Origin of the sequence: Nonomuraea sp. NPDC005730, assembly GCF_040630865.1 — a bacterium.
In the GTDB taxonomy this organism is placed as follows: domain Bacteria; phylum Actinomycetota; class Actinomycetes; order Streptosporangiales; family Streptosporangiaceae; genus Nonomuraea.
Genome location: NZ_JBEXYK010000071.1, coordinates 1 through 50,297, shown reverse-complemented (window position 1 = coordinate 50,297; position 50,297 = coordinate 1). Strand labels below are relative to the sequence as shown.

Here is a 50,297-nt window from a genome sequence, read left to right as displayed (position 1 = left end):
CGGCATGGCAACCCGCTACGACAAACTCGCAGTCCGCTACGAAGCCGTCATCGTCATCGCCGCGATCAACCAGTGGCTCAACGCCTTATGAAACAGGACCTAGTGTGCCGGGCCGGACAGGAACTCCTGGACGAGCGCCGCGAACTGGCGCGGGTACTGGAACAGGAACCCGTGGCCGGCGTCGGAGAAGATCCGGAGGCGCGCGTTCGGCAGGTGGTCGGCGAGTAGCTGGGAGTTGACCGTCGTGATCATCGGGTCGTTGTCCCCGGCGGTCACCAAAGTGGGATGGGTGATCCCGGCGAGGCGGGCGAGCCGTCCCGGGTCCGGGATGCCCCACTCGACGATCGCGTCGTACTGGGCGCGGGCGACCTCGGGGCCGTTGGGCTTGTCGGGGTTCTCGGTGCGGCTGAAGATTCGCTGGGCGTACTCCATGCCGAGCGACCGGCTGGTCTCGGTGATGCCGAAGAAGATGTGCAGCAGCTCGTCCAGGCCGCCGTCCTCCTGGTTCGCGGCGCGCTCGATGTCGAGGGTCCAGCCGTGCATCTGCCGGCCGCCGCGGGGACCGGTTCCGGCCAGGACGATCCGCCGGACGGCGCGTGGCCGGAGCAGCGCGACCTCCTGGGCCACCATGCCGCCGAGCGAGAAGCCGAGCAGGTCGACCTGTTCGACGTCCAGAGCGTCGAGGAAGAAGATGGCGTCGCGGGCCATTTGCGTGACCGTGACGGGTACGCTGCCCGAGGACAGGCCGACTCCCGTGTTGTCGAGCAGGATCACCTCGCGTCCCACGGCCAGGGTGTCCACGAGGATCGGGTCCCAGTTGTCGAGGTTGCCGCGGAAGTGCTGGAGCAACAGCAGGGGTGGCGCACCGGTGTCCGCGGCGCCGAAGCGGCGGTAGGCGTAGGTCACCCCGTTGGCGGCGGTGACGTCGAGGATGGGGGCGGAGAGCTGCGTGAGCTCGTGGCCGCCGGCGAGGGTGGTCATGATCTGTCCGTCCTTGTCGGAGGAGTTCAGCGGGGGAGTTCGTCGCCGTGGTGCTCGGCGACCATGTAGGCCGCGTACCATTCCGGCCAGTTCTCGTCGTACGTGCCGCCGTCGCGGGCTTCGTGCTCGCCGTGCGCGATCGACGCCCTTCTGAGCGCGCCGGCCAGGTCGTTCACCGACGCGTACTCAGTGACCGTGGTGCCGACGCGCCCGGGAAGCCGGGTCGTGACCTCCTGGATCAGGTACGCGTTGCCGTCCGGGTCACGGAAGGTCGCGAAGGACCCGTAGCTGGCACGGTCGGTGGCGAGCCCGCCGGCCTGGCCGTCGGGGACGTGGCCGAACTGGGCGCCCGGAGATTCGGGGTGGAAGACGTCGCCGACGTCGGCGCCCAGAGCCGTGAGCTGGTCATGGGCGGCGGCGATGTCGGAGACGACCAGGTAGAAGCCTTCGGCGCTGCCGGGCCGCTGGTTGGTGATCCGGGTCCCGAACTGGATGGACGCGGGCGATCCCGGGGGTGTCACCTGGACGACGCGGAAACCGTTGTCGAAGGCGAAGTCGGCGTCGAGCCGCCAGCCGAGGTCCTGGTAGAACTTCTTGGAGCGGTCGACATCGGACACGGGGATCACGACGGCTTCGAGCTTCAGGTCCGTCTGCTGCGTGGCGGCGATCGTCTCGGTGCCGGTCGCGGGCGTGGTGCTGGTCATGGTTGTCACCTTTCGGTTTCGACGGAACGGGTGTCGACGGGCTGGTGGCGTTCCCACCAGTCCAGGACCAGGGACGCGTAGGCCTTCGGGGCCTCTTCCCAGGCGAAGTGCCCGGCGTCGAGCACGTCGAGCGTGCTGTCGGGCAGCCAGGTCGCGAGGTACTCGCCGTGCGCCCGGGGGACGACCAGGTCCCGCTCGGGCGCGATGATGCGGACCGGTGTGCGGATCGCCGGAAGCACCTGTGCCAGGGCCTTGAGTTCGGTCGGGTAGGTGCGGACGTATCGCATCGATTCGGCGAAGCGGCGACCGGCGTACGACGCGGTGTAGTCCTCGCGCACGTGCTCCCCGAGAGGTGTCGCCGGGAAGATGTTGTCCAGGGTCATCCGCATGACCTGATCGGCGTTCCGCTCGTACCAGCTGATGTCGGGTTCGGACACCCAGCCCGCGAGCGGCTCGCCGAGGCCGAGGTCGGCCGACGCGCCTCCGCCGCCGATGACGATGCTGTGGAAGCGGTCGGGCCTTCGCGCCGCCGCGAACAGGGAGGCGCTGGTGCCGACGTCCGGGCCAACGACGTGCACCTTGTCCAGTCCGAGCGCGTCCAGGAACGTCAGGATGAACGCGCCGGCGGCTCGCGGGGTGAGCACGTCCGGACGGCCTTCCGACTGTCCGAAACCGGGCAGGTCGACGGCGACCACGTGGACGTCGGCCGCCAGTTCGGCCCACATGGGTTCGTACGCGTACAAGCTCTCGGGCCATGGGCTGAGCAGCAGGGCGTGCGTGTCGCGCTGCTCGCTCTCGGCGTAGCGGACGGTGAGTCCGTCCAGTGTGATGGTCTTCGGGGTGATCGGTGAGGTGATCATGCCTTCCTCCACGTCCGGCCGCTGTTGCGGTTGTGCTGTCAGCCTCGTCCGGTGGCGATCTCGTCGCACCAGGGAAACCCCCTGGTCCCGTCCCGAAGCCCTGGCGCGCGTCAGGAGGCACGTGGTTGTCCCGGGTGCGATGCCCCACGATGTGCGGGATGGTCGGAAGGTCAGGAGACACGGTCGGAAGGGCGCGATGGAGATGAGCGAGATCAGCGAATGCGACGTCGTGGTGATCGGGTTGGGACCCGGTGGCGAGCACGTGGCCGGGAGCCTGGCCAGGGCCGGGCTGTCGGTCGTGGGCGTGGACGAACGCCTGGTCGGTGGTGAGTGCCCGTACTTCGGGTGCATCCCGACCAAGATGATGATCGCCGCGGCGGACGAGCTGCGCGCGGCTCGGCTCGTCGAGGGGCATGCCGGATCGGCGACCGTGACACCGGACTGGAAGCCGGTCGCGGACCGGATCCGCGAGGAGGCGACCGACGACTGGAACGACCAGGTCGCGGTCGACCGGCTGGTCGACGCCGGCGGCGTCTTCGTGCGCGGCCGCGGCCGGATCACCGCGCCCGGTACGGTCACCGTCACCGGCCCTGACGGGGCGCAGACGTCCTACGCCGCCTGGCGCGGCATCGTGCTCAACACCGGCACCTCACCGGCCGCGCCGCCGATACCCGGGCTCGCGGACACGCCGTACTGGACCAACCGGGACGTCGTTCGCCTGGCCGAGTTGCCGGCCTCGCTGGCGGTGCTCGGCGGCGGCGCGATCGGCTGCGAGATCGCGCAGGCCTTCGCCTCCTTCGGTGTCGTGGTGACCGTGATCGAGGCCGCCGACCGGTTGCTCGCGGTCGAGGAGCCGGAGGCCTCAGCGGCCGTGGCGAAGGCGTTCGCGGCCGAAGGCATCACCGTGCGCACGTCGGTGCGGTCCCAGCGGGTCGAGCACGACGGTGACGGGTTCCGGATCAGCCTGGCCGACGGCACGGTGGTGGCCGAGCGCCTGCTGGTCGCCGCCGGTCGGCGCAACAACCTGCGGGACCTTGGCCTGGAGCAGGTCGGCCTGGACCCGGACGCGCGCGTGCTGGACCCTGATGAGCGGATGCGCGTGGCCGAGGGCGTCTGGGCCGTCGGCGACATCACCGGCAAGGGCGCGTTCACGCACATGTCGATGTACCAGGCCGACTTGGTGATCCGGGACCTCACCGGCGGCGACGGCCCGTGGGCGGACTACCGGGCCGTCGGCCGGGTCACCTTCACCGCCCCCGAGGTCGGCTCGGTGGGACTGACCGAGGCCGCGGCCCGCGACCGTGGCATCGACGTCCAGACGGTGACCGGTGACCTGGGCACCCGCGGCTGGATCGCCGAGGAGGCGGGTCCGGTCAAGCTGGTCGCGGACGCGGGCCGGGGCGTGCTGGTCGGTGGCACCGTCGTCGGCAGCGCGGGTGGTGAGGTGCTGGCCGCGCTCGTGACGGCGATCCACGCGGAGGTCTCGATCAGGACGCTGGCTGAGATGCACTTCGCGTATCCGACCTTCCACCGCGCCCTCCAGCCCCTCCTCCGCGCCCTCCTCTGAAGTCGTTCGGTTCCGACAGCGTCAGCCGATGGCCTGCCGCCAGGCCGGGTCGAGTGCGATCCGCCGCAGTTGCCCAAGGGTGAGGGCCGGTGTGGCGCGGCCGGCGGGAAGACGGTAGGCGCCCGCGTTGAGCGCCGAGATCACGACCCGCAGGCCGTCCGCACCGAGGGGGCCGACGGTCCATTCGATCGTATCCGGGCCTCCTAGCGGCGCTTGCCGGCGGCCCCTGAACGGTCCAGCGAATCGCCCCGATGATCGCGCTGCGGCACCGCAACCGGGCGCTCGTTCTCAAGTACGTGATCCTCGCGCAGGAGACGACCCGGGCGGACTGGTCGGTGTGCTGAAGTCCGTTCCCGTCGCCGCGGCGCTGCGCGAGGTGGTCGAGGCGAGCGGTGCCGTACGGGCTCCCGAGTACATGGTGCCCGGCACCGATGGCCACAGGAGCTCTCCAGGGCCGTGGACGGACCGCCCGCCCACCACGACCGGCAGTGCAACTAGGTCAGGCCCAGTGACCTGACCAGGTCAAGCATCTCGGCGCGGTGCAGCGCGGCTGGATTGCCTGCGACGGGATGGATGTGGCCGTCGATCTCCAGGGCCACCAGGCCGTGCATCCGGCCCCAGACGCGCAGCGCGAGCGCTGCCGCGGCGGGTGGCAGGTCCGGGAACTCTGCCTGGATCTTGGCGGCGTAGCCGGGCTGAAGATCGGACCAGGAGGTGTCCTCGGGCTGGTGGTGTCGAGCGTGGGGCCACGCGGCGGCCACCAGGCGGGTGAGATCGTGGCACACCCTACGTGCCGTCCGGTCCACCGGCCCGTCCTCGGGGGGCTGGTAGCCGGGAATGGGCTGGCCGTAGAAGAGTCGGAAGCTCTCCGGGTGAGCCAGCGCCCACTCTCGCAGGGCTTGGCCCCAGGCGATCAGCCTGCCGCCGGGATCGGTTTCGGGCACGGCGTTGCCGGCGCTCTCCACTGCCTCGGCGATCGAGGTGGCGATCTCGCTGATCAGTGCCGTGATCAGGTCGTCCCGGGTGGGGAAGTAGCTGTAGATCGCGCGTGCGGTCATCCCCATGTCGCGGGCGATGCCGCGCAGGGAGATGGCCCCCGGCCCTCCATCGGCCATCTGCCGCAGCGCGATGGCCTTGATCTCATGGCTTGTCTCCGCCCGCAGGCGGTCCCTGCGGCTGGTCATGGCCACGACGCGTCCGCCGTCTTCCTTGCTCACGTTGACTTACGTTACAGCAGTACATTGGGTTCCGCCGTATAAAAAGTACACGCCGTGTCCTAGAAAGCAGGGAACCGTGCCCGCTTATGTGATCGTCGGAGTCGACGTCCTCGACCAAGAGGCCGGCCTGGCCTACGCCGCCGTGGCCCAGCCGTCCATCCTCAGCCACGGCGGGCGTTACCTCGTGGCCGGACCCACGTCCGAGCCGGTCGAGGGCGCCTGGGACTTCTCCCGGCTGGTGATCATCGAGTTCCCCGACATGGACCGGGTAAGGAAGTGGTACGACTCTCCCGAATACCGGCAGGCCCGGGAGATGCGCAAGGGCACGGCTCGGGTGCGCATGTTGTTCGCCGATGGGGTCGCCACCCGAGGGCTTCTCTCTCCCTGGGCGTCCGTCGATGCGCTGACCCGGCAGGGCGCGCCGGCGTCGTGATCTGGCTCTCCGGGCCAGCCGCGCAAGTGCATCTGGGATGGCGGGCCCACCGGTGACGGGTATCGGGAGGAGGACGACTGCCAGACCTCTGCCGACCGCAACAGCGAGCTGGACCCCGACCATGACTCGAGTGCGAGGGCGTCTTCGGGAACGACCGCTACTGGGTCGTCCGATCCTGAGTACCGTCCGGCGACGGCGAGGCTGCACGCAGCCGCCGCCTCGGTCCGATTCCGCGAGGTCGAGCCGGATCCGAAGGTCACCCTGGACCGCGTTCGCCTCGTGGATCAGGAGAGGTTGCGTACCGGGAGCGCGGTCAGGCCGTGCATGAGCATCCCGTCCCGCCAGGCGAGCCGGTCCGCCGGTACCGCGAGTTCGAGTGCGGGGAAGCGTTCCAGCAGTTGACGGAAGGCGATCTCGCCTTCGACGCGGGCCAGCGGCGCCCCCAGGCAGTAGTGGATGCCGTGGCCGAAGGCCAGGTGGTGACCGGGCTTCCTGACGAGGTCGAAGCGGTCGGCGTCGTCGTACTGCGCGGCGTCGCGGTTGGCAGACAGGAGGGAGACCACCACGAGCTGCCCCGCGGGGATGTCCACCCCGCCGATCGTCACGGGCTCGGTCGTGAAGCGGAAGGTGGAGGTGCTGATCGGGCCGTCGTACCGGAGGAACTCCTCGATGGCGTCGGGCAGCAGGCCGGGGTCGGAGCGGAGCCTGGCCAGCTGGCCGGGATGGGTGAGCAGCGCGCGCATCCCGTTGCCGATCAGGTGGACCGTCGTCTCGTGCCCGGCGACCAGGAGCAGCCAGGACGTGCTCACCAGTTCGGTGTCGCTCATCCGCCCGCCTTCGTCGTGCATCTGCACCATGGCGCTGATCAGGTCGTCGGCGGGGTCGGCCCGTTTGGCCGCGCACAGGTCCGTCAGGTACGCCAGCGTCTCTTCGGCCGCGGCCACCACCTCCTTGGGGTCTCGCGCCGAGCCTTCGATGGTGGTGCTGGACAGGTGGATCATCCGGGGCCAGTCGGATTCGGGCACGCCGAGCAGCTCTCCGATCACCATCGCGGGCAGCGGGGTCGCGTAGTCCTTGAGCAGGTCGAACTCGGGCCCGAGCCGGTCGAGGAGACCCGCGCTGATCTGCTCGATGCGCGGGCGCAGGGCGCGGATCCGGCCCGCGGTGAAGGCTTTGACGACGATGCGGCGCAGCCGGGCGTGGTCGGGCGGGTCGGAGAACAACATGTTGTCGGGCGCGACCGCCGCGGCGCCCCTGCTGTCGCCTCCCTCCAGCTCGTTGGCCAGGAACACCTGAGGGTTGTCGCGGAAGGCCTTACTGATCCGGGGATCGGTCATCGCGGCCTTGACGTCCTCGTGGCGGGTGATCAGCCAGACCTTGACGCCTTGGGAGGTGGCGGTCGGCGTCACCGGGCCCTGCTGCCGCAGCCGGGCGTAGACCTCGTGGGGGTCGCGAAGGTAGTCCTGGTCGAAGACGCTGTTGATCATGGCTGGGCCTGCTCCGTGGTGGTGGGTCTGAAGCCGGTCAACACCTGTTCGGCCTGTTCCATCATGTCCCGGACGATGTCCGCGGCGGGCTTGACGTCGTGGATGAGGCCCACGCCCTGCCCCATGAGCCAGGGCATCTCCTCCCAGTCGGCCCGCGTCCCCGCAACCGCCAGCAGGAGGCCGAACTTGCGGACCGCCGTCTCCTGCCCCTGGACGAAGGTGGTGCCGACCGGTTCGAATGAGTCGAGGTCGGCGGGGATCTCCGCGAGCCGGTCGTTCCACTCGGCCACCACGCGGTTGCGCTGCAGGCGCATCGGGTTGAACCGGGGGAACTCGGGCCCGAAGATCGACGAGAGCACGGTGTCGTCCCCGGCGGCGGCGACCAGTCGCCGATGATGTTCGGGATGGACGTTGGCCTCGTGCGAGGCGACCAGCCGGGTGCCGACCCACACGCCGTCCGCGCCCAGGCACAGGGCGGCGGCGACCTGCCGCCCGTCGGTGATCCCGCCCGCGGCCAGGACCATCGCCCGGCCGGCGACGGCGTCCACGATCGCGGGCACGCCGACCATGGTCGGTAGGCCACCGTAGTTGTGTCCACCGGCCTCCCAGCCCTGGCCGACGACGACCTCGGCGCCGTCGTCGGCGGCGAGCCTGGCCGCCTCGGGGGAGGCGACCTGCTCCCACACCGACACCCCGGCCTCGCGCAGCAGCTTCAACTGGTCGGCCGGCGGATGGCCCCAGTGGAAGGAGACGATCGGCACTCGCTCCTGCACACACACCTCGACCAGGTCGGCGGTGGGGAAGAAGGTGATGAGATTGATGTTGAACGGCGCGCCCCCCGTCCGGTCCCTGACCTCGCGGATGGCCTCGCGCAGCCGGTCGGGAGGCAGCAGCGCGGCCCCGATCGCGCCGATGCCGCCCGCGTTGGTGACCGCCGCCGCCAGATCGGGCGTCTCGCCCGCGAAGGCCATCCCGGCGCAGGCCAACGGGTACGGGACGGCGTATCTCGCGGTGAGCCTGGTGGAGAGCACGGACATGACGGCGTCCTTCCTGGAGACTCTCAGTTAATCGTGATGCCAACTGGACGGCTTGCCCATACACAGCGCCGGACTGTCCCGTACCGGCCGCGTCCTTGCCGGAACGGCAGAGGCGCGGCACGAGCGCCGACCATGCGCAGGCCGGAGCACGAGATCGTCGCACGGGCGCCTGCTCTCCAGGACCCGATACACGGCTTCGCGAATCACGCGATGCCCGTCTCAGTGGCCCGCGCTCACCCCGCCGTCGACGTGAAGGATCTCGCCGGTGACGAACGCGGCGTTCTCCAGGTAGATCACCGCCTCCACGACCTCGCCCGGCTCGCCCATCCGGCCGACCGGTTGCAGTCAGCGAGGCCGGCACGGAGGCACGGCTCTAGCGGAACTTCCCGACCCGGGAGATCCGCATCGAGGCCGCCTACCGCAACGAGCTCGCCAAGCTGTGCGACGCCGCGCCCGCCCTCGCCTCGGGCAGACCCCAGCAGCGCGAGCAGGCCGAGCGCCTGCTCGACCTCACCCTGGACGGACTCAGCCGCTGAGCGACCGGGAGCCGCCGGCTCATGGGCGTCTGACGATGAAGTCCGGTTGGCGACGTGTACGGATAGTCGTCCCTCTCGTTCGTGGGTGGTTCATGGTTGCCGGAGAGATGCCGAACTCTTGATGCTGACGTGAGTGCTCCCGTGTTCTTCTGATCTCTGTTCGGGAGAACAGACCGGTATGACTACGCAACGTGAACAGTCGCCGGCCAGGACGCCTGGGCGGCGTCATGGATAGGATCCGCACCGCGAAGGCCGGTCGATGTGCCACAGCCGGGCAGCGATCTGCGATTCGCTTCGCCAGGAAGAACGTCCTCGTGGACACGCTGCTCGAACGGCAGGGGCTGTTCCTGGCCTTCTATCGTTTCGTGACGGGTCTGCTGTTCGCCTGTCACGGCGTGGCCACTCTCTTCGGCGTCCTGGGCGGACCCCAGGGGCCCGCCCCTAGCTTCGGGGAGTGGCCCGGGTGGTGGGCCGCGGTCGTCCAACTGGTCGCCGGCATCCTGGTCGTCCTGGGAGTGGCCACTCGCGCCGCCGCCGTCATCTGCTCGGGCACCATGGCCTACGCCTATTTCGTCGTTCACCAGCCGCAAGCGCTGTTCCCGATCGAGAACGGCGGTGAGAAGGCCGCTCTCTTCTGCTGGGGGTTCCTGCTCATCGCCATCTTCGGTCCCGGCCGCTGGTCCTTGTCCGCACGGCTGGCATCCCCACGGGCGGTCGCTCACGAACAATCCTGACATGCGCCGAAGGCGCGGGCCATGTCGGCCCTCGACCGCCCAGCTTGACGGACGTGCGGTGGAACGTCCTGTGCGCGGACCTTGAGTCGTCCCGTGCCGTCTGCCAGGTGATTACCGGACGCATCCCCGATTGTCCGATTCCCTTTGCCGCTGCTCTGGACAGGAACAGGGGTGAGGTGACGGAGGGAATGGTGGGATGCGGATCGTCGTGGACCTCACCCGCTGCCAGGGCTACGCGCAGTGCGTGTTTCTCGCGCCAGGGGTGTTCCGACTGCACGGGGAGGAGGCGCTGCTGTACACGCCGGCCGTCCCCGACGACCAGGTGGAGCGCGTGCGCCAGGCCGCGGTGGCGTGCCCGGTCCAGGCCATCGTCCTCGGCGAGGCGGTGAGCGTCGATGGCCGATGACCTGCGGGAGGGCAGGATCGTCATCGTCGGCGCGTCGCTGGTGGGGCTGCGGGCCGCTGAGACACTGCGTGAGGAGGGCTTCACCGGCTCTCTGACCGTGGTGGGAGACGAGCTCCGCCCGCCCTACGACAGGCCGCCGCTGTCCAAGCAGGTGCTGCTCGGCCAAGCGGCGGCGGACGCCACCGAGCTGCCGATGCGCCGGGACCCGGACGCCCACTGGCGGCTCGGAGTGCCTGCCACGGGCCTGGATCCGCTCGGTAAGCGGGTGATGCTGGCCGACGGTGACGCGCTTCCCTTCGACCGGCTGCTGATCGCCACCGGGACCCGGGCGCGGCCCTGGCCCAACGCGGAGGAGGCCGCCCTGGACGGGGTGTTCACCCTGCGCACCTGCGATGACGCCGGGCTGCTGGCCGAGCGGCTGGCCGCCGGGCCGCAGCGGGTGCTGGTGATCGGCGGCGGCTTCACCGGCTCGGAGATCGCCTCGGCCTGCCGGGAACGGGGCCTGGAGGTCACGGTCACCGAACGCGGCCCCGCGCCTCTGGTGGGCGCGCTCGGCGGCACGTTGTCGAAGCTCGCCGCCGGCATGCAGCGGGCGCACGGGGTGGACCTGCGCTGCGGGGTGACGGTCACCGCCCTGCGCGGGGACGGAAACGGCCGTTTCACCGGCGCGGACCTGTCCGACGGCAGCCACGTCGCCGCGGACGTCTGTGTCGTGGCGCTGGGCGCGGTCCGCAACGTCGAATGGCTGAAGGACGCCGGGCTGGCGGCGGGCCCACGCGGGATCGCCTGCGACGGCGGGTGCCGGGCCTTCGACATGTACGGGATCGTCACCGACGACGTCTTCGTCGCCGGCGACGTCTCCCGCTTCCCTCATCCACTGTTCGAGTACCAGCTGCTCTCCTTGGAGCACTGGGGCAACGCGGTCGCGCAGGCCGAGGTGGCGGCGCACAACATGGTCAATCCGGGGCCGCTGCGGCGTCCCCATCTCGCGCTGCCGACGTTCTGGTCGAGCCAGTTCGGGCTCAACATCAAGGCGGTGGGCGTCCCCACCTTCTCCGACCAGATCGTCCTCGCGCAGGGCTCGCTGGAGGCGCGTCGGCTGGCGCTGGTGTACGGCTACCGGGGCCGGGTCACCGCCGCGGTCACCGTCAACATGGCCAAGTCGCTCGAGTACTACCAGCACCTGATCGAGACCGCTGCCCCGTTCCCGCCCGCGCCCGGCGCGGCGGACCGTACGCTCGCCGCCGAGCTGCCGCTTCCCTCCGACGTGCCGGACCCGAAGGGGCTCTCCCACGGTCCCCTTGTCGCGCTCACCGGTCACCTGCCGGACCGCCGGCTGACCATGGTGCGTCCTGGCTGACCCTTCCGCCCGTCCACGAGGAGCCCAAACCATGACCACCGACACCCTGCTGAGACGCATCACCGACTACGCCAGCCGCCCCGACCCCTACCCCCTGTACGCGGAACTCCGCGAGGCCGGTCCCGCGGTGCGTCAGGCCGACGGCAGCTACCTGGTCGGCACCTACCACGAGATCAACGCCCTGCTCCACGACCCGCGGATCAGTGTCGATCCCCGCAGCCGCCGGGCTCCGGACCCCGATCTGTCCACCGAGCAGCAGCTCCCGTTCCTGCGGCTCGACGACCCCGAGCACCACAGGCTGCGCACCCTGGCCATGCGACCGTTCGGCCCCCCGCACAGCCCGGACCGCATCGATGCCATGCGCGGACAGATCACCGAGGTCACCGAGGACCTGATCGAGGCGCTCGGTGACCGCACAAGGATCGACATCGTCGACGACTTCGCCTACCCGCTGCCCGTCGCGGTCATCTGCCGGCTGCTCGGCGTCCCGCGCGAGGACGAGCCGCGGTTTCGGGAGTGGTCCGACGCGATCGTCGCCTCCGCCGACGTCGGCACCGGGGACGACACCACCGAGCGGGATCGAGCCGGCCGGCAGGCCAGGGCCGACATGGGCCGGTACCTGGTGGACCTCGCCGAGCAGCGACGCGGCGATCCGGGTGACGACATGCTGTCCGCCTTCGTCAACGAGCCGGACCCGGCCATGCGGCTCACCCGCGAGGAACTGGCGGAGACAGCCGTCCTGCTGCTCATCGCCGGGCACGAGACCACGGTCAACCTGATCACCAACGGGGTGCTCACCCTGCTGCGTCACCCTGACCAGCTCGACCGGCTGCGCGACGACCCCGGACTGCTGCCAGGGGCGGTGGAGGAACTGCTGCGCTACGAGCCCCCGGTGCACATGCGTGAGCGCGTCCCGCTCGCCGACATCGACATCGCCGGGTTCACCGTGCCCGAAGGCACGCCGCTGGTGCTCGTGCTCGCCTCCGGCAATCGCGACCCGAAACGGTTCCACGAGCCCGACCGGTTCGATCCCACCCGCCCCGACAACCAGCACCTCGGCTTCGGCAGCGGCATCCACCTGTGTTACGGCGGTCCGCTGGCCCGGCTCGAAGCCCAGATCGCACTTGGCGCGCTGATCCCCAGCCTCGGCACCGCGACCCTGATCCAGGACCCGCCGCCCTACCGGCACAACGCCATGCTCCGCGGCCCCCGCCACCTCCCGATCGAGCTGCGAGAACCCACCTGACGTCCGCGGAGGGCCAAGCGGCTGAAGCGGGGCCCGGCCTGTGGTTTGCTGCATCCCGGCTTCTGCGCAACGGTCTCGCATCGCTCACGGCGCACAGGAACCACGAGCAACGGCATCGTCACCGCGTCCTGCTGAGCAGGTGGGGTGGCGCGTCTCGCAGCTCTTTGCGGGAGCCGATGCCGAGTTTGCCGAAGACCTTGCGCAGGTGCCATTCGACGGTGCGGTCGCTGATGTACAGCTCGGCGCCGATCTCCGCGTTGGTGCGGCCGTCTCGCGCCAGGCGGGCGATGTGCTGCTCCTGCGGGGTGAGGTCGTCGACGGTGTCGGCGGTACGTTTGCGCACCTTCTCACCGGTGGCCAGCAGTTCGTGCCGGGCGCGTTCGGCGAACCCGTCGGCTCCCATGGCGGCGAACTCCTCGAACGCCTGCTTCAGGTGGTGGCGCGCGTCGGCGCGGCGGCGTTCGCGGCGCAGCCATTCGCCGTACACCAGCCGGGTCCTGGCCAGTTCGAACGTCAGCCGGGTACGGCCGAGCCGTTCGACGGCCTCGGCGTAGTGCCGGTCGGCGGCGGCTCCGCCGCTGACGAGGGCACGCGCGCGGGCTTCCAGACCGGCCGCCCACTCCTGGTCCGAGCCTGCCGTGTACGTCACCAGACGGGCGAGCGCGGCTTCGGCGACCGAGGTCGCGCCGCTGCGCGCGGCTGCTTCGACCAGGTCGGGGAGAGCCTGCGCGGTGAACGGGCCGAGATCGCCCGTCGCGGCCCGTACGGCGGCGGCCGTCGATTCGGCGTAGTGCCCGAGCCCCAGGTGCAGCAGCGCGGTGGCGCGGTCGGTGAAGTAGAGGCCGAGCCCTTCGCCACGCGCGGTGGCCTCGGCCGAGGACTCCGCGATGAGCGGCAGCGCCTCGGCCGCGTGTCCCCGGTAGGCCAGCAGGAACAGGTCTCCGTAGGACACCCGGCGTGTGCCGGTGACCTGTTTGACCGTCGACTCCTCCAGGCCCAGCTCGCGAGCGAACTCCACGTCGCCGCGCCACAACGCGATGACCCGGCGGACGTTGAGCGCGTTGGCGAGCGGCGCGAGCGCGCCTCCGGCGCGTGCCAGCTCGACGTGGCGGGCGTTGGCCGCCTCCCAGCGGTCGTAGTCCCACAGCGACAGCGCCGCGTTGGCGACCAGTACGCCGCAGTGCAGCCACAGGGCGGTCGGCATCTCGTGGTCGAGGAATCCGGTGACCGCCTCGCGCAGCGGAGGACGGCCGGCCGACGTCCCGTCGTTGATGAGCGCGGCCAGGCCGTCCAGCAGCAGGTCGGCGGCTGTCGGCGCGCCGGGCGGCGGTGGGGCCGCGCCGGCCGCCGCGCAGACCGCGGCCAGGTCGCTGCCGGGATCGGCGAGCCCGCCCGCCACCAGCGCGGCGCTCCACGCGTCGAGGTAGGTGTGCCTGGCGAGCCGGCTGTCGAGAGGTTCGAGCCGCCGGGCGGCCCGCAGCAGCGCCGCCGGTGCTTCCCTCCCGGAGCGCGCGGCACGGTCGGTGCGGCCGCGGATCAGGTCGATGCGGGCACCCTGCAGAGCGTCAGCCGGCAGCGCTTCGGCCCTGGCGAGCAGGGCGAGCGCGGTCTCGAAGGCGCCGGCGTCGAGGCTCGCCTGCGCCGCCGACAACGTGCGCTCGACGCGGAGACCGGTGTCGGTCGTCAGCTCGGCCGACCGGCGCAGCAGCGCCGACGCCGCTGCCATCCCGCCGCGGGACTCCACGCCCTGCGCGGCTTCGGCGAGGTCGGCGGCGAGCTGGTCGTCGGGGCCCGCCGCGGCGGTCGCGAGGTGCCACAGCCGGCGTTGCCGTTCGCCTTCGTCGTCCGACGCGCCCGCGAGCGCGCGGTGGATGGCCCGTCGCTCCTCGGCGCTGCCGGCGGCATAGGCGGCCGAACGCACCAGCGGGTGGCGGAAGCGGACGCTCCGGGTGATCTCGACGAGCTGCGCTTCCTCGGCTGGGACCGCTGCCTCCAGCCCCAGGCCGAGCAGGGACGCCGCACGCCAGAGGAGCGCGGCGTCGCCGGTGGGGTCGGCCGAGGCCAGCAGGAGCAGCTGACGGGCGGGTTCGGGCAGGGCGCGGATGCGGCGCTCGTACCGCTCCTGCAAGGCGTCGGCGCCCGCGGTCGGCAGGGCGAAACCGCCGAGCAGCTCGGCCCTGCCGCTGCGGGACAGCTCCAGCAGGGCCAGTGGGTTGCCGCGGGTCTCGGCCACGATCCGGTCGACCACCCGGGCGTCTAGCCGGCCGGGGTTCGCCGCCGCCAGGAGCGCTCGGGCGTCGGCATCGGCCAGACCGTCCACGGGCAGGGCGGGAAGCCCGGCCAGCAGCGTGTCGGAAGCGGGCTCGCGGACGGCGAAGATCAGCAGCACCGACTCCCCGAGCAACCGCCTGGCGACGAACCCGAGCACGTGACGCGAGGCCGCGTCGAGCCACTGGGCGTCGTCGACGAGGCAGACCAGCGGCCGGCCGGTGGCCGCTTCGGCGAGCAGGGAGAGCACGGCCAGGCCGAGGACGAGCTTGTCGGGGGCCGGGCCCACGGCGTAGCCGAAGGTCACCTCCAGGGCGTGCCGTTGGGGCGCGGGGAGGGTGACCGCCGTCGTGAGCATGGGGCCGCAGAGCTGGTGGAGTGCGGCGAAGGGCAGTTCGAGCTCGGATTCGACGCCGGTGATCCGGATGACCCGGCAGCGCTCGGCCTGGCTCTCGACGTAGTGGAGCAGGGCGGTCTTGCCGGCGCCCGCCTCGCCGCGCAGGACGAGCACGGCGCTCTCGCCGCCCCTGACCTGTTCCAGCGCCTGGTGCAGGCGTTCGCGCTCGGGTCGGCGTCCCTTGAGGACAGGCGCTGCCACGGCTCGATTCTAGTGATCATCCGGCTGTCTGGCACCAGGGCGGGCAAGGGACTGGGACGTGGCCGTCTGGCTCTTCTCCGGACTCGATCAACTGGGAGCCCCTGCGGCTCACCAGGGAGCCGACTCCGGTGCTTCGCCGCGGCCACCCGAAGCCTCGGCCAGGTCAGAACCCCCACCGGCAGGCCTTTGGGGGCGGCTGCCGCGGTGACCATGCCCGCCTCCCAGGTGACGTCGTGGACGATCACTTCGCGGCGTCGTCCGGCCCGATCCATGTCCGGGCATGCCTCCTGCCATCCGACGTCTCGCCGATCGCCGGTGGCGAGAAGGCCTGCGTGCGCTAGCGGGCCGAGGCGTCCAGGAACTCCTGAACGAGCGCGGCGACCTGGCGCGGGCCCGGGCGGCGCCTCGCTCGGCATGCTGTGGTATTGGCTCAGCAAGCTACTGGTCGTGACGATCGAGAAGATCCGCGGCCGGGCACGCGGGGCGGGCAGCGAACGACCGGGAACGAGGCGATACGCCTGGCGAGCCTGGAGACGAAGGCGTCGAGCTCGGCATCGGGCCGCCTGCCCGGCCGATCAGGTTCATCGGCGGCGCGTCCATCACCACGCTCAGCGCGCCCTCGTCGGGGAAGCGAGGCGCAGGGTCCGATACGTCATGGCTACCACCTCTCGGTGACAGGCCCTGGCCTCTGGGCTGTACGGCTTGGCATGGCCGGGGGCGGGCGGGTGCCCGCCTCCTGCGTCGTTCAGGCAGTCGCGAGTGACCTGCCACAGGTTCCCCTCGTCGCACCGCCCCACGTGCCAGACGGCGAAACTCATCGCGGGGGTCAACCGGTTACGCGGTCAGCCTTGTCGTTGAACCAGCCGGGCAGGCTCGGCCACCACTCGTTCGGCCCGGCATAGAACTGGATGCCCGCGTCAAAGTCGTCCAGGGTCGCGCCGTAGGCCGGCCAGCCGGTCCAGATCCGCAGGGACGAGGCCTTGTTCTTCATGTAGGCGGGCAGGTAGGTAATCTGCCCCAGCGTCCACTCGAAGCAGTCGCCCTGGTAGTTATTGTCGGTGAACATCTGTCCCCAGCCCTCCTGCCCGTAGTGGGTGCAGTTGCCCTGCGCGCTGGCGCTGGGGGCGGTGGCCAGCAGGGTGGCCGCGGTGGCCACGACGGCCAGCGCGACGGTGACGCTCCTGCGAAGGGGACGGGAAGCGGTCGTGAGGGCGGTGGAGTTGGCCTTGGCGGACATCTCTGCTCCTTGTTGTGGTCCCGGGCTCACGGTCCGGATGCCTGGGCGGTGATGTCCTCACGATCGCGCGCGGCCGCCGGCTTTCGCGCCCGTGACATTCCCTGGCCCTACCCCGGGCCCCCTACTGGGCCGGGTGGACGAGCGCGGTCAGACCGTCGCCGGTTCGACGGCTCGCAGCGCCCGCGCCAGTTCTTTGCGTGAGGTGATGGCCAGCTTGGTGAAGACCTTGCGCAGGTGCCATTCGACGGTGCGGTGGCTCACGAACAGGCGGGCGGCGATCTCCGGGTTGGTGTGCCCGTCACCGGCCAGCCGCGCGATCTGCGCCTCCTGCGGAGTCAGCTGAACGCTCGGGCCCTGGCTGCGCTTGTGAACGGTCTCCCCGGTCGCCACCAGTTCCCGTTCCGCACGCCGGGCGAACGCTCGCGCGCCCATGGCGTCGAAGGCGGCCAAAGCGGCCTTGAGCTGGGTACGTGCGTCGATCCTGCGGTTGTGCCTGCGCAGCCACTCACCGTAGATCAGCTGAGCCCTGGCGTGGTGGACGGTGACACGGGAGCGGGCCAGGTGTTCGATCGACTCCCGGTACAGTTCCTCGGCCTTGCCGTCCTGGCTCAGCAACGCCCGGGAACGGGTCTCGATGCCGCGTGCCCAAGGTGTTTCGCTGGTCGACGAGCGTTCCTCCAGCCGCTCGAAGGCCTGGTGCGCGGTGTCCGCGTCGCCGGAGCGGGTGGCCGCCTCGATCAGCTCGGGCAGCACCCACACGGTGAACCCGATCCCGTCGGGCTCGGCGGCGCGCTGGGCGGCCTCGGTGGCAGGGCCGTACTCGCCGTAGCCCAGGTGCAGGGTCGCGGCGGCCCATTCGGCCGCCTCCTCGGCGAAGCCCTCGCCACGGGCCGTGGCCGCGGCGAGGATGCGCTCACGCAGGTCGAGCGTGTATTCGCGGTCCCCTCGCCAGGCGGCGAGCAGGATGGAGAAGTCAGCGACGGCGACGTTGCGCGTCGCTTGGGTGATCGCGTCGGCTTCCTGGACGAGCTGCTGGGCGAGGTCGAAGCGGCCCGCGAACAACTGGTGGGCAGCGGAGTAGTTCAGCGCGAACGGCAGGACGGTGAGCATGCCGCGCTCGCGGGCCGTCTCCGCCAGGCCGCCGGCCATCGCCGCGCAGGCGTCGTCCCACACGTCCATGGCCAGCTGGCACGCCAGCCAGCACCAGGCGATGTTGTCACGGCGGAAACCCTCACGCTGGAAGGTCGCGATCGCCCGCGCCACCGAGGGCAGCACCTGCACGTATTGGTGTGTGGCCCGGGTGACGAGCACGTCAAGGAACTGATCGACAGCCCGCACCGGATGATCGCGGACCGGCGCCAGCGCGGCGGCGGCGGCGCTCAGAACACCGTCGGGACGACCGAACCGGCCGCTGCGCATCAGCGCCCACATCGCCTCCAGATGTGTCTCGCGCGCCAGCTCGGGATCGACGACTTCGAGCTGCCTGGCCGCCCCGCTGAGCAGGATGGGCGTGTCGCTGCCCCGGGTGCGCGCGAACGCGATGTGGGCGCGCACCCGCTCCAGCCGCGCCCGGTCGGCCTCACCCAGCGGGGCGATCGCCGCCAGCGCGAGCAGGGCCTCGGCCGCGCCGAGCGCCCCCGCGTCCAGCTTGGCCTGCGCGGCGGCCAGGGCCCGCACTCCGCGCGTCCGCTGATCGGGCGTCAGCTCGGCCGCCCGCTCCAGAAAAGCTGCCGCCGCCTCGGCACCGGCGCGGGCCTGCGCGCGGACGGCACGGCGCTCCAGTTCCGCCGCGACGTCCTCATCAGGCGCCGCCGTCGCGTGTGCGCGATGCCAAGCGCGCCGATCCGGGTCGGCTTCCGGGTCGGTGGCCTCGGCCAGCGCCGCGTGCCCGCGACGACGCACCTCAGGTGGCGCGGCCCGGTAGGCGGCGGTCCTGACCAGGGGGTGGCGGAAGACGACCCGCGGGCCGAGATCGATCAGGCCCGCCGACTCGGCGGGCTCGGCGGCGCCGATGGCGATGCCCAGGTGCTCCAGCGCGCGCATCAGCACCAGCATGTCGCCGACCGGTTCGGCGGCCGCGGTGAACAGCAGCAGGCGGGTGTCACCGGGCAGCGCCTCGACGCGCCGCACGAAGCTGTGCTCGATGCGGCCGGACAACATGCGGGCATCGGGCAGCCCGAACCCGCCCGCCAGCTCCGCCGGCGTCATCGTGCGAGGTAGTTCGAGCAGGGCCAGGGGGTTACCGCGCGTCTCGGCCACGATCCGGTCGCGCACCTGGCCGTCCAGGCCGCCCGGGATCACCGAGCCCAGCAACCGGCGGGCGTCGTGGTCGCCGAGTCCTTCCACGGGCAGGGCGGGCAGCCCGTCGAGCTTGTCTTCCTGGCCCGGCTCGCGCACCGAGAACAGCATCGCCACCCGCTCGGCGGCCAGCCGCCGGGCGACGAAGGCGAGGACCTGAGCCGAGACCGCATCCAGCCACTGCGCGTCATCGACCACCACCAGCAGCGGACGCTCATCGGCCAGCTCGCTCAGCACGCCGAGAACGGCGAGCCCGACCAGGAACCGGTCGGCCGCCGGACCGTCCTGCAGCCCCAACGTGATACGGAGGGCATCGCACTGTGAGCTGGGCAGGCGCTGAGCCTGCTCGATCAGCGCCGCTCCGAGTAGTTGCTGCAGTCCGGCGCCCATGAGCTCCGACTCGGACTCCACACCGGCCACCCGGGCGAGGCGGAAGGCGGCAGCGCGGGCGGCGCCGTACGCGAGCAACGCCGTCTTGCCCGCACCGGTCTCGCCGCGGAGGACCAGGACCGATCCGTGGCCGTCGCGAGCACGCTCCAGAACCGCGTCGATGGCGGCGCACTCGGCCTGGCGGCCGAGCAGCAGGCCGGGGACAGCGCTGCCCGTCACCACTGCAGTATGACCGCGGGGGGCTCACGACACCAGGTAGGTCTCGTAGGTCGTGCCCGTGCCTCGACGGGCTCCCACGCTGACGAACACGCCCCGGTTGACCCAGGCGAGACGCGCGGAGGCGGCCTGGATCCGCATGGTGGCGCGCAGGAGCGGGCCCTCGGCGCCGGCGCCGTGCCCGACGGCTCGCGAGCGGACGTGGAGCAGGTCGCCCAGGTCGGTGCGGAGCGTGCACCACAGGCGGCTCACCACGGTGCCGTCCGGCAGCACGGATCGCCAGTCGGCGCTGCCCTCGGGCACGAGGTTGCCGTTGAGCTCGGGCCCGGTGAACCGGCCTCCCACGAACGGCACGATCAGGCGGTCGCCGAGATCGAGCGGCGCGCCGGGCACGGCGTGCAGCCGGAACACCTGAGTGAGAGACGGACCGGGCAGTTCATTGATCATGCGTCCAGCGTGGGGCTCCGGGCCGCTCCTCGCGCCCGGGTGACCCACCAGTGAGCGGGACCAGGGACTGTCCCTGGCGCGAAGGGCCGCCGCGCCGGAGCATCTTGGGTGCGCGAACCCGGTACGGACCGGGGCAGCATCCTGGAGGAGACATGTTCCAGCAGTTCAGAAGGCTCAGCCTGGTGGTGGCGGCGTTCATTGCCGCCCTGGCCGTCATCGCCGGCCTGGCGGTTCCCGCGTCGGCCGGTTACCACTACGGCTTCCCCGGCGAGGAGACCCAGTGGCACGCCGTCACCTACGCCGGCGGGCCGATCACCAGCAGGTCCAGCCCGGCCGAGGCCCGTGACAACCACGGCGACATCCTGCACGCCTGGCGCGGCGCCGACAACGACGGCGTCTGGATCTCGCTCAACAACGGCCCGGCCTACCCGCTGCCGACCCCGTCGGGGTACGTGCAGACACACGCGGCCCCGGTGGTGATCGGGACCGACGACGGGTCACGCGGCAACTTCCGGATCTTCCACACCGGCACCGACGGCCACATCTACCAGCAACGGATCCAACTCACAACCAGCTACCAGTTACCGGCCACGCTGCCGTCCCCGACGAAGGTCCCCAACGACGCGCGCACCTCCGACGACCTGTCGGTGGCGGCGGCCGCGCTGCCGAACAACTCCTACATGCTCGGCTGGAACAGCCAGACCAGCAACGACATCTGGACGATGTACTACGACGGCAGCAGCTCCGCCTTCGCCACCCCCTCGATCGTCCCGAACGCGACCAGCTACAAGGCTCCCGCGCTCGCCGCGCAGGTCAGCGACGGCAGCGCCCCGTGGAACCAGGTCGTGCTCGCCTTCACCGGCACCGACAACAACGTCTACATGGCGCGCCAGCGCTACGGCTACGGCAACTGGACCAGTCCGCAGGACGTCGGCTGGTCGCGCTACGCCCCCTCCGTCGCGCTGTCGGGAACCGGGTACGGCGCGGTCTTCTACGTGGACGTCGACAACGGCCTGATGACCACCCGCATCTCGCGCGACGGCGACTCCGCGGAGTACTACGAGGAGAACACCTTCGCCTGGACCGGCTCCGCGCCGCTGGCCGTCACCACCGGGAGCGCGCTCTACTACGTCATCAACGGCTCCGGCAACACCTTGTCCGGCCTGCTGTGGAAGTTCGCCACAGACTTCGGCACCCTGCCCACCCCGCCCGCCCCGCAGTGGTGACCGCCATGAGAACCTTCCTCGTCGCCCTGCTGCTCCTCCTCCCGCTCTTGGTTGTCGGCCCCGCGAGCACGGCCGCCGCGGGGCCCGGGACCGATGGGCCCGACCTCAGCCTCACCAACCGGGCCTTTCCGCCCACCGGCCTGCCCGACTGGTCGCACGTCGGCTACCGCGGCGGTCAGCCGCTGCCCGGCAGCGGGGACGTGACCGACGACACCTCCTGCCGCATCACCCCGTCACAGCTCGCCTCCACCTACCAGGTGATCCCGGACGACGGGACCGATGACACCACCGGCCTGCAGAACGCGATCGACACCATCAAGGCCCAATGCTCACCCACCGCCAACTACCACCGCCTGTCGCTCATCACCCTGCCCGCCGGCCGAATCGACGTCTCCCGGCAGATCTACGTCGATGCGAGCTTCCTCATCCTGCGCGGCCAGGGCAGCACCGTCCTGGTCTTCCGGCCGGACGCCAGCACCCGCTACGACACCCTCGTCAACGGCCGCTGGGACCAGGACGGCATGACCGCGGGCACCGGCGGCGACACCGGCACCGGCGGCTGGATCTGGCCCGGCCGAGGCCTGTTCCGGGTCCAGACCCGCGAGGTCGCCACCCGCTACCAGGACGACTGGGCCGCCGCCCCCGCCAACCGCAAGGACATCTTCGAAGGCAGCGTCAATCAGCACTGGGCCTCCGGCATCAAGCTCGCCACCAAAAACGGCGACACCGGCTACGCCGCCCGGCAGGGCGACACCGTCGTCCAGCTGATCTCGACCGCCGCCATGAGCAAGTTCACCCCCGGCGGCTACGTGTGGGTCGGCGCGGCCAACAGCCTCGGCTTCTACACCCAGCAGGGCGTCACCGACCGGACGCAGATGGAGAACCTCCACATGCGTCAGCAGATGTTCCGCGTGGTCCGCCTCGACGCCACCGCCAAGACGATCACCCTGGACCGGCCGCTGGAATGGGACCTGCCGGTCGACTCCACCTCCGACGGCTCCACCCCGCTGGGCGACACCCCGTACGCCAGCAAGGTCACCCCGCTCAAGGTCGTCCAAGGGGTCGGGTTCGAGGACTTCTCCTTCACCCAGGACCTGAACGGCCTGCCCAAGCCCGGCGGCGGCACCTACCAGCTCACCCCCGAGCAGGCCGTGCACAACTACGGCAACATGGCCCCCGAGTATGCCATGCACGGCATCGTCTTCAAATGGGCCGCCGACAGCTGGGCGCGCGGCCTGAAGGCCACGATGACCGGCTCCCATCCCATCGTCACCGAGAATGCCCGCAACCTGCAGATCGAGCGCAACAGCTTCGACGGCGCCTGGAACAAGGGCAAGGGCGGCAACGGCTACCTGCGCGGCAGCCGGGCGTGGGACTCGCTGTGGGCCTACAACCTGAGCCGCAACCTGCGCCACTTCACCTTCCAGTGGTCGGCCTCCGGCAACGTCGCCTTCCGCAACGACCTCGACTCCGATCTCAACCTGCACGGCGGCTGGGAGCACAACAACCTGTTCGAGGCCAACACCGTGCGCGTGCCGTACGAGCACAGGTCGGGCAACTGCCAGACCAACTGCGGTGGCGAAGGCGGCGAGATCGACGACGGCACCTGGTGGTCGATTTGGTGGGCCGCCGGCCCCAAGGCGGCCAAATGGTCGGGCTCGTCCGGGCCGCAGAACGTGTTCTACCGCAACACCCTGGTCAAGCAGGCCACGCCCGGCGGGCTGTTCGAGACCTACACCCCCTACTCCAACGGCACCGTCCACCAGTTCGGCTCCGACAGCATCGCCCCGCAGCGGTTCAAGCCGCTCAGCCAGGCCGGCCAGGCCATCCCCGACTGGACGGGACGCGAGATCCTCGACTACACCGGCCAGGGCGTCGCCACCCTCGACCCAGGCAACCGGACCTCGCTGTTCCTGCGCGACGTCGGCGGCGAGATCGACCCGCGTGCCACGAACCGCCGCACCGTCATCACCTGGAACATGCAAGGCGCGGGCACCAACGGCGCCGGGTCGTACGAGAGCAAGTACACCCTGGGCGTCAACCAGCTCCTCACGCAGAGCGGAGCCGACATCATCCTGCTGCAGGAAGCCGGCGCACCGCCCAACGGCGCCACCCTCCTGCGCGAGATCCCGCAGAACGTCTTCCACCTGTGGGACATGACCTCACCGTCGGTCCGCGAATACCAGTACGGCGGAACCATGAGCAGGCCGCGCTACCTCTACTGGATCCGCACCGACTCCGGCACCACCGAGGGCCGGGACGGCCGGGTCAACCTGGCCATCGCCACCCGCACCCGAGCCCAGCAGGTCTTCGTCGCCCCGGCCGGGCTCGACAGCGGCGCCGAAGGCAGACCCGCGCTTGGCGTGCTCATCGACGGCGTCGTCTACTTCACCGTCCACGGCCTGTCGGGTCACGGCAACGACGACCCCGGGCTGCTGCGCAACATCCGGGCCCTCATGGACGGCGTGGGGCCTGGCGGTTCGGCGCTGCCGTGGATCGCGCTGGGCGACTTCAACCGCATGCCGTACTCCCCGGTGGGCACGACGTCCGACCCGTCCCTGTCGCACGCGGTCGACGGAGAGTTCCAGGTGGTCGCCCAGAACCTGCCGACGCACCCGACCCGGCTGCCTCTGCCCGGCGAGGACCTCACCGCGCGCGTCCTGGACTACGCGGCCGTCCCCATCGGCACGCCGCACCCCAACATCGCCGGCGCCGACCGGGTCAGCAGGATGACCCTGTCGGACCACTATCCGGTCGCCTACCAGCTCAGCCACCTGGTGATCCCGCCCGCGCCCCCGGCACAGGCCGTGGTGGTACCCTCGGGCGTGGCCGCGCTGCGCAACGCCGGCACCACCAACCTGGCAGGGCCGTCCGGCAGCGGCGGCAGCGGCAGTCACGTGGTCACCGACCAGTCCCGTACGGCACACCTGCCTACCCAGACGTTCAGTTTGGTCCGCGACGCCGAGTTCGACGGCTACTACCGCCTGGTCGCGGGCAACCCGTGGAACGGCTGCTACCTGGGTCAGGAAGGCGGCGTCCGCGACGCGCGGATCGTGCTGTGGCCGAACGAGGCCCTCGACCAGCTCTGGCGCCCCGCCTACCAGGGCGACGGCACCTGGACCCTGGAGAACCTCGCCACCCAGCAGTTGCTCACCGCGCCCGCGGGCGGCGGCGAGCTGGTCGCCCGCGACTTCGACGGCTCGGCCCACCAGCGCTGGTTCCTGCAACAGACCGGTACGGCAGGCGACGTCAACGAGGTGCTCCTGCGCGGCTCCGTCGACCCCACGCTGGCGCTGGAGGCCGACTCCCTGGACGACGAGGTCATCCTCACGCCCGATCACGACGACCCCCAGCAGCGTTTCGTCACCGTCCCGGCGGACCGGACCGGCGACGACGACTGCTCCTACCTGATCTACAACCAGAAGTACATCCACTCGGCCGGCGCCGAGGGCCAGCTCTGGATGAGCCCGTTCCACGGCGGCGACGACAGCTACCTGTGGTGCCAGACGCCCGACGGGTCTGGAGGCGTGTTCCTGAGCAACCACACCACCGCAACGGAACGCCTTTACCTGACCCCGCCGGAACCCGGCCAGGAACAGCTCACCGTCCGCCGGTACGCCCCCGGCTCCGCCGTACCCACGTGGATCCTGTCGGACGCGACCCAGTGAACGCGCTGAGGCGCGGGCAGACAGGTGCCCGCGCCTCAGCGCGTCCTGCTGGGGTCAGCCGACTGCCGGTGATGCCTTCCCGTAGTAAGGGCGCAAGCCGGTCGCGAAGATGCGGTCGAGCAGTCGGTCCGGCAGCACCCGCGAAAGGCGGGTGAGCAGGGCCGCGTCGCGGCCGATCGTGTAGCGCGTGCGAGGCTTGGGGGCGGTCACCGCCTTGGCGATCACCCGGGCGGCCTCTTCGGCGGATCTCCCGCGAGTGGTGAACGCGGCGGTCTGTGCGGTGACCGCCTGGAGCAGCGGTCCGTAGCGATCCCGCTGCTCCGGTGACAGGGTCTCGGCAAGCCGGCTCGTGGTGGCGATGCCTCGTTCGGCCATCGGGGTGCGGATCCCACCCGGCTCGACGACCACCACCTGCACACCCAGCGGGGCCAGTTCCCGGCGCAGGGCGTCGCTGACGGCCTCCAGGGCGAACTTCGTGCCCGCGTAGGGGCCGTAGGTGGCCATGGCGATCTTCCCGCCGACCGAGCTGACGTTGACGACGCGTCCGGAGTGGCGCAGCAGGACGGGGAGCAGGGCCTGGGTGACGGCGACGTGGCCGAACAGGTTGACCTCGAACAGCCGGCGCCATTCCTCCAGCGGCAGGGCCTCGACCGGGGCGTTGACGGAGATGGCGGCATTGTTCACCAATGCCCGCAACGTAGCTGTCTGGCCGTTGAGGCGAGCGGCCAGTTCGGCGATGTGGCCGGGCTGGGTGATGTCGAGGATGACCGGCTCGATGCCAGGGGCGCGTAGTGCGTCGGCGTCCTGCTCGCGGCGGACTCCGGCCAGGACGTGGAACCCCCGGCGGGCCAGCTCACGGGCACAGGCCGCGCCGATCCCGGTCGAGGCCCCGGTCACGACGACACAGTCCGGCCGTTCGGATGACATTGTCATCTGAATAACGTAGGCAGCTCAGGTGACAATGTCAACGGTAGGGTGACCGGCATGATCAGCCGCGTGGAATCCGCCGCCGCTACGCGCCGCGCCCTGCTGGACGCGGCGACCGGACTGCTGAACGCCGGCGGCCCTGACGCGGTGACGTTGCGTGAGGTCGGTGCCCGCGCAGGCGTCACCCGCGGGGCGCCGTACCGGCACTTTTCCGACAAGGACAGCCTGCTGACCACCATCGCGGCCGAAGCCCTGGACCGGCTCGCGGATCAGGTGCGGGCCGTGCGCGCCGATGCGGAGATGCCGCCGGATGGCAGGCTGCACCATGCTCTTTCCGCCCTGATGACGATCGGCCGCCGTCAGCCGTACCTGTACCGGCTGATGTTCGCCGCCCCGGCGGGTGACCCGGCCGCGGTCCAAGCGGCCGGTCAGGCGGCCGACCGTGCCATGGACGAGTTCCTCGCCGTCGTCAGCGACCTGGTTGGCAAGCGGGATGTGCGCAGGTTCGCGGCGCTGCTGCTGACCAGTGTGCACGGGATCACCGACATGGAGGCCAGCGGGCACCTGTCCGCCGACAAGTGGCACGTCACGGCCGATGAGCTCGTCTCGACCCTGATCTCCATGATCGCGCCTGGCGATCGCTGACTGGCGTCCGCCACCCAGCCGCTTGTTCTCGCGAACGGGAGAGCAAGACCGTTACGGAGCCGAGGAGCGTGAACGCGGCAGAGGTCAGGAAGGCACCCGAGGAGGGTAATGCAGGAATTGGTGCTAGTGATGATCACGGGCGCGATGGTCGAGCAGGGCACATGAATTCCGACCAGACACGTGAAACCGGCCATGAGCGACTGATCGTTTCGGCTGTTCAGCGGAGGGGCCTGTCGCGCAGCTCGATCGCGATCCGTAGGGAGCCTTCTGCAACGCGAGGCTCTTGCCGTTCGCTGAGCGCGTTGCAGCAGGGAGCTACGCGCGCTTTCGGGTCATTTCGTCAGATGCTCGCCGTGCCCCGTTGCGCACCGCGCGGTAGGAGTAGACGGACCTGGCGAGGTGGTCTCCGGCCAGGGCCAGGCTGGTCATGCGAAGGCGTCAGCGTCGACCCTCATGGCGGGGGCTCCAGGGTGAAGGCGGTGAGTTCTGTCTCACGTGGGATGGGGATCTGGGGGGTTGGCGAGGGCGTCGCGCAGGGCGGCGCGGGAGGTGATGCCGAGCTTGGGGAAGACCTGGTACAGGTGGGTGGAGACCGTTCGCGGGGACAGGAACAGGCGGGCGGCGATCTGTTTGTTGGTAAGGCCGGCTGCGGCGAGCTGGGCGATCTGGAGCTGTTGCGGGGTGAGGGCGGTCAGGCCGGTCGCGGCGGTGGAGACGGTGATGCCGGTGGCCCGTAGTTCGCGTTCCGCGCGGTCTGCCCACGGGGTGGCCTGCAGCCGTTGGAAGACGTGCGCGGCTTGTGCGAGGTGGTGGCGGGCGTCGGTGGTGCGTTTGGCGCGTCGCAGGTGGGAGCCGTAGGTGAGCTGGATGCGGGCCAGGTCGAAGGGCCAGCGGTCATTGCCGGGTTCCTTGATCGCTGCTTCGAGGGTGGTGGTGTCGGTGTCGACACCGCGATGGCCGACGTCGAACAGACCATCCTCGGCCCGCTCGACCAGGCCGAACGGGCGACACTGCGCACCTTGCTCCAGAAGATCACCGCGGAGCTGCCCTACCCCTGAGGCTTGTCCCAGGCGGAGACGAACCAGCGGACCTCGCCGGTCGCGGGGTCGTAGTCCCGCCGTTTGGTCGTGCCGATGTCGCCGCTGTACACCTGAATGCCGATGGTGGGCTCGCTGCCGACAGCCGCGACGGCGTGGACGTCGTCGTCGGTGGTGCAGCAGACGGTCACCTGCCCCCGGCGTTCACCGCGCGTCGCCCGCCGGCGTCAGCGGCCCGCTCGGGGCGGACTCGGCCGGCTTGAGGTAGCGGATCTCGTGTTCGACCCCGGCGTAGATGCCGACGACGCCCCACGTCTCGTGCGAGTGCACGGTGGTCCGCCGGCCCCACGTCCCAAACCACGGGCGCCATCGACCAGGTGTCGTCGGGAGCGATGTACAGCAGGTGCTGCGCTGGGAGCGGTGGTGAGCCCACCGGTCAGGGCCGCGCTCTCGGCTGCGGGTGTATCTGGGGTGGCTCCTGGTTGATCCTTTCTTGGTGAGTAAGGGAGGATCGGTGGCTTTCGTACTGGTCGCGTCCAGGATGGTCGCGCTGCTGTTGGTCGGCTTGTACGCGGGTGGCGTCGTCTTCGTGGTGCTCGCCCCGTCCGTGGCTCGCCTGCCGGGGGCCGCGTACGTGCGGTACTGGCAGGCGCTCAACGTCGACTATGGGCGGGCGATGCCGCCGTTGCTGCTGACCGGCATCGCGGCGCTGATCGTCATGACCGCCCTGTCATGGCGTCGTGGATGGTTCGTCCTCGGTGTCAGCGCGACCGCCCTGATCATGGTGGTCCTCACCGTGGTCCTCACCCTGAGGGCTCTGGAACCCCTCAACCGGGTGGTGGACGCCTGGGATCCCGACAGCCTGCCCGCCGACTGGGCCGAGAGCCGCCGGCGGTGGCTCAACCTGCACCTCGTCCGGACCGTGCTCGCGCTCGCGGCGTTCGCCTGCCTGATCGTCGTCCAGGCCTTCGACCGCGGCTGACCCGCCTGTCCGGATACTCCGCCATCGGGCAAGACCTGCCTGCTCAAGCCCCAACTGTCAACGAGTGTGACAGTGACCCTGGCTCGCCGTACTGCTCCTACTGGCACACCTACTGCGACAAGCAACGCGCCCCCGGCGCTGACTACAACGCTCCCCTGCGCCAGCCAGGCGTCCTGAAGTGCTGAACCCCATCCGAACTGCGACACGTTAGGGAGAGTTGAGGGACGCAAGAGCGTGTGACGACCGAGCCGGCGACAGCCCGTGGCGTCGTGTCCTCCTGATGCGCGTAGGGCGTTCTGAGTGGGCAGCTCCGGCCCACTCGCCGCTTCGGGCCCACAGGGCGGCGTGAAGCCCGGCTCGGTTGGCGCCGGGCGCCGGGCGGTGCTTGGATGGGGATCATGGCCCTCGACGAGCTGCGCGACCTCCTCATCCGCCACGCTCGACCCGATCTCGCAACACCGATCGAGGATGTCCTGATCTTCAAAGCCGAGCGCCCCCAGCCTCCGACACCGACGACCTACGGCAAGGTGCTGGCGCTCGTCGCCCAGGGCACGAAACGGTTCGCGCTGGGCGAACGCCTGTACGAGTACTGGGAGGGGCAGTATCTCGTCGCCTCGGTCGATCTGCCGGTGACTGCCCATTTCGCGAGGGCCAGCTCTGAACACCCTGGGCTCGGCGTCGGGCTGACCCTGCGTCCGGCGGCCATCGCGGAGGTGTTGCTGCAGGCGGCTCCAGGCGATCTGCCGGAGCTCGGCGACGAGGCCCCGCCCGGTCTGGCGGTCAGCACCGCCTCCGCCGAGCTCCTCGACGCCGTCGTTCGCCTGCTGCGCCTGCTCGACCGTCCGGGCGACATCGCCGTCCTCGCGCCGCTCGTCAAGCGGGAGATCCTCTGGCGGCTGATCACGGGCGAGCAGGGCGCGACCGTGCGCCAGTTCGGGCTTCCCGACAGCAGCCTCAGCCACGTGGCCCGCGCGGTGCAGTGGATCCGCGACCACTACGCGCAGCCCTTCTCCGTCGAGGACGTGGCCAGACTGGCGGGGATGAGCGTCTCGGCCTTCCACCGCAACTTCCACGCCGCCACCGCGATGAGCCCGATCCAGTTCCAGAAGCAGATCCGCCTCCAGCAGGCGCGCCTCCAGCTCGCCGCGGCCCCGGGTGACGTGACCGGAGTGAGCCGCCGCGTCGGCTATGCCAGTCCGTCGCAGTTCAGCCGCGAGTACCGCCGCCAGTTCGGCGCGCCACCGAGTCAGGACGCCAGGCGCCTCACTCCAGCACGCGATCGAGACGGATCGGCAGGGATCTATGCCTGACGCCGGTCGCGTGCCAGACGGCGTTCGCGATCGCGGCGGCCGTGCCGACGTTGCCGATCTCGCCGGCGCCCTTGACGCCCATGGGGATGCCGGGCTCGTGGTCGGGTACGAAATCGGCTTCGATGTCGGGCACGTCGGCGTGCGCGGCGATGTGGTAGCCGACGAAGTCGGCGTTGACGTGCCGGCCGGAGACCGGATCGCGCAGGCCCTCTTCGTGCAACGCCATGGAGAGCCCGCCGATCATCCCGCCGACGACCTGGCTGCGCGCCATGAGCGGGTTGACCACGCGGCCTACGGCGAACATGCCGAGCAACCGGCGTACCCGCACCTCGCCCGTCATCGGGTCGACGGTCACCTCGGCGAACACGGCGCTGAAGGAATGCCGTTCCCGTGCGGGTAGCCCGCCGAGCGACCCCGTGGTGTCGGCCGTGACCGTACCGCGGCCTCCCTGGGCGCGCAGCTTCTCCGCGGCCTCCGTGATCGCCCATCCCCATGACGTCGTCCCCCGGGAACCGCCCGCGCCCCACGCGGGACCGAGGCCGCTGTCGGAGATCTGGAGCCGGACCCGCTCGGTGCCGACCGCGAGTGCGTCGGCGGCGATGGCGGTCAGCGCGGTGCGGGCGCCGGTGCCGAGGTCGGTGGCGCCGATGGCCACGGTGAAGGTTCCGTCCGGCTCGGCGGTGATCGTGGCCGAGGAGGGGAAGGCTCCGGCGCTGAAGGAGGTGGCGGCCAGTCCGGTGCCGACCAGCACAGGACCCTCCCGCCGCGTCCGCGGCCGGTGATCGCGCGTGCCCCAGCCGAACCTGCGGGCGCCTTCACGCAGGCACGCGATGAGGTTGCGGCTGCTGAACGGCAGCCCGGACACGGGACCGGCCACCGGCTCGTTGCGCAGCCGCAGTTCGAGCGGATCCATGCCCAGTCGCTCGGCCAGCTCGTCCATGGCGGATTCGAGGGCGAACGAGCCGGGCGCGGCGCCCGGCCCCCGCATGGAGTACGGCGGCAGGATGTCGAGCGGGACCGCGCTGAGCCGGGTTCGGATCGCGCGCGCCGCGTAGAGCGTCTTGGTGAGCTCGGTGCAGCCCTCCAGGTACTCCACCAGCGGCGAGATCTCGAACGCCGCCTCGTGGTGGATCGCCCGCAGCCGGCCGTCCGCGTCGGCGCCGATCCGGATCAGCTGGTCGGTCGCGGGCCGCATCGCGGTCGCCAGGAACACCTGGGCACGGGTGAGCGTGACCCGCACCGGCCGGCCGAACAGCCGCGCGGCCATCGCGGCCAGGATCAGCTGCGGACCGCAGAGCCCCTTGGAGCCGAAGCCGCCGCCCACGTGCTCGGTGCGGACGCGTACCAGGTCCGGACTCAGCGAGAACAGCGTGGCCAGGGTGACGGCTACGGAGAACGGACCTTGGTTGGAGTCGATCGCCTCCAGCCGCTCTCCCTCCCACCACGCGGTCGCCGAGTGCGGCTCCATGGCGCTGCAGTGCTCCTCGGGGGTGCGGTACCGCTCCTCGACCACCACCTGCGACGCGGCGAGCTCCGCCGCCACGTCACCGACGTCCACCGGCTCGTCGAAGACCGCCACGGCCGGACGGCTCGCCGGGTGGTCGGCGGTGAAGGCCGTGTCGTGCGGCTCCTCGTCGTAGATCACCGGCAGCGCCTCGGCTGCCGCCTGGGCCTGTTCGAGTGTCTCGGCCACGACGAGCGCGACGGGCCGGCCGGCGAAGGGGATCACCTCGTCCTGCAACAGCTGCAGCTGGCCGTCAGGGCCGAAGAAGCCGCCCGCCTTCGGGGCGAGGCGAAGGGCGTTCCGATGGTCGATCACGCCCAGCACGCCGGGCATGTCCTGGACGGCGGCGCCGTCGATGGCGCGGATGCGGCCGCGGGACACGGTGGCCAGGACGACAGCGCCGAAGGCCAGGCCGGGCACCAGCACGTCGGCGGCGTAGCGGGCGGCGCCGGTGACCTTGGCCCGGCCCTCGACCCGCGGCCGCGCGACCCCTACGGCGTTCGTCATGGCAGGAGCTCCTTCAGCACGGTCTCGATGAGGTTGCCGGCCAGTCGCACCTTGTAGCCGTTGCCGGGCAGCGGTTCGGCGGCGGCCAGTTCGGCGTCGGCGGCGACCCGTAACGCCTCCGCCGTGAGGGGAGCGTCAGCCAGGAGAGCCTCGGCGGTCCGGGCGCGCCACGGCCGCGAGGCGACCCCGCCGAGGGCGATCCGCGCCGAACCTGTGTCCAGGTCCAGCGCCGCCGCGACGGAGACGGTGGCGAAGGCGTAGGACGCGCGTTCGCGGACCTTCCGGTAGCGCGAGCGCGGCGACACCGCGCGGCAGGGCAGGACGACCGCCGTGATCAGCGCTCCCGGCGGCAGTGCCGTCTCGCGGTGCGGCGTGTCCCCGACGGGCGGGTAGAACTCCTCCAGCGGGATCTCACCAGGGCCGTCGAGCGTCTCGTAGCGCACGACGGCGTCGAACGCCAGCATCGCGACCGCCATGTCGGAGGCGTGGGTGGCCACGCAGCTCGGCGTCCAGCCGAGGATGGCGTGGTTGTGGTGCTCCCCGGCGATCGCGGGACAGCCGGTGCCGGGGACGCGCTTGTTGCACACCTGCGCGGCGAAGTAGGCGCACCGGGTCCGCTGGAGCAGGTTGCCGCCCACCGTGGCCATGTTGCGGAGCTGGCCGGACGCGCCGGCCAGCACCGCCTGGCTCAGCGCCGGGTAGCGCCGCCGTACCTCGGGGTGGGCGGCGAGGTCGCTGTTGGTCGTCGTGGCGCCGACGATCAGCCCGCCGTCCGGCGCCTCGGCGACGCCGGCGAGCGGCAGCCGTCGTACGTCGACCAGCCTCGTGGGGGACTCCACCCCCGCCTTCATCAGATCGACGAGGTTGGTGCCGCCGCCCAGGTACCGGGCGTCGCCTTCGGCTGCGATCAGCGCGTCACGGACGTCCGCCGCGCGTTCGTAGGCGAACTCCTTCATTCCGCCGCCTCCAGTACGGCGCGGACGATGGACGGGTAGGCGCCGCAGCGACACAGGTTGCCGCTCATCCGCTCGCGCACCTCCGCCGCGTCCAGTACCGGCGCCGGGCCGTCCGGGGACACGTCGGCGGTGACCGCGCTGGGCCAGCCCGCCGTGTGCTCGGCCAGCATCGCGACCGCCGAGCAGAGCTGCCCGGACGTGCAGTATCCGCACTGGAAGCCGTCGAGCTCGATGAACGCCCGCTGAAGCGGCAGCAGCTCGCCGTCACCGGCCAGCCCCTCGGCGGTCGTGATCCCGGCGTCCTCGGCGGCCACCGCCAGCGTCAGGCAGGAGAGCACCCGCCGGCCGTCGAGGAGCACGGTGCACGCGCCGCACTGGCCGTGGTCGCAGCCCTTCTTGGGGCCGGTGTGGCTGATGTCCTCGCGCAACGCGTCCAGCAGTGTCCTGCGGTTGTCGACGGCCAACCGGTGCGGCACCCCGTTGACCTGGAGCGAAATATCGGTGCGGTGATGGTCTGTCATCGCCCTTCCTCTCTCGGGGCTACGTAATCAGTCCTGCGGCGGGCGGACGATCCCCGAAGCTCGCGCGTCCTTGCCCATTCCTGCTCGTACGGCGGGCGCTCTCGACGGCGATCAGAGCGGCCAGGACGGCCACCACACCGGCCAGGCCGGCGGGCGACGGGAGGACCACGGTGGCCGGGGCGGCGGCGAGTACCGCGCAGGCCGCGGCCAGTCGGCGGCGGCCGAGCGTGTGCTGCGTCCGGAGTCTGAACAGCAGATGTCCGACGAGGTGGAGCGCGACGCCGCCATGGAGCGCGAGCGCGGAGAACACGCCCAAGGGCTCGCCATCGCCGGCGTGCGCCACCACCCCCTCGATGCCCAGGGCGGTGAGCAGGACGCCGGCGATGATGGGGAAGTGCCCGTAGGTGTAGGCCTCGACGGCCAGGACGACCTGCTCCCGGCCACGTACGCGGCCGAGCCTGCGCGCCGCCGCGCCCGCCACCACGTCGAAGTACAGCCACCACAAGCACACCGCGACGGCGATGCCGAGAACGGCCGCGAGCAGCAGCGCCGCGCTTACGGGTCGTCCCGCGGCCCCGGCACCGACGGCGACGACGGACTCGCCGATGGCCAGGATCAGGAACAACCCGTGCCGCTCGGTCAGGTGCGCCGGGCTGCGCAGCCGCCAGTGGCCGTTCCTGGCCGTGAGGTAGATGCCGGCCCAGTCCACCACCAGGGCGACGGTGAACAGCAGCACCTGCGTCCGGTTGCCCAGCAGCGTCCCGGACACCAGGAGCGCCGCGCTCGCCGTCATGGGCAGCCAGGTGACGGCGATCTGACGGCGCAGCCCGGTGTCACCGGCCGCGGCCACGGCGAAGACCACGAGATGCACCCACCGGACCACCAGATAGGCGCCCACCAGCACGAAGGCGCCCGGCCCGTCGGCCCACGCCTCCGGGATGGTGAGGCCGACCACGAACATCGCCGCCATCGCGACGACCATCCCACCTCGCAGCAGACCGCCGTCCGCCCGGGAATGGTTGCCCAGCCAGGTGTAGCCGGACCAGGTGCCCCACAGCAGCGCCAGCATCAGCAGGCCGCGGAACACCCCGTCGGCGTCGCGCTCGCGTGCCATGGAGCCGGTGAGCTGCGTGATCGCGAAGACGTAGACGAGGTCGAAGAACAACTCGAAGGGCGTCGCCCGGTGGTCCTCGCCGGTCGGCCGTACGACCGGCAGGGCCTTCTGCCGCAGAGTCATGCTCGACCTCACTGACCGACGGCCAGGGCCGGGACACGGGGCCTGCGGCAGAAGTAGACGAACGCGGGCGGCACGTTCGCCCACACCGTCCGGCTGACCACGACCTCCTCGAACCGCCCGCCCAGGAACCGCCGTAACCGCCGGGCCGGCGGAGCCCACCGCGCGTGCGCGTACGCGAAGGTGGTGAACGCGCCGTGCGGGGCGAGGACGCCGGTGAGGGTGTCGAGCAGGTCGTGCTGCCGGCTCGCGGTGAACGCGGCCCAGGGGAGTCCGCTCACGATCACGTCCGCGCGGTGGTGGCCCCGCTCGGCCAGCACCTCGCGAAGATCCCGGGCGTCGGCGACGGCGACGTCGACCCGCGGGTAGCGGGTGGCCAGACGCTGCGCGAACCGCTCGTTGACCTCGACGGCCAGGTGATGGCCACGGCCGCCGAGCCGGCGTTGGATCGCCGCCGTGAACGCGCCCGTGCCCGGCCCCACCTCGACGACCAAGGGGTCGCCGTCGTACGTCACGGGAGCGGTGATCAGGTCGGCCAGCGGCTCGCCGCTCGGCGCGACCGCGCCGACCGTGAAGGGCGCGCGGGCGAATTCGTGCAGGAACGCGGCGCGGTCGTGGGCGCTCACCGGACGGCTCCGGACGATGCCCGCAGCACCCGGGCGAGCCAGTCGTTCCTGGTACGCCGGGCCGCGACCGAGATCCGAGCCTCTGGACACAGCGCGTCGAAGCCGTGGCAGCCGCCCGCCCAGATGTGCAGTTCCGCCTGGCCGCCCGCGGCCCAGATCCGGCCGGCGAACGCGACGTCCTCGTCGCGGAACACCTCGGCCGTCCCAGCGTCGACGTAGGTGGCCGGCAGGCCGGACAGGTCGTCGGCGATCGCGGGTGACATGTAGCCGGAGACCTCCCCGCGGCCGATGAGCGACCGCCAGCCGAACTCGTTCATCTCGCGGGTCCAGACGCCGGGCCCGCCGGAGTACTGGCGGCTGGAGGCGGTGACGTTGCGATGATCGAGCATGGGACAGATCAGCACCTGCGCGGCGATCGAGGGCCCGCCGCGGTCACGGGCCATCAGGGTGAGTCCGGCGGCCAGGCCACCGCCGGCGCTGACGCCCGCGACGATGACACGGCCCGGGTCGACGCCCAGCTCGGCGGCGTGCTCGGCGACCCAGAGCAGGCCCCGGTAGCAGTCCTCGACCGGGGTCGTGCCGGTGGCCTCCGGCGCCAGCCGGTACTCCACCGAGACGACGACGGCGCCGAACAGGTCGAGCCAGTCCATGGGGATGTCGATCTGCGAGAAGCGGTCTCCCATGACCATGCCGCCGCCGTGCACCCAGTAGACGCACGGGACCGGCGTGTCACCGGTCCGGACCGGAGTGAAGATCGACAACGGGACCGGGGTGGTGATCTCGCGGTGGTCGGCGGCGTGGCCGTGGACGATCGAGTCGACCGGCGTGGACGGCAGCTTGCGCAGCTCGGCGAGCGTCTGCGGGTCGAGCCCGGACATGAGCGGCAGGCCGGCGAGGAACGCGCGCAGCTCGGGGTCGAGGCCGGGACGGGCCATGGTGGTCTCCTCGTTCACAGGGTGGCCTTGCCGCCGACGGGGATCTCGTCGACGTACTGCGCCTCGCGGGCCAGCAGCGGCTGCAGGGCGGCGGCGAACGCCTGGGCCCGCTCGGTCGCGAAGAACCTGGCGTGGGCCTCCCGGCTGACCCAGCCCTCGGTGACGAAGACGGTGTCCGGGTCGCCGGCCGAGCGGCCGACCAGGAAGACGACGCAGTCCTCGTCCGGCAGGGACGGCGCGGCGAGCAGGGCCGCGACCAGGTCGTCGCCCCTGCCCGGTTGCGCGGTCATGGCGGCGTGGAAGCCGTGGCTGATGGTCATGGGATCACTCCTCGGTGGTGAAGCTCGTCGCGGCCCACTGTGGGCGCCGGCCCGGCCGTGCCACATCAGTCATCCGACTCCCGCCTTGAACGGCCACGGCGGCCGATGACCTAACCGCCGACGCGGTTACGTCATTTGACAGATGCGCGGCTCGGGCGCGTGCCCGACCATCGACACGTGACGAGTCCTCCAGAGCCGCCGGCCGTCCTGCGGATGCGCGAGGTCCGGGACCGGGCCCTGCTCGACCTGGACGACGGCGCGGTCACACCGTCGAACCGGGCCGAGCTGAAGGCGGTCGCGCACCTGCTGAACGTGCTGCTGGCCAGCATGGTCGTGTCGTCGTTGCAGTACGACCAGCACGCGCTGCTCGTCCGCGGGCCGTCACAGCGGCCGGTCGCGGAGTTCCTCTACGGCTGCGCCGACCGTGACCGCGCCGGCGCGCGGCTGCTGGCCCTCCGCATCGCCCAGCTCGGGTTCACCGCCGGTCATGACCCGCGGCACCTGCCGGAGCTGTCGCGCGTCACCTTCCAGTCGTTCCAGGACGGCGATCTCACCGGCATCCTGACGCAGGACCTCGTGGGCGCGCGGATCCTCATTCAGTCGTTGCAGGAGGCGGTCCGTTGGGTCGGCGCCGATGATCCCAGCACCCGGCGCCTGCTGGAGCGGCTGCTGGAGGACAAGGAGGCGCAGGCCGACGAGCTCAGCGCGGGGCTTCGGAATCCGGGGAGAGCGCATCCCTGAGCCCCGCGCGGGAGGTGATGCCGAGCTTGGGGAAGATGCGGTACAGGTGTGCGCCCACCGTCCGGTGCGACAGGTACAGCCGTTCCGCGATCTGTTTGTTGGTCAGGCCGCTCGCCGCCAGCTCGGCGATCTGCAACTCCTGCGCGGTCAAGGCGGCCGGGCCGGCTGACGGCGCCTCGGCCGGCCGGTGTCCGGCGGCGCGCAGTTCGTTCTGCGCACGCTCGACCCAGGGGCCGGCGGCCATCGCGGCGAAGCCGTCACGCGCGATGAGAAGATGCCGACGCGCCTGCGACGCCGATCTGTCACGACGCAGCCGCTCGCCGAGGACGAGCCGGACGCGGGAGGCGTCCCACAGCCACCGTTCCGCCACGTGGCCCGACAGCAGCGACTCCAGCCGCGCTCTCGTCCCGTCGTCGTCGGACACGAGGAACTCCGCCGCCGCCTGGATCAGCGTCATCCGGGTCGACAACGCGGCCACGTCGGCGGCTCGCATCGCCTCCACATGCGCCCTGGCCTCGACCATCCGCCCCGTCCGCACCGCCGCCTCGACGAGGTCGAGCATGACCCACGTGCAGTGAGGCACGTACGCGGCGAGGACGCCGGGCGGGCTCATCGCGGCCGCGTGGTGGAAGGCCGCGCCGAAATCCCCCTGTCCCAGCGCCGCGAGAGCACGCGGATGCTGGGCGAACAGCGCCGCGGCCGTCACGCCGCGGGGGAGCGCCCAGTGGGTCATCTCGTCGGCGAGCGCGTACGCCTCGTCGAAGCGCCCCCGTCCGGCGGCGAGGATCGCCCGGTTGTACCGGAAATACCAGGCGAAGAAGGAGAAACCACTGGTGTCGCAGACCTGCTGTCCCTCGCGGGCGAGTTCCTCGGCCTCGTCCCAACGGCCGACGAGGTAGTCGTCCAGGCACAGGTGCATGAGGGCGCCCAGGTGACGGCGGGGCGGGCCGCCCTCGCGTCCCTGCCGGACCAGCCGCCACGAGGACTCGCGGCAGTCACCCAGGCGATCCAGGTAGACCGAGGCCGTGCCGATCCGCATGATCCGCGTCGGGTCGGTCTCGTCCGCGAGGCCGGCGAGGACGCCCTTGCTGCTCGCCGAAGCCGACGCCCCCGTGCGGACCGGGTCGGGGAAGGTCCGGCTCGCCAGTGACAGCACGTCGGGCGGTCGCGGCTCCAGCCGCTTCAACACCCGGTAGAACGGCTCCCAGTACTCCGGCGCGCTGCCGTACCAGCTCAGCAGCATCAACGTGTGCATGGCCTCGACCAAAGCGGGATCGTCGGCCCGGTAGCAGTGCTCCGCGGTCTCGATTGCGCCGACCAGGAGCCGGTGGGCGGTGGCGACGTCGCCGTCCCCGTTGAGCATCAGGAACGCGGCCGCGTTGGCCGCGTGGAGCGAGCCGGTGGAGTCCGGAGCCGCCCGCCGGGCGTCGGTCAGCAGCGTTTTCGCGTCGTCGATGGCCCCGCTCGCCTCGGCGCCGATGTAGGCGGCCTCGGAGAGCCGGCGCCCCCGATCGGCGCTCGTCACGCTCAGCTCGGCCGCCCGGATCAGCACGGCGACCGCGGCGAACGCGTCACCGCGCAGCATGATGCGATGCGCCGAGTCCTCGAGCAGCGCCGCCACTGTCTCGTCCGGGCCGACGGCGGCCGCAGCGAGGTGCCACGCGCGACGTTCCCGGTCACCCGTCAGCGCGCCGGCGAGGGCGACATGCGCGGTCCGGCGATCTTCATGCGTGGAGCCCGCCACGATCGCCGATCGGATCAGCGGGTGCCGGAACGCGATCCGCGCCGTGGCGTCGTCCACGCGTACCAACTGCGCCCGCTCGGCGGGAGCGAGGTCGGCCAGCCCGGCCTCCTCCGCCAGGGCGGCCCGGAGCACCCGGACGTCGCCGGTGCCCTCGAACGTGGCCAGCAGAAGCGTTCTGCGCGTCCGTTCCGGCAGGTCGGCGATCCGGGCGGCGAACATCGCCTGGAGCCGGTCGCTGAGCGGGACCACCTCCGAGTGCGTCCCCGCTGGATGCGGCGCGCCCTGCAGCGTCGAAGGCAGTTCGGTCAACGCCAGCGGATTGCCCTGTGCCAGGTCGAGCAGCCGTCTTCTGATCCGCGCCGACATGTCCGGGAAATGCACGTCGACCAGTTGCCCCGCCGCCGCCCGATCCAGCGGCTGAACGACCATCTCGGTCAGCCCGCGTGGCGCCGAGGAGCCCACCGCTCCCGTCCTGGCGGAGAACAGCAGCGCGGCCCCGACCCCCTGCAGCCGACGGGCGACGAATCCCAGCACGACGGCGCTGGCCCGGTCGATCCATTGGACGTCGTCCACGAGAAGGGCGAGCGGCGTTTCGGCGGCGACCTCCTTGATGAGCAGGAGGGCGGCGTTGCAGACCAGGAGCGCGTCGGTGGGCGCGCCGGCGCCGAACCCCAACGCCACCGTCAATGCCTCCCGAAGCTCCGGTGGCAGGCGCCGGAGGTCGGCTTCGACCGGCAGGAACAACTGGTTGAGGCAGGAGTAGCTGACGTCGGCCTCGAACTCGGAGCCGGACGCCCGCAGCACGCGCATCCCCGACGTGACGGCCAGCTCGGCCGTGACGGCCAGGAGCGCGGACTTGCCGATGCCGGGGTCGCCCCACATCAGCCGCGCGTCACCATGGCGCCGGGCCGCGTCGAGAAAGGCGGACAGCTCTTCGAGTTCGGCACGGCGGCCGAAGAGTGCGTTGCTGGCCATGGTCACCTCACGGCGTCGGTCAGTGCCTCACCGGCCCCGGATGAAGACTGCGGCGATCCTAGTCGCCATTCGATCACCCTTTGAGGTCTGCTGCCGCCGTTGTCCGGAGGGGAGCGTGAATGGGCAAAGGAACGCGACCATCGGGCAAGTCATTCCACGTCGCCGTCCACGGGCAGAGGTGTCCAGAGGAGCGGCTGGGCCGGCCCTTGAGGTGCCGGGCTGGCTGGCTGGCTGGATCACACAGGCCCGTTTCGCCCTCGGTCTGGTGGACCGGACGGGGTGACGAGCGCCGTCAGCGCGCCGGGTGCGAGCATGATGCGCTGTCTAGAAGGGCCTGATTCATTGACGGCACCGCCTCGTGCCGTCACCGTGAGGTTGTGAAATCGAAGGTTCTGAAGATTTGGCCGGATCACAAGGTGAGCCACTTCCGCTATCCGACCGATGGATCCGCAGGGAAGTGCACAGCACACGGTCAAGGCGCCCCAAGCTCGTTGATTTGCAGCGGGAATGGCAAACACGACGTTCTCCTCCTGCGCAGCGATGGAGAGATGATGTGGTGCGCCTGCGAAGCATGGCTCACCACTGCGCCTGCCGATAATTCCATCCGTGCTGGTCAAGCGGCGTGCGAGTGCTCGTGGAGGACGCCGGCGAGCCTGTCTCGTCGGCGTATGTTCAGATCGATGATTCGTCCGGGGCCGGTGATCGGGTCCGAGGCGGGACGCAGTGGAGCCTCTTGGTTCAGGGCTTGATGTGCTCGGTGCCGGTTGTAGAAGCGTTCGTACTCGCGCAGGGCGTGCCGAAGGTGGCGTTCGTTCCAGATCAGGTAGCGGTCGAGGAGCTCGTGGCGGCAGGACTGCACCCACCGTTCCATGATGGAGTTCATCCGCGGCCTCCGGATGCCGGTGAGCACAATCTTGATGCCGGCCTCGGCGAGTACCTCGTCCATGATGGCCGGGAACTTCCCATCCCGATCTCGAAGCAGAAAGCGCGCCCGGCAGCCTGCATCATCCAGGTCCATCACCAGGTTCTTGATCGCCTGGGTGACCCAGTTCATGCCCGGGTGAGCGGTGGTGCCGAGCACGCGGACGCGTCTGGTGGCGTGCTCGATGGCCGCCAGGACGTACTGGCGTTGTCCGCTGAGAGTGCTGGTCTCGATGAAGTCGCAGGCCAGTAGGGCGTCGGCTTGCGAGCGCAGGAAGGCGGCCCACGTGGTGGTTGCCCGTTCGGGTGCCGGGGCGAGGCCTGCCTGTTGGAGGATCTCCCAGACGGTGGACGGCGCGACCTTGATGCCGAGTGTGGTGAGCTCTCCGTGGATCCGCCGATAGCCCCAGCTCGGGTTCTCCCGGACCAGGCGCAGAATGAGGGCGCGGATGGAGTGGACCGTGGGTGGGCGCCCGGGGCGCTTGGGCCGGCAGGTACGGCCGTGACGACGTCTCATCAGGTCGCGGTGTCAGCGCAGGACGGTGTCCGGCCGGACGAGAAGCCGCAGGCGGTGCAGAACCTCACGCGGCAGCGAGGTGAGGAAAGCGGCGAGAAGGGCCCGGTCCTCGGGTGCGAATCGCACTCTCGTGTCAGCGCCGAGTTGGCGTTCGAGGACGGCGATCTGGTGACGCAGAACGAGAATTTCCATGTCCTTGTCCCGATCACTCATGGGTAGCAGTCGCAGCGCGGCGAAGGCGTTCGTGACGGTCAGGTAGGCCAGGCGAAGCAGCACAGCGGATCATCCTGCCGTACGCGCTTCCGTCTCCCGGGTGACCGGAGCTCGCGTACGTTGAAGCGAAAGCCCTCGCAGAGCAATGACCTGGGCGGACGTAGTCATCGGCAGGCGCAGAGTCTGGACCGCGTGGTCTGATGAGGGCCTCGTGGTGAACAGTGTGGAGTTCTCGGGGGGCCTGCTCGGCACCACGCACTGTCCCCGTGCTCGCACAGCCCCCTGGTGGTGAATGGCGAGCTCAGTGCACGAAGGTGTTTGACGTGCGGGAAGACCTGCTCCCATTCCTCCTCCACAGCGCTACGGAGAATCCATGCCGACTTCCTCCTCGGCCCCATATGGGTCGGCTAAATGCCATGATGTGCGGCTAGTGTCGTGCAATGTCGCCTCTCGCTTCCTTCGGTATCGGACGGGACGAAATCTGTATTTCAGTCATAGTCAGAAGAATCAAATCGATAACGAGCCGTCTGGCCATGTCTACGGAAGGTATGCCCGAAGGTTAAAGTGCCATCCGTGGCTGGGGATGGCTTCGCGTATAGCCTGTGGCACAAGCGCTGAGCCCACGGGGCTGGCAGAGGTGATTCGTGAGTTTTCTGGACCGCTTTCGACGGACCCCCGCCCCGGTACCAGGAGCGCCGCCGTCGAGGCCCGTGCACCACAACACATCGGACCCCAGGCACGGTTGACAAACATCGTATGCCTCCGCTCCGGCGGCGCCTTCGGTACGCCCTCACAGTCCAGCGGACCCGTGGCTGCGCCCAGGAGCAGGGATCAATCTCGCGGGCTACGACATCGTCGGCGGGCTCCTCTACGTCGGTACCCATCTGGCCGCGCCTTCGGGCCATAGGGTGGACCCGGCGCTGATCAACCCGTCATTGCCCGTCGATCTGCGTCAACCGGACTGGGGCGGGCGGGGGTTGGACTATTGGCCGTCGTACAGCGATATTCCGCCCCAGTCGAGGGCCGCCTATCTGGCCTGGCTCGCGGATGGGCGGCGCTTCCCGCAGGCGCCGATCGGCTTTGTGTTCCTCTACTTCTATGGCCTGGAACGGCGAGTGCTGTACGACCTCCAGCGGGACCGTTCCACGGCGGCGATCGAGCTGCCGATCATCCATCAGGAGGTCCGCCGCCTTCTGGCCATCTACGGCGGCCAGAAGGCCTTCAAGCGCTATGTGGGGCAGTTCGAGCAAGTCCTGGAAATCCTCGCGGCCGGAGCCCCTGAAAGGGATCCGGCCCCCGCGCCCGCGCGTGACTACCCGCCACCGCTAAGGCTGCGCGCCGGTCTGGGAGCGTTCGCGGCGCAAGGCGCACCTGTGCCTGCTGAATGGGCGTTGACCTGGATCCGCTCGCATCCGGACTACTACCCGCGTACCCCTGCCACCCGCTGCGCCGCCGAGTTCGACGCACTCTTCCTGCAGCGCTACGCCGCCCGCTACGGTCAGGGGCTGGTCGTGCGGCCAGGCCGCAAGGAGGTCACGCTCGACTACCGGCCCGCCAGCGCCGGCTTCCGCGGTGTCGCCGAGCTGACCCTGCCCGGCACCCCCGATGTCCTCAGCTATGCCGCGCCGACCCGAAAGCTCATCGCACTGGCTGACGAGTGCACCACGGACCTGGAGGCGTACAGCCGCTACCTCGGCCGCGTGCCCGACGGGCAGAGCTCGGTGCAGGCTCAGGCGCTGCTTCCGGCCGAGCTGGTGAATCTGTCCAGCGGTGGTGCCGGGCAGGCGATCGCATGGGCGCGCCACCGGCTGGGCGCACAGGAGCTCGCGGTCGTGCCGGTAGGGGAGTTCTCGGCCTTCATCTCCTCGCCGCAGGAGGCGAAGCCGGTCAAGAAGGACGTAGTCGCCCTGGCGCAGGTGCTGGGCCGGGCGGGAGTCGGCATCGAACCCGACCCGCGGCTGGGCGGCGCGGTTCTCACCTCGGGATCCATGGTGTTGTTCGCGGCGCCGGGCGGTCCAACGGCGGCGGCTTCCGACGCGTATCAGGCGGCGACGTTGTTGCTGCATATGGCGGCGGCGGTCAGTGCCGCCGACGGCGACTTCGACGAGGCCGAGCAGCGCCATCTGAGCGACCATCTGGAGCGGGCGCTGCACCTGACCGCCGAGGAACGGCGGCGCCTGCATGCGCACCTGCGCTGGCTGACCGTCACTCCGGTCAAGCTCACCGGCCTGACCCGGCGCATCGCAGGCATCGACACGGCCCAGCGCCAGTACGTGGCGGAATTCCTGGGTCCATCCCTGTCATCTCGGTTGCGACCGCGTCTTCCGAGTGATCGTTTCCCATAGCGTGCTGTGGAGGTCGGGGAAGCCATGCACAGCTGCGTCCGTTGGAGCTCATTTCGCTGGGCTTTCTTGCCGCCGACCCTGGTCCGATCACGACCGAACGAGGCGCAGAGCACTGCAACCCGCATGCACATCGTGGCCATTAATCGCAGTGATGGCAACGGGCCCACGCGCTTGTCTCCGCTCGGGCATCATCGCTGAGAGGTCTCGCAGGCGAGTCCCGAGCTGGTGACTTTGCCCGTCAAGAGGCGCGGTCGGCATCCAGGCGTCGAAGTAGGGTTCAGCGCCGTTCGAGGACTTCGTCCAGGATGCGTCGGCGCATGTCGGTGTCGTAGGCGGCGCGCCCGAGACCGATTCCGTCCAGACGCACGGTGGAGGCCAGCCGGGTGAACACTCCTGGTGTGACGGCGCCACCGTACAGCAGGCGGGTCGGCCCGGCGCGGTGCGCGGTCTGCCGGGTCACTGCGTCGAACACGGCTGCCACGTCGGCGGGGTCCGCGGCCCTGTCGCCGCCGATCGTCCATGCCGGCTCGTACATCACCGCCAGCGCGGCGTCGGGGGGTAGCTGCCGCAGGACCGGCTCGACCTGGGCGATCACCACATGTGTCACTTCAGGGCGGCTGCCGGGCCGGCTCTCCCCCACGCAGAGAACCGGCACCAGCCCCGCCCGTGCGGCGGATTCGGCCTTCGCGGCGATCAGAGCGTCGTCCTCGCCGAAGACGCGCCGCCGGTCGGCGTGCCCCACCATGACGTAGGCGCAGCCCAGTTCGGCCAGCAGCCCCGCGCTCACCTCTCCGGTGCATTCCGGTGCGTCAGGCCACAGGTTCTGGGCACCGTAGGTCAGCCCGGTGCCCGCCAGAAGCCGGTCGATCTGCCCCAGTGCCGGATAGGGCCCCAACACGAACAATCCCACCGCAGCGAGCCGGTCCGACTCCTGCAGCAGAGAGCTGATCCAGCTTCGCAGACCATGCATGCCCAGCCGCATCTTCGTGTTCGGGCCTTTCCCCTTGAACGTGGACACCTCGGAGACTGGATCTTGAGGTCCAGGGGAAGAGATGTCACTGATGGTGATGAAGAACTACCCGCCCGAGTTCAAGGCCGATGCGGTGGCCTTGGTGCTGTCGAGGCCGGACCGGACGATCACGTCGATCGCGCGGGATCTGGGAGTCAGCCGCGAGACTTTGCGGGTGTGGGTACGCGCCGCGCAGGCGCGGGGTGAAGGTGGGCAACGAGCGGCCGGCGGTGCCACTGCCCGTCAGCCCCCGTCGGCCGGACAAGTACCCTCAGACGACGTGTTGGAAGAGGAGAACAAGCAGCTCAGGGCCCGGATTCGGGAACTGGAGCAGGAGCGGGACATCCTGCGTAAGGCGGCCAAGCTTTTCGCGGGCGAGACGAACTGGTGAACCGCTTTCAGTTCGTTGAGGATCACAAAGCGCTCTACGGCGTGAAGCGGTTGTGCCGGGTGCTGCAGGTGTCGCGCTCGGGCTTCTACCGATGGTTGAAGGGCGCCACGACGCGGCTGGCCCGCCAGCAGGCCGATGAGCAGTTGGCTGCACGGATGCGGCGGATCCACGCCGAGCACGACGGTACCTACGGCTCGCCCCGGATGACGGCCGAGTTGCGCACGGCCGGGATGAGGGTCAACCACAAGCGGGTGGAGCGGGTGATGCGCGAGCACGGCATCGCCGGGCTACGGCTGCGTAAGAGGGTCCGCACCACGATCCCCGAGCCGGATGCCGCGCCGGTGCCGGACCTCCTCCAGCGCGACTTCACCGCCGAGCGGCCCAACACCCGCTACGTCGGCGACATCACCTACCTGCCGGTGGGCGGCGGCCGGTTCCTCTACCTGGCCACCGTCGTGGATCTGTGTTCGCGTCGGCTGGTGGGCTGGTCGATCGCCGATCACATGCGCACCGAGCTCGTCGTCGACGCGCTGCAGGCCGCGGCGCAGACCCGGGGCCGTCTGGACGGGGTGGTGTTTCACAGTGACAACGGGGCGCAGTACTGCTCGCGGGAGTTCGCGCGGGCCTGTCACCGGCTCGGTGTCATCCGCTCGCGTGGCGCGGTCGGCACCAGCGCCGACAACGCGGCGGCCGAGTCCTTCAACGCGAGTCTGAAGCGCGAGACGCTGAAGGGCGCGCCCGGCTGGCCCGACGCCCGCACCGCCCGCCTGGCCGTGTTCGGCTGGATCACCCGCTACAACACGGTCCGGCGGCACTCCCGGCTCGGCCAGCTCAGCCCGATCGCCTACGAGAAGACGGCAGATAGCCTGAAGTCTGCCGCCTGAAATTGGTGTCCACGTTTATGGGGGAAGCCCCGCCTTATTTCTTGACGACTTCACTACCTGCGCAACCTGCTCACCACCGTGCCCAAGTCGGCGCAGCCATGGGTGGCCACGCTGGTGCGCACCATCTTCGACCAGCCCACCGCCGATGCCGTCCGCGCCCAGCACGCCTGGGTCATCGACGCCCTGGAAGCCAAGTACCCGGCCGCGTGCGAGCATCTGGACGCCGCCCGCGAGGACCTGCTTGCCTTCGCCGCCTTCCCGCGCGAGACCTGGCGCCAAATCTGGTCGAACAACCCGCAGGAACGGCTCAACAAGGAGATCCGCCGCCGCACCGACGTGGTCGGCATCTTCCCCGACCGAGCCTCGATCATCCGCCTCGTCGGCGCGGTCCTGGCCGAGCAGACCGACGAATGGACCGAAGCCCGCCGCTACATGGGCCTGGACATCCTCGCCAAGGCCCGCGTCCGGCTCATCGCAAGCGACACACCGGCCCAGAACCCACTCCCGCAGACACTTACCGCTTAACCTGCAGAAATAGGATCACGCGAAGATCGACTCATACACCACGTCCGTGGACGTGACCGCCGTCATGGTCCGTAGTGCCGCGCCACGTTCACAGCAGCGCACGCGCATGAGGCCATGGGGTTGAACCGGGGAGGGGCAGCCGGCGTACCCGTCTCTGCACGGATTATCTTGATCCGGAGGACAAACATGATCACCAGTACGTACGTCGTCCAGGGCATGAACTGCCGGCACTGCGTGGTGGGCGAGGTGCCTGGCCTCACGGGCGTCGTCGTCGATCTGCCCACCGGCAGGCTGGACGTGACCGGTCAACACGCGCTGGACGCCGGCACGATCCGTCAGGCGGTGGAAGAGGCAGGCTTCCGACTCATCTGATGGCGGTAGAAGAGCTTCAGGACACCTGACGGGCCGGTTCTTCGTGCGGATCCGTCTCAAGTTCGCCGGGCTCGTCCAAGTACGCGGTGAGGAGGTCGCCGGTCGCGGGCGGCGGGGCAAAGCGGCGCAGGCGCAAACTGTTGGAGACCACGAACGCCGACGACAACGCCATGGCGGCCCCTGCGATGAGCCGGTTCAGCAGTCCCGTGGCGGCCAGCGGAAGAGCGGCGACGTTGTAGCCGAAGGCCCAGACGAGGTTGCCGCGGATGGTGGCGAGGGTGGCGCGGGCCAGGGGGAGGGCGGTGGGGACGACGTCCAGGTCGTCGCGGATCAGGATGAGGTCGGCGGCGGCCAGCGCGACGTCCGTGCCCTCCACCACGGCGAGTCCGACGTCGGCGTAGGCGTGCACCAGAGCACGCAGGCGGCCTAGATCGGCGCTGATCGGCCAGCGGAGCACCCGCTCCGTCATCATCGCCGCCGGCCCGGCACAGCAGGCGGGGAGGAGGGCGTAAACACCCTTCTCCGCTGACCTGCCGATCGAACCCAAACCCCGTCGAGCTGGGTAGGCGAAAGGTCGGGAGCTCTGTCGTTGTGAGGCCGGCATCTGTCCGGGATCCCTGGGCGCTGCCTGGCGGGCGGCGGCCGGGACCGGCCGAAGAGCCGCACGCCCGGCCGGCCGATCCGTCAGGCAGCGTTTACAGCTGGCGCGGGACCTGGCGTCGGCAGAACGCCATCCGCAGGGTGTCACGGTGGCCAAGCCATGTCCGGCTGAAGGCTGACCGCCCGTAAAACGGGACGTCCCCATTTCTGGCCGATTTTTTGCTGGTCGATCAAGCAATATGCCGGCCGACGTAGCTACGTTCGATAGGCGTTAACCGCCATCTGCTAGGCGCCCCTTCTCACCAGAAAGTCATCGAATGCCCAGAATACTCAAACGCGGGGCAACCCGGTTGGCTGTCGTAGCAGCCGCCGCCGTCACGATTGCCACTGGTCCGGCCGTCGTCGCTCACGCGCAGGGTCCGATCGTCACGGTCTCCGTGATCGTTCACAGCATTGAAAGCCTTGAGGACCTGCAGAATTCCATGCCCCTTGCGGGTGTCGCCATCCAGGCCACCAGTGCTGCGGGCAACGCCGAAGATGAGTGCGTCACCAACACCAACGGCCAGTGCAACCTGGGGCTCACCTCAGGAAGCGAGCACACCGTCTGCATCACCGACGTCCCCGAGATCTACGACCGCGAACCCGGTGCCTGCAATACGGCATTCATCGAGGCGGGCAGGATCAACATCTTCACCTTCTTCCTCGCTCCCCGGGCAGACAACGAAGATGGGGACGACGACGGAGACGGCAACGACAACGGAAACGGAGATGGAGACGACAGCGGCAACGGAAACGGCAGCGGAGACGATGTCGTCAACTCCGGAAGCAACGACAACATCGTCAACGGGTCTGGACAGAACTGCTCCGTGACGAACTTCGGCGCCCCTTTGTTGTCGATTCTTTCACCGATAACCAACCACTGTGTCAATGCGCCCGGGCGCACCGCCGACTGAGTGCCTGTGTCACAGCCCTGAAGATCGGTGCCGTTTCGCAACGAAAAGCCGTTACCGATGTCCGAATCGTTCTGGCACCTGTAACGGCTATTCGTTGTGATCGCCGCTCACATGACTCAGGCTCGCTGAGAGCCGTTCAAGTCGGTGTCACCGTGGCGTTCCCACGAACGGCCGACGCGCCCACACCTTCGATCGGCCCACCCCCGGCCTGGGTGGATGGGTTCAGACACAGGCACTGATCCCTCGTGAGACCACTTCGGCAGAGTGTCCCCCGGCTTCTGCCTGGGGGCCGGATACCGTCAGGCTCGTGGATGCCTCCAAGCCCTCCCCTGAGGCTGACGAGCCTCCGGGCGACCGTGACGCCGGCGATCTGCTCCACCAGTTCGCTGTGCAGGCCATCGGCGAGTCTCGACCTTGAGCAGACCATGGCGGCCGACCTGGCCGCGCAGACACCAGCCGAGCGGGTTGCCGCCGCGCAGTTGCTGATGCCACAGGCGATCTACCGCGAGCTTCGCCATGGTCACGACCTCGCGGCAGCGCAGACGTCAGCCCCCGCCGTTCAGTGCAGCCACTTCTGTACGAGGGCGAGCATCGGGTTGGACAGCCAGTTGACGATGAACGCGATCATGATGCCCAGGAGGAAGAAGACAACCTGCGTGACGAACCCCCTTCGACCCTGCCCGACGAACTGGCGACGCAGGACGTCGTCGAGCGCCTTGACCTGTTCGGGCGTCAGCGCCGCCAGTCGTTCGGCGCTGTCCACCTGCGCGCTGAGGCGCTGGAGCGCGGCCAGCCGTTCCTGGAGGTAGAGCTCCAGGTCGCGGGAGACGGCCTGCGCCTCTCGGACCATGTCCTGCAGCCGTTCGACGCGCTCGGTCAGGATGAGCTCCCGCCGTGCAGCCCGTTCCCGGCGACGGGTCAGCAGCGTGGTCACGCCCCAGAAGGAACCGCCGACCGCGGCGATCACTCCCGGCACGCCGAGCGCGACCCACCAGTAGAACCGGTCGAGCAGCGCCTCACCGGCCGGCGCCTTCATGTCGACGCCCGCGAACGACCCCACCAGGCCGATGACGAACGGCGGGCCCAGCAGCAGCCATCCGAGGAGGCCCCCCACGAACCAGTAGCCGAGCTTACTGTCAGCCGCGGAACCATCCTGCGTGGACCCGCCTTGCGCGGCGCCGGAAGCGTCGGGCGGGTCACCGGGCGGGGCATCGGGCGGGTCGCCGGCCGACGGCACGTCCCCAGAGGGCGCGGTCATGGCACCATAGTGCGATCGTGGACGACACCGGGCAAGCCCGTGCCGTCACGGCGCCGGCCCGTCGAGGTGAGCCGCGCGGGCGGTGGACGGCCTTCTCCGCCGAGCGGCCGGGATGCACGACGATCAGGTGCTCCGCCGGCGGCGCGTCGGGATCGTTCTCGTCCCATGGCCGGGTGCGGGCGTGGACCCGCAGACGGTAGTGGCCCGGCCCGGCAACAGCCCCGGTCGGGCAGCGCCGCGGTCCGGGCGGGAGAGGAGATTTGCCGTCTGCGCAGCGTGCCGTGAGGGGTAGGAGGGCAGGCCACCGTTGGACATCGGCCCGCGGAGGTGACCGCACCCCGTTGGCCGGTTGCGGACAATTCCCGTCAAAGCCTACCCAAGGGGTGTAATCAACCCTTTGTGGCACGTAACGTCAATGTCGGTCCGGTC

At 70.4% G+C, this 50,297-nt stretch carries 45 protein-coding genes and 2 pseudogenes; 18 read left to right on the top strand and 29 right to left on the bottom strand.

Annotated features, from left to right (window positions below; translation table 11 throughout):
- Positions 1 to 99: 99 nt before the first annotated feature.
- Genes ABZ444_RS44525 through ABZ444_RS44515 form a run of 3 tightly spaced genes read right to left on the bottom strand, consistent with a single transcriptional unit; the run spans position 100 to position 2,545 of the window.
- The gene (locus tag ABZ444_RS44525) at positions 100 to 981 is read right to left on the bottom strand and encodes an alpha/beta hydrolase (protein WP_358010268.1); all 882 of its coding nucleotides are present in this window, start codon (positions 979 to 981) and stop codon (positions 100 to 102) included.
- 26 nt (positions 982 to 1,007) lie between these two features.
- Positions 1,008 to 1,685 carry a VOC family protein gene (locus ABZ444_RS44520; protein ID WP_358010267.1) on the bottom strand — a complete coding sequence of 226 codons (678 nt, stop codon included), beginning with the start codon at positions 1,683 to 1,685 and terminating at the stop codon, positions 1,008 to 1,010.
- Between the two features lie 5 nt (positions 1,686 to 1,690).
- Positions 1,691 to 2,545: an alpha/beta hydrolase gene (locus ABZ444_RS44515; RefSeq protein ID WP_358010266.1), complete on the bottom strand. Its 855-nt coding sequence runs from the start codon at positions 2,543 to 2,545 to the stop codon at positions 1,691 to 1,693.
- Positions 2,546 to 2,747: 202 nt separating this feature from the next.
- On the opposite strand from ABZ444_RS44515, the gene ABZ444_RS44510 reads away from it, so the two are divergent.
- On the top strand, positions 2,748 to 4,112 hold the full coding sequence (locus tag ABZ444_RS44510; RefSeq protein ID WP_358010265.1) for an NAD(P)/FAD-dependent oxidoreductase: 1,365 nt from the start codon (positions 2,748 to 2,750) through the stop codon (positions 4,110 to 4,112).
- Positions 4,113 to 4,133: 21 nt separating this feature from the next.
- On the opposite strand, the gene ABZ444_RS44505 is transcribed toward ABZ444_RS44510, so the two are convergent.
- Both ABZ444_RS44505 and ABZ444_RS44500 read right to left on the bottom strand, forming a co-directional pair.
- On the bottom strand, positions 4,134 to 4,256 hold the full coding sequence (locus ABZ444_RS44505) for a hypothetical protein (RefSeq protein WP_358010263.1): 123 nt from the start codon (positions 4,254 to 4,256) through the stop codon (positions 4,134 to 4,136).
- Between the two features lie 350 nt (positions 4,257 to 4,606).
- Positions 4,607 to 5,329: a TetR/AcrR family transcriptional regulator gene (locus ABZ444_RS44500; RefSeq protein ID WP_358010262.1), complete on the bottom strand. Its 723-nt coding sequence runs from the start codon at positions 5,327 to 5,329 to the stop codon at positions 4,607 to 4,609.
- Between the two features lie 76 nt (positions 5,330 to 5,405).
- On the opposite strand from ABZ444_RS44500, the gene ABZ444_RS44495 reads away from it, so the two are divergent.
- Positions 5,406 to 5,762 (top strand): DUF1330 domain-containing protein, encoded by a 357-nt coding sequence (locus ABZ444_RS44495; RefSeq protein ID WP_358010261.1) that lies wholly within the window; start codon positions 5,406 to 5,408, stop codon positions 5,760 to 5,762.
- A gap of 284 nt (positions 5,763 to 6,046) precedes the next feature.
- On the opposite strand, the gene ABZ444_RS44490 is transcribed toward ABZ444_RS44495, so the two are convergent.
- The 3 genes from ABZ444_RS44490 to ABZ444_RS44480 form a co-directional block, all read right to left on the bottom strand.
- A complete protein-coding gene (locus ABZ444_RS44490) occupies positions 6,047 to 7,249 on the bottom strand; it encodes a cytochrome P450 (RefSeq protein ID WP_358010259.1) in 1,203 nt (400 codons plus the stop codon).
- Complete coding sequence (locus tag ABZ444_RS44485) at positions 7,246 to 8,286, bottom strand: nitronate monooxygenase (RefSeq protein ID WP_358010258.1); 1,041 nt, start codon at positions 8,284 to 8,286, stop codon at positions 7,246 to 7,248. Before ABZ444_RS44485 ends, ABZ444_RS44490 begins: the two co-directional genes overlap by 4 nt.
- Before the next feature lie 219 nt (positions 8,287 to 8,505).
- The gene (locus tag ABZ444_RS44480) at positions 8,506 to 8,631 is read right to left on the bottom strand and encodes an SDR family oxidoreductase (RefSeq protein ID WP_358010272.1); all 126 of its coding nucleotides are present in this window, start codon (positions 8,629 to 8,631) and stop codon (positions 8,506 to 8,508) included.
- Between the two features lie 505 nt (positions 8,632 to 9,136).
- On the opposite strand from ABZ444_RS44480, the gene ABZ444_RS44475 reads away from it, so the two are divergent.
- The 4 genes from ABZ444_RS44475 to ABZ444_RS44460 all read left to right on the top strand — a co-directional run bounded on the left by ABZ444_RS44475 (position 9,137) and on the right by ABZ444_RS44460 (position 12,568).
- Positions 9,137 to 9,556, top strand: coding sequence for a DoxX family protein (locus ABZ444_RS44475; protein ID WP_358010257.1), 420 nt, complete (start codon positions 9,137 to 9,139; stop codon positions 9,554 to 9,556).
- Between the two features lie 196 nt (positions 9,557 to 9,752).
- Positions 9,753 to 9,962, top strand: coding sequence for a ferredoxin (locus ABZ444_RS44470; RefSeq protein ID WP_358010256.1), 210 nt, complete (start codon positions 9,753 to 9,755; stop codon positions 9,960 to 9,962).
- Positions 9,952 to 11,322: an FAD-dependent oxidoreductase gene (locus tag ABZ444_RS44465; protein WP_358010255.1), complete on the top strand. Its 1,371-nt coding sequence runs from the start codon at positions 9,952 to 9,954 to the stop codon at positions 11,320 to 11,322. Before ABZ444_RS44470 ends, ABZ444_RS44465 begins: the two co-directional genes overlap by 11 nt.
- Before the next feature lie 31 nt (positions 11,323 to 11,353).
- Positions 11,354 to 12,568, top strand: coding sequence for a cytochrome P450 (locus ABZ444_RS44460; protein ID WP_358010254.1), 1,215 nt, complete (start codon positions 11,354 to 11,356; stop codon positions 12,566 to 12,568).
- A gap of 118 nt (positions 12,569 to 12,686) precedes the next feature.
- On the opposite strand, the gene ABZ444_RS44455 is transcribed toward ABZ444_RS44460, so the two are convergent.
- The 4 genes from ABZ444_RS44455 to ABZ444_RS44440 form a co-directional block, all read right to left on the bottom strand.
- Positions 12,687 to 15,434 (bottom strand): BREX system ATP-binding domain-containing protein, encoded by a 2,748-nt coding sequence (locus ABZ444_RS44455; RefSeq protein ID WP_358010252.1) that lies wholly within the window; start codon positions 15,432 to 15,434, stop codon positions 12,687 to 12,689.
- 826 nt (positions 15,435 to 16,260) lie between these two features.
- Positions 16,261 to 16,671, bottom strand: coding sequence for a hypothetical protein (locus ABZ444_RS44450; protein ID WP_358010250.1), 411 nt, complete (start codon positions 16,669 to 16,671; stop codon positions 16,261 to 16,263).
- A 147-nt stretch (positions 16,672 to 16,818) separates the two neighbouring features.
- Positions 16,819 to 19,578 carry an AAA family ATPase gene (locus tag ABZ444_RS44445; protein WP_358010248.1) on the bottom strand — a complete coding sequence of 920 codons (2,760 nt, stop codon included), beginning with the start codon at positions 19,576 to 19,578 and terminating at the stop codon, positions 16,819 to 16,821.
- Between the two features lie 24 nt (positions 19,579 to 19,602).
- Complete coding sequence (locus tag ABZ444_RS44440) at positions 19,603 to 20,022, bottom strand: DUF3237 domain-containing protein (protein ID WP_358010247.1); 420 nt, start codon at positions 20,020 to 20,022, stop codon at positions 19,603 to 19,605.
- A 152-nt stretch (positions 20,023 to 20,174) separates the two neighbouring features.
- Between ABZ444_RS44440 and ABZ444_RS44435 the strand changes: the two genes are divergently transcribed.
- Positions 20,175 to 21,248, top strand: coding sequence for a hypothetical protein (locus tag ABZ444_RS44435; protein WP_358010246.1), 1,074 nt, complete (start codon positions 20,175 to 20,177; stop codon positions 21,246 to 21,248).
- A gap of 5 nt (positions 21,249 to 21,253) precedes the next feature.
- Positions 21,254 to 24,916, top strand: a complete 3,663-nt coding sequence (locus ABZ444_RS44430) for an endonuclease/exonuclease/phosphatase family protein (RefSeq protein ID WP_358010245.1) — start codon at positions 21,254 to 21,256, stop codon at positions 24,914 to 24,916.
- Positions 24,917 to 24,970: 54 nt separating this feature from the next.
- Here the strand turns inward: ABZ444_RS44430 and ABZ444_RS44425 are convergent, their stop codons facing one another.
- Positions 24,971 to 25,849: an SDR family oxidoreductase gene (locus ABZ444_RS44425; protein ID WP_358010243.1), complete on the bottom strand. Its 879-nt coding sequence runs from the start codon at positions 25,847 to 25,849 to the stop codon at positions 24,971 to 24,973.
- 51 nt (positions 25,850 to 25,900) lie between these two features.
- Here ABZ444_RS44425 and ABZ444_RS44420 point away from each other — a divergent pair, with 51 nt between their 5' ends.
- Positions 25,901 to 26,488, top strand: coding sequence for a TetR/AcrR family transcriptional regulator (locus ABZ444_RS44420; protein WP_358010242.1), 588 nt, complete (start codon positions 25,901 to 25,903; stop codon positions 26,486 to 26,488).
- A gap of 491 nt (positions 26,489 to 26,979) precedes the next feature.
- Here ABZ444_RS44420 and ABZ444_RS44415 read toward each other — a convergent pair whose 3' ends face one another.
- On the bottom strand, positions 26,980 to 27,183 hold the full coding sequence (locus ABZ444_RS44415; protein WP_358010271.1) for a helix-turn-helix transcriptional regulator: 204 nt from the start codon (positions 27,181 to 27,183) through the stop codon (positions 26,980 to 26,982).
- A gap of 84 nt (positions 27,184 to 27,267) precedes the next feature.
- Between ABZ444_RS44415 and ABZ444_RS44410 the strand changes: the two genes are divergently transcribed.
- The gene (locus ABZ444_RS44410; protein ID WP_358010241.1) at positions 27,268 to 27,546 is read left to right on the top strand and encodes a hypothetical protein; all 279 of its coding nucleotides are present in this window, start codon (positions 27,268 to 27,270) and stop codon (positions 27,544 to 27,546) included.
- Here ABZ444_RS44410 and ABZ444_RS44405 read toward each other — a convergent pair.
- Together ABZ444_RS44405 and ABZ444_RS44400 are read right to left on the bottom strand one after the other, a co-directional pair.
- Complete coding sequence (locus ABZ444_RS44405) at positions 27,537 to 27,716, bottom strand: hypothetical protein (RefSeq protein ID WP_358010240.1); 180 nt, start codon at positions 27,714 to 27,716, stop codon at positions 27,537 to 27,539. The genes ABZ444_RS44410 and ABZ444_RS44405 overlap by 10 nt on opposite strands.
- 13 nt (positions 27,717 to 27,729) lie before the next feature.
- Positions 27,730 to 27,855, bottom strand: coding sequence for a hypothetical protein (locus tag ABZ444_RS44400; RefSeq protein ID WP_358010239.1), 126 nt, complete (start codon positions 27,853 to 27,855; stop codon positions 27,730 to 27,732).
- A 184-nt stretch (positions 27,856 to 28,039) separates the two neighbouring features.
- On the opposite strand from ABZ444_RS44400, the gene ABZ444_RS44395 reads away from it, so the two are divergent.
- Both ABZ444_RS44395 and ABZ444_RS44390 read left to right on the top strand, forming a co-directional pair.
- The gene (locus ABZ444_RS44395; protein ID WP_358010238.1) at positions 28,040 to 28,507 is read left to right on the top strand and encodes a DUF1772 domain-containing protein; all 468 of its coding nucleotides are present in this window, start codon (positions 28,040 to 28,042) and stop codon (positions 28,505 to 28,507) included.
- Positions 28,508 to 28,905: 398 nt separating this feature from the next.
- Positions 28,906 to 29,817: an AraC family transcriptional regulator gene (locus ABZ444_RS44390; protein ID WP_358010237.1), complete on the top strand. Its 912-nt coding sequence runs from the start codon at positions 28,906 to 28,908 to the stop codon at positions 29,815 to 29,817.
- Here ABZ444_RS44390 and ABZ444_RS44385 read toward each other — a convergent pair.
- From ABZ444_RS44385 to ABZ444_RS44355, 7 genes are read right to left on the bottom strand one after another with little or no spacing between them, the layout of a single operon-like run.
- Positions 29,771 to 31,828: a xanthine dehydrogenase family protein molybdopterin-binding subunit gene (locus tag ABZ444_RS44385; protein ID WP_358010236.1), complete on the bottom strand. Its 2,058-nt coding sequence runs from the start codon at positions 31,826 to 31,828 to the stop codon at positions 29,771 to 29,773. The genes ABZ444_RS44390 and ABZ444_RS44385 overlap by 47 nt on opposite strands.
- Complete coding sequence (locus ABZ444_RS44380) at positions 31,825 to 32,784, bottom strand: xanthine dehydrogenase family protein subunit M (protein ID WP_358010234.1); 960 nt, start codon at positions 32,782 to 32,784, stop codon at positions 31,825 to 31,827. Before ABZ444_RS44380 ends, ABZ444_RS44385 begins: the two co-directional genes overlap by 4 nt.
- Positions 32,781 to 33,305: a 2Fe-2S iron-sulfur cluster-binding protein gene (locus ABZ444_RS44375; protein WP_358010233.1), complete on the bottom strand. Its 525-nt coding sequence runs from the start codon at positions 33,303 to 33,305 to the stop codon at positions 32,781 to 32,783. The genes ABZ444_RS44380 and ABZ444_RS44375 overlap by 4 nt, the downstream gene beginning before the upstream one ends.
- A 19-nt stretch (positions 33,306 to 33,324) precedes the next feature.
- The gene (locus tag ABZ444_RS44370) at positions 33,325 to 34,542 is read right to left on the bottom strand and encodes a low temperature requirement protein A (protein ID WP_358010232.1); all 1,218 of its coding nucleotides are present in this window, start codon (positions 34,540 to 34,542) and stop codon (positions 33,325 to 33,327) included.
- Between the two features lie 8 nt (positions 34,543 to 34,550).
- On the bottom strand, positions 34,551 to 35,165 hold the full coding sequence (locus ABZ444_RS44365) for a methyltransferase domain-containing protein (protein WP_358010230.1): 615 nt from the start codon (positions 35,163 to 35,165) through the stop codon (positions 34,551 to 34,553).
- Positions 35,162 to 36,100 carry an alpha/beta hydrolase gene (locus tag ABZ444_RS44360; protein ID WP_358010229.1) on the bottom strand — a complete coding sequence of 313 codons (939 nt, stop codon included), beginning with the start codon at positions 36,098 to 36,100 and terminating at the stop codon, positions 35,162 to 35,164. Before ABZ444_RS44360 ends, ABZ444_RS44365 begins: the two co-directional genes overlap by 4 nt.
- Positions 36,101 to 36,114: 14 nt before the next feature.
- Positions 36,115 to 36,420, bottom strand: coding sequence for an antibiotic biosynthesis monooxygenase (locus ABZ444_RS44355; RefSeq protein WP_358010227.1), 306 nt, complete (start codon positions 36,418 to 36,420; stop codon positions 36,115 to 36,117).
- 177 nt (positions 36,421 to 36,597) lie between these two features.
- Between ABZ444_RS44355 and ABZ444_RS44350 the strand changes: the two genes are divergently transcribed.
- Positions 36,598 to 37,161: a ferritin-like domain-containing protein gene (locus tag ABZ444_RS44350; RefSeq protein ID WP_358010226.1), complete on the top strand. Its 564-nt coding sequence runs from the start codon at positions 36,598 to 36,600 to the stop codon at positions 37,159 to 37,161.
- Here the strand turns inward: ABZ444_RS44350 and ABZ444_RS44345 are convergent.
- The 3 genes from ABZ444_RS44345 to ABZ444_RS44335 all read right to left on the bottom strand — a co-directional run bounded on the left by ABZ444_RS44345 (position 37,121) and on the right by ABZ444_RS44335 (position 41,594).
- Complete coding sequence (locus ABZ444_RS44345; RefSeq protein WP_358010225.1) at positions 37,121 to 39,880, bottom strand: AAA family ATPase; 2,760 nt, start codon at positions 39,878 to 39,880, stop codon at positions 37,121 to 37,123. The genes ABZ444_RS44350 and ABZ444_RS44345 overlap by 41 nt on opposite strands.
- 613 nt (positions 39,881 to 40,493) lie before the next feature.
- Positions 40,494 to 41,318, bottom strand: a complete 825-nt coding sequence (locus ABZ444_RS44340) for an integrase core domain-containing protein (RefSeq protein ID WP_358010224.1) — start codon at positions 41,316 to 41,318, stop codon at positions 40,494 to 40,496.
- Positions 41,319 to 41,330: 12 nt separating this feature from the next.
- The gene (locus tag ABZ444_RS44335; RefSeq protein ID WP_358010223.1) at positions 41,331 to 41,594 is read right to left on the bottom strand and encodes a hypothetical protein; all 264 of its coding nucleotides are present in this window, start codon (positions 41,592 to 41,594) and stop codon (positions 41,331 to 41,333) included.
- A 749-nt stretch (positions 41,595 to 42,343) separates the two neighbouring features.
- On the opposite strand from ABZ444_RS44335, the gene ABZ444_RS44330 reads away from it, so the two are divergent.
- Positions 42,344 to 43,876, top strand: coding sequence for a TerB N-terminal domain-containing protein (locus tag ABZ444_RS44330; protein ID WP_358010270.1), 1,533 nt, complete (start codon positions 42,344 to 42,346; stop codon positions 43,874 to 43,876).
- Positions 43,877 to 44,153: 277 nt separating this feature from the next.
- Here the strand turns inward: ABZ444_RS44330 and ABZ444_RS44325 are convergent, their stop codons facing one another.
- Positions 44,154 to 44,894, bottom strand: coding sequence for a triose-phosphate isomerase family protein (locus tag ABZ444_RS44325; RefSeq protein ID WP_358010222.1), 741 nt, complete (start codon positions 44,892 to 44,894; stop codon positions 44,154 to 44,156).
- Between the two features lie 43 nt (positions 44,895 to 44,937).
- On the opposite strand from ABZ444_RS44325, the gene ABZ444_RS44320 reads away from it, so the two are divergent.
- The 3 genes and pseudogenes from ABZ444_RS44320 to ABZ444_RS44310 all read left to right on the top strand — a co-directional run bounded on the left by ABZ444_RS44320 (position 44,938) and on the right by ABZ444_RS44310 (position 47,057).
- Positions 44,938 to 46,160 (top strand): IS3 family transposase gene (locus ABZ444_RS44320; protein WP_358010269.1). Its coding sequence is split into 2 segments (ribosomal slippage): positions 44,938 to 45,250 and positions 45,250 to 46,160, totalling 1,224 coding nucleotides; the frame shifts between segments, so codons are not numbered across the junction.
- Positions 46,161 to 46,205: 45 nt separating this feature from the next.
- A pseudogene (locus ABZ444_RS44315) lies at positions 46,206 to 46,685 on the top strand (transposase); the annotation flags it as partial.
- A 186-nt stretch (positions 46,686 to 46,871) separates the two neighbouring features.
- Entirely contained in the window at positions 46,872 to 47,057 is a 186-nt protein-coding gene (locus ABZ444_RS44310) for a heavy metal-associated domain-containing protein (RefSeq protein ID WP_358010221.1), read from the top strand.
- A gap of 16 nt (positions 47,058 to 47,073) precedes the next feature.
- On the opposite strand, the pseudogene ABZ444_RS44305 reads toward ABZ444_RS44310, so the two are convergent.
- Positions 47,074 to 47,460, bottom strand: a pseudogene (locus ABZ444_RS44305) (hypothetical protein); the annotation flags it as partial.
- 514 nt (positions 47,461 to 47,974) lie between these two features.
- On the opposite strand from ABZ444_RS44305, the gene ABZ444_RS44300 reads away from it, so the two are divergent.
- Complete coding sequence (locus tag ABZ444_RS44300; protein ID WP_358010219.1) at positions 47,975 to 48,610, top strand: hypothetical protein; 636 nt, start codon at positions 47,975 to 47,977, stop codon at positions 48,608 to 48,610.
- 559 nt (positions 48,611 to 49,169) lie between these two features.
- On the opposite strand, the gene ABZ444_RS44295 is transcribed toward ABZ444_RS44300, so the two are convergent.
- Complete coding sequence (locus tag ABZ444_RS44295; protein WP_358010218.1) at positions 49,170 to 49,868, bottom strand: hypothetical protein; 699 nt, start codon at positions 49,866 to 49,868, stop codon at positions 49,170 to 49,172.
- Between the last annotated feature and the right edge of the window lie 429 nt (positions 49,869 to 50,297).

Bases quoted from the DNA above. Each gene is read 5' to 3' on its own strand.
- ABZ444_RS44525 (WP_358010268.1), bottom strand. From the start codon at position 981: ATGACCACCCTCGCCGGCGGCCACGAGCTCACGCAGCTCTCCGCCCCC.
- ABZ444_RS44520 (WP_358010267.1), bottom strand. From the start codon at position 1,685: ATGACCAGCACCACGCCCGCGACCGGCACCGAGACGATCGCCGCCACG.
- ABZ444_RS44515 (WP_358010266.1), bottom strand. From the start codon at position 2,545: ATGATCACCTCACCGATCACCCCGAAGACCATCACACTGGACGGACTC.
- ABZ444_RS44510 (WP_358010265.1), top strand. From the start codon at position 2,748: ATGAGCGAGATCAGCGAATGCGACGTCGTGGTGATCGGGTTGGGACCC.
- ABZ444_RS44490 (WP_358010259.1), bottom strand. From the start codon at position 7,249: ATGATCAACAGCGTCTTCGACCAGGACTACCTTCGCGACCCCCACGAG.
- ABZ444_RS44485 (WP_358010258.1), bottom strand. From the start codon at position 8,286: ATGTCCGTGCTCTCCACCAGGCTCACCGCGAGATACGCCGTCCCGTAC.
- ABZ444_RS44470 (WP_358010256.1), top strand. From the start codon at position 9,753: ATGCGGATCGTCGTGGACCTCACCCGCTGCCAGGGCTACGCGCAGTGC.
- ABZ444_RS44465 (WP_358010255.1), top strand. From the start codon at position 9,952: ATGGCCGATGACCTGCGGGAGGGCAGGATCGTCATCGTCGGCGCGTCG.
- ABZ444_RS44460 (WP_358010254.1), top strand. From the start codon at position 11,354: ATGACCACCGACACCCTGCTGAGACGCATCACCGACTACGCCAGCCGC.
- ABZ444_RS44450 (WP_358010250.1), bottom strand. From the start codon at position 16,671: ATGTCCGCCAAGGCCAACTCCACCGCCCTCACGACCGCTTCCCGTCCC.
- ABZ444_RS44440 (WP_358010247.1), bottom strand. From the start codon at position 20,022: ATGATCAATGAACTGCCCGGTCCGTCTCTCACTCAGGTGTTCCGGCTG.
- ABZ444_RS44435 (WP_358010246.1), top strand. From the start codon at position 20,175: ATGTTCCAGCAGTTCAGAAGGCTCAGCCTGGTGGTGGCGGCGTTCATT.
- ABZ444_RS44430 (WP_358010245.1), top strand. From the start codon at position 21,254: ATGAGAACCTTCCTCGTCGCCCTGCTGCTCCTCCTCCCGCTCTTGGTT.
- ABZ444_RS44425 (WP_358010243.1), bottom strand. From the start codon at position 25,849: ATGACAATGTCATCCGAACGGCCGGACTGTGTCGTCGTGACCGGGGCC.
- ABZ444_RS44420 (WP_358010242.1), top strand. From the start codon at position 25,901: ATGATCAGCCGCGTGGAATCCGCCGCCGCTACGCGCCGCGCCCTGCTG.
- ABZ444_RS44390 (WP_358010237.1), top strand. From the start codon at position 28,906: ATGGCCCTCGACGAGCTGCGCGACCTCCTCATCCGCCACGCTCGACCC.
- ABZ444_RS44385 (WP_358010236.1), bottom strand. From the start codon at position 31,828: ATGACGAACGCCGTAGGGGTCGCGCGGCCGCGGGTCGAGGGCCGGGCC.
- ABZ444_RS44380 (WP_358010234.1), bottom strand. From the start codon at position 32,784: ATGAAGGAGTTCGCCTACGAACGCGCGGCGGACGTCCGTGACGCGCTG.
- ABZ444_RS44375 (WP_358010233.1), bottom strand. From the start codon at position 33,305: ATGACAGACCATCACCGCACCGATATTTCGCTCCAGGTCAACGGGGTG.
- ABZ444_RS44370 (WP_358010232.1), bottom strand. From the start codon at position 34,542: ATGACTCTGCGGCAGAAGGCCCTGCCGGTCGTACGGCCGACCGGCGAG.
- ABZ444_RS44360 (WP_358010229.1), bottom strand. From the start codon at position 36,100: ATGGCCCGTCCCGGCCTCGACCCCGAGCTGCGCGCGTTCCTCGCCGGC.
- ABZ444_RS44355 (WP_358010227.1), bottom strand. From the start codon at position 36,420: ATGACCATCAGCCACGGCTTCCACGCCGCCATGACCGCGCAACCGGGC.
- ABZ444_RS44345 (WP_358010225.1), bottom strand. From the start codon at position 39,880: ATGGCCAGCAACGCACTCTTCGGCCGCCGTGCCGAACTCGAAGAGCTG.
- ABZ444_RS44340 (WP_358010224.1), bottom strand. From the start codon at position 41,318: ATGAGACGTCGTCACGGCCGTACCTGCCGGCCCAAGCGCCCCGGGCGC.
- ABZ444_RS44310 (WP_358010221.1), top strand. From the start codon at position 46,872: ATGATCACCAGTACGTACGTCGTCCAGGGCATGAACTGCCGGCACTGC.
- ABZ444_RS44300 (WP_358010219.1), top strand. From the start codon at position 47,975: ATGCCCAGAATACTCAAACGCGGGGCAACCCGGTTGGCTGTCGTAGCA.
- ABZ444_RS44295 (WP_358010218.1), bottom strand. From the start codon at position 49,868: ATGACCGCGCCCTCTGGGGACGTGCCGTCGGCCGGCGACCCGCCCGAT.